Below are 55,653 nucleotides of genomic sequence, written 5' to 3' on the forward strand. Positions count from 1 at the left end.
GCGCGCGAGTCAGGCGCGAGAACAGGCGCCGGATACGCCCGGGGCCGTACCCGTGGACGCGCTTGAAGGCCTTGCGAAAGGCCGGCTCCGAGCCATAGCCGACCTGTTCCATCACGCTGGCCACCGATGCCCTCGGATCGCGCAGCAGCCGTTCGGCCAGGACCATGCGCCACTGGGTCAGGTAGTCGATGGGGGCCTGCCCGACCAGCTCGCTGAAACGCGCGGCGAAACTCGTTCGCGACATCGCGGCCTCCTGCGCCAAGCCCTCGACCGTCCAGTTCTCCTCGGGCCGTGCGTGCAGCGCATCGAGGGCACGGCGGATACGGTCGTCCGCGAGGGCCGCGATCAGACACTGTTCTGGATGCTCCTGGTAATGGCAGACGTAGTGGCGCACCGTCATTACGAACAGGGTATCCGCCAGACGATCGAGTACCGGCCGATAGCCGGCGGACTGCTCTGACAGTTCCAGGCGCATCAGATCGGCCAGCCGCGCCAGCCGCTCGCCGCTCTCGGCGTGGCGCACGATCACGCGGTCGGGCAGGGCCGCCAGGATCGGATTCCGGCGCCCGGAATCGAATTCGAAGTGACCGCATAACAGCTGTGTCGAGCCGGGTTCGGGGTCGGACGGGTCCAGCAGATTCAGGTGATTGTCCCGGTCCTCGAATGAAGGCTCGCTCGCCAGCAGGTGCCAGTCGTCGTGGGGCAGGAGCAGCATGTCGCCCGCATCCAGCCACAGTGGCTCGCAGTCCTCCATGTGCAGGTAACAGCCCCCTTCGCTGATCAGGTGAAAGCTCGCATGCCCGGAACCGGTGGTGCTGAGCTGCCACTGGCCGCACAGACGGGGGTTGGTGTCGATCCGTGCGCGCAGGTTGTAGGCCGAGAGGACGGACGACAGCGTGTCCTCGCGCGGCATGATCCGGCTCATGTCCATGAGGGGTTCGCTCCTGTCGAGGAAACGCTGATCAATGTACGGCATCGCAGGCGTCTTGGCTCCGCCCCGGACGATCGGACATAAATGCCGGCGCGACGGTTCTCACGATTGTCCGAAGGGCTGGCTAGGCTTTAAGTCAGTTCAACGGAAGAATCGAGGACGAGGCGATGAACGCTATGGCGTTGCGGGCGGGCATCCGATTCCAGCGGTGGCTGGACATGACGCGCGGAGCGGATTTTCTGGCGCCGCTGCTGATTCGCCTGTATCTCGCGCCGGTGTTCTGGATGGCCGGCACCAACAAGCTCGACGGCTTCCTGCCGAAAGAAAGCGTGGTGATGTGGTTTGGCAACCCGGACTGGGGGCTGGGGATGCCGTTTCCGTACCTGATGGTGCTGCTGGCCGCCTATGCCGAGGTCCTGGGTGCGATCGCCCTGCTGCTGGGTATTGCCGCGCGCTGGTTCTCCATTCCCCTGATGGTCACGATGATCGTCGCGGCGGTCACGGCCCATCTGGAGAACGGATGGCAGCGCATCTCCGACCCGATGATGTGCCTGTTCAACTGCTCGGGAGTGGAAGCGGCCCAGGAACGGCTGAGCCGCGCGCGTTCCATCCTGCGGGAGCACGGCAACTGGGACTGGCTGACCGAGTACGGGAGCTTCGCGATCGTGAACAGCGGAATCGAGATGGCCGCGACGTACTTCATCATGCTGCTGATGATCTTCTTCTGGGGCGCCGGCCGCTACCTGAGCATCGATTTCTACATCCGCAGGAGGATGATGGACAGGGGATAGCCAGGAGGATGGAGGACAGGGGATCGCCAATGGAGCTGTGCAAAACAGCAACCATTGGCAAGGCGGGCATTTTGCCCCTAACGTTAAGCGACGAAGGAGTTGCATCATGAAACAAGAACTGTTCTCGAAAAAGACCCTGGCCGGCGTGGTGGGTACCGCCGCGATCGGCCTGGCCATGGGTTCCAGCCCGGCCTTCGCCGCGGTGGATCTGAACCACGGGTATCAGCAGGGATCTTCAGCCCCTCACATGCTGGCCCAGGGTTCCTGTGGTGAAGGCACCTGCGGTGGCGCCGATAGCGAGCCCAAGGACTCCGAAGGTTCCTGTGGCGAGGGTAGCTGTGGCGCCAACGGGGAAGAAAAGGACTCGGAAGGTTCCTGTGGCGAGGGGACCTGTGGCGGCTGAAGCCATCCAGCCCGTACGCCCGGCCCGCGTACGCGGTGCCGGGCTCGGCCTGCGGCGGGCACTACTGGAGCCGCTGGCCGCGGCACCCGAGTCGCTGGAGCGGCTCGGGTTTTTCGAGGCTGCGCCGGAGAACTGGATGCACCTTGGCGGGCGCCTGGGCCGTACTTTCCGCGAATATACCGAGGCCCACCCGTTCGTCTGTCACGGGCTTTCCCTGGACATCGGCGGGCCACGACCCCTGGACATGGACTTTCTGGCCGATCTGCGCCGGTTCCTCGATACGCATGACATCGAGGACTACACCGAACACCTCTCGGCCTGCGGGGACGAAAAGGGTCACCTCTACGACCTGATGCCGATCCCGTTTACCGAAGAAGCCGTGCGGCATGTGGCCCGTCGCGTGCTCCAGGTACAGGAGACGATCGGCCGGCGCATGGCACTGGAGAATGTTTCCTACTACACCCCGGTCGGGGCCCGGATGAGCGAGCTGGAGTTCCTCCGGGCGGTGCTGGACGAAGCCGACTGCGAGCTGTTGCTGGATGTGAACAACATCTACGTGAACAGCATCAACCACGGCTATGACCCGGTCGAGTTCCTCGATGGTCTGCCGCTGGAGCGCGTGCGCTACATCCACATCGCCGGCCACGAGGAAGAAGCGCCGGATCTGCGCGTGGACACACATGGCCAGCCGGTCTGCGGGGACGTATGGGATCTGCTGGAGGCGACCTACGAACGGATCGGCCCGGTGCCGACCTTGCTGGAGCGGGACTTCAACTTCCCGGCGCTGGAGGTCTTGCTGGAGGAAACGGACCGCATCCGCGCACTTCAGGTCACCGCGGCCGGGAAGCGCGCATCCCTGCAGGCCCATGGCTGAACCCGATTTTCAGGAGTTGCAGCAGGTCCTCGCCCGGCACCTGCGCGACCCGGAGCGCCACCCGCCCCCGGAGGGTATCGAGGACCGCCGGCTGGCGATCTACCGGCGCCTGTTTATCAATAACATTCGTAATCTGCTCGGGCGCGGGTTCCCGGTCATCCGGCGGATCTTCGGGGAGGAGGCGTGGGCAGCGCTGGTGCGCGATTTCTATCGCGACCATGGCTGTCATACGCCGTATTTCCCGCGGCTGGCGGAGGAATTCGTCCAGTACCTGGCCGAGGAGCGGAGGCTGCTTCCGGGCGACTGGCCGTTTCTGGCCGAGCTGGCGCACTACGAACGGGTCGAGACGGAGCTCGTCTACAGCGATGCGCAGCCCTCGGGCGACGTGGATCCGCAGGGCGATCTGCTGACGGGGGTCCCGGTGTTTTCGTCCGCCGCGCGACTGCTGGCTTACGAGTTCCCGGTGCATCGGATTGGGCCGGACCACTGCCCCCAGCAGCCGGGTGATGTGCCCACCTACCTGTTGGCCTATCGTGGCGAGGACGAGCGCGTACGCTTTGCCGAGCTGAACCCGCTGGGAGCACGGCTGTTGTGGCGGGTCTGCGAGGAGCCGGCAGCGGGTGACCAGCAGCTTCGCCGGGTAGCGGAGGATTTTGGCCTCGAGCCCGGTCCCGAGTTATTGGAGAGCGGGCGGCAACTGCTGGAACACTATCGGGGCCTGGGGGCGATCGCAGGTGCGCGACCGCTTGATTAGTGTTCGCTGAGAGAAACATTGATTAATGTACACGCTTGCTGCTTCGTCCCTTTTGCGTGCGAACAAGGCGCAGTGACTGCCGTGCAGTCATTCTGCACAAGGGAGCCGCAGCGCCGTGTGCGCGCCCGTTTTGGATAACGGCGGGCGGCCGAGCCCCTGCATTGAATGGCTTGTGGGTTGGCGCCCCAGTTTCCCTGATCCTGCGTTGCACCGCTTGCGGGTAAAACCATTGCCCGTTACACGACGCGCGTTGTCTCGGATAACAGTGGGCACCAACGCGGACGTGCGATCAAATCAGCGTCTCCTTAAAGATCCCAGTAGTCCCTGGCCGCGGCCCCCGGGCTGTCCAGTTCCAGTGCGGGCTCGTCCAGGGCGGCGGCTTGTTCGCGAAGGGTCAGGATGTGTTCCTCCCAGTAGCGCGGGGTGTAGAACACCGGGAATCCGTCGACGAACGCGGGATCATCCGCCCGGCGGGCCAGCCAGGCGGCGTGGCGCATGATGCGCAGCGTGCGGAGGGTGCTGATCAGGCCCAGCTCGCGGCGGTCGAAGCGCATGAACGTCTCGTAACCCTCCAGCAGGTCGCGCAGCTGTGATGCCATCTCCGGTGGCTCCCCGGAGAGGAACATCCAAAGATCCTGCATCGCGGGCCCATTGCAGGCGTCGTCGAGGTCGACGAAGTGGGGACCGTCGTCGGTCCACAGGATGTTGCCCGGGTGGGTGTCGCCATGCAGCCGCAGCTGCGGGACGGGGCCCACCGCCTCGGTGTTTCGCTGCATGCGGCTGATCAGGTCCGCGCTGAGGTCGCGATAGACTGACTGCAACTCGGGGGGCAGGTAGCCGGAGGCGAGCACGTCCTGCCGCGCCTGTTCGCCCAGTGCCACCGGCTCCAGCGTGATGCGTTCGTGGAATGAGGCGCTGAGGCCCACTTCGTGGATTCGCGCAATGAACCGCCCGATGCGCTGCAGCGTGTCCGACTGCTCCAGGTCCGGCGTACGCCCGCCGCAGCGCGGATAAACCGCGAAGCGAAAGCCCTGATGATGGTGCAGGGTTGCCCCGTCGTCTGCGACCAGCGGCGCGACGACGGGGACCTCCCGCGCGGCCAGCTCCTGGCTGAATGCATGCTCCTCGAGGATCGCGCGGTCGGTCCAGCGGCCGGGCCGGTAGAACTTGGCAATGACCGGCGTCGCATCCTCGATGCCGATCTGATACACCCGGTTCTCGTAGCTGTTCAGGGCAAGCAGGCGGCCATCGCAGCGCAGGCCGGTGGTTTCCACCGCGTCCAGAATCACGGTGGGTTTGAGGGCATCGTATGGGTGGGGCTGTGTATTCATGCGGCCAATGTACGCACGCGGGCAGCGTCCGGGTCCAGCGTTTTGACGAATGCGTATCGGGAGAGGGCAGGTGAATCGAGCGTACTGGGTGGTGGCGATCCTTGCGGTGGCCGCATTGATCGCGTTCTTCGCGCTCGACTTTGGCCGTTTCCTGGAGTTCGAGCGCCTGCAGGCAGCCCAGGGGGATCTGGAGGACCAGCGTGCGGCCCGGCCGCTGTTGGCGGCGGTGGTGTTCTTCCTCGTTTATGTGGTGGTCGCGGCGCTGTCGTTGCCCGGTATCGTGATCATGACGCTGGCGGGCGGGGCCATCTTCGGGGTGTTCTGGGGTAGTGTGCTGTCGTCCTTTGCCTCCACACTGGGCGCGACGCTGACGTTTCTGGTGGCGCGCACCATCGCTCGCGAGCCCCTGCAGCGCCGATTCGCAGACCGGCTGGAACCCATCAACCGTGGCTTCGAGCGCGAGGGGGCCTACTACCTGTTCGCGCTGCGCCTGACGCCGGCCTTCCCCTTCTTTGTGATCAATGCAGGCATGGGCCTGATGCGCATCCGGACGTGGACGTACTACTGGGTGTCGCAGCTGGGCATGCTCCCGGCGACGATCGTCTTTGCCAATGCCGGTACGCAGATCAGTCGTCTGGACGGGCCCGAGGGGATCTTTTCGCCCGGTCTGATTGCCTCTCTGGTCGCGGTGGGCCTGTTTCCGCTGGTGGCGCGGTGGGTCGTGCGTGCCCTGCATGGTTCGACAGGGGACTCGCAGCCGCGGCGCTGATGTGAACCCTGTCTAGATATGCGCGAAAGCGGATATAATCGCCGAAAACCAATAACGGTCCGAACGGGCGTTCGAAGGCCGGGGTACACGCGACGCGTTCGCAGGCTCTCCAACCGGGGGGCGAAACCCGCTTATTGAGGATGTTTGGATGGATAGGCAATTGAAAGGGCGCTGGACCGTATGGCCAGTGCTAGCCGTTGTGCTGATGGGCCTGGCCCTGTTGGCCCAGGCCGAGGAAGAGAAAGAAGAGCCGCGCGATCGCCCCATCGAGAAGGTACTGGAGCCGATCCAGCTGACGGATCGCGTCTGGTACTTCTACGGTTCGCTGGAGAACCGCACGCCGGAGAATCTCGGCTTCACCAATAACACGGGCTTCGTCGTCACTGACGACGGCGTCGTGCTGATCGATTCGGGGCCGAGCTACAAGGTCGCCGAACGCATGGCCAGGGCGATCGCCGAGGTCACGGATCAGCCGATCACGCATGTGATCTCGGTGGGTTCGCAGGATCACCGCTGGCTGGGCAACAGCTACTTCCACGAGCAGGGTGCGGAACTGGTCGCCCTGCAGCGCACTGCGTCCACGCAGGCCGAACGCGGCGAGGGGCAGATCGAGTCCCTGGCGAATACCGTGGGAGAAGAGGCCATGGAAGGGACCGAGCCAGTCCCGGCCCCGAATCCGATTGACGCGGACGAACACACCCTGACGGTCGGCGGGGTGGACTTCGAACTGATCTATGCCGGGGACGCCCACTTCCCGGGCGATATCATGGTCCACCTGCCGGGCGAGGATGTCGTGTTCACCGGCGACATCGTCTACACCGAACGCATGTTGGGCATCCATCCCTGGAGTAACCCGGTGGAGAAGCTGGAGGCCTTCCGGCACCTGGAGTCCATCGATCCCGAGATCGTTGTACCGGGTCATGGCCGCGCGACGGACATGGCCGAGGCGCGCCAGGACACGGGTGACTACCTGGAACTGCTGGTGCGCGAGGTCGGAGCAGGTATCGAGGACTGGGAGTCCCTGGACGAGGTGGTGGAACGCCTGTCCGATCTCGAAGAGTTCAAGCACCTGCGCCACTACGACGACTGGCATCGACCCAACGTGAACCGGACCTATCTGTTCATCGAAGAGAACATGTAAGGGGCTATCCGGGAATCCCGGCTGCAGGCCGGGAAACCTGCCGCGGCGCGGGGCGTGTGATACGCTTCGCGCCGTTGTCGTTTCCGGCAAGTCCAATTTTAGACACGCGACGTTCGACCCCGCGTATGGGTCGGCGAAGGAGCCTCGCAATGCCCGCAGTAACCCTCCCCGACGGCAGCCGCCGCGAGTTCGATCATCCAGTCACCGTGCTGGATGTGGCCAAGGACATCGGTCCGGGCCTCGCCAAGGCGACCCTGGCCGGCAAGGTGAACGGCCAGCTGGTCGATGCCCGCCACGAGATCGACGCCGACGCCGAACTCGCGATCGTGACCGACCGCGACCCGGAGGGGGTGGAGATCATCCGGCATTCGACCGCGCACCTGATGGCGCAGGCGGTCAAGCAGCTCTTTCCCGAGGCCCAGGTCACCATCGGCCCGACCATCGAGAACGGCTTCTACTACGACTTCGCCTACGACCGCGGCTTCACGCCGGAGGATCTGGAGAAGATCGAGAAGCGCATGAAGGAACTGGCGAAGCAGGACCTGCCGGTGGAGCGCTCGCTGATGGATCGCGACGAGGCGGTGAAGTACTTCCGCGACATGGGAGAAGAGTACAAGGCCGAAATCATCGCCTCCATCCCGCAGGGCGAGAACATCTCGCTGTACAAGCAGGGCGACTTTGTCGATCTCTGTCGCGGCCCGCATATCCCGTCAACCGGCAAGCTGAAGGCCTTCAAACTGACCAAGGTGGCCGGTGCCTACTGGCGCGGCGACTCCGACAACGAGATGCTGCAGCGTATCTACGGGACCGCCTGGGCGAACAAGGACCAGCTGAAGGAATACCTGGAACGCCTGAAGGAGGCCGAGCGCCGCGATCACCGCAAGATCGGTCAGGAGCTGGACCTGTTCTCGATCCAGGACGAGGCCGGCGGCGGCCTGGTGTTCTGGCACCCGAAGGGCGCGCGCATCCGCCGCGAGATCGAGAAGTACTGGTACGACATGCACGAGAAGGCGGGTTACGACTTCGTCGTGTCGCCGCACATCGCGAACCTGGAGCTGTGGAAGACCTCCGGCCACGCGGACTTCTACGCCGAGTCCATGTACGAGCCGATGGAGGACGAGCACCAGGCCTTCCAGCTCAAGCCGATGAACTGCCCGTTCCACGTGCTGATGTACAAGGACCGGCTGCATTCCTACCGCGATCTGCCGCTGCGCTGGGCGGAGATGGGCACGGTCTACCGTCGCGAGATGTCCGGCGCGCTGCACGGGCTGATGCGTGTGCGCGGCTTCACCCAGGACGACGCCCATATCTTCTGCCGCGAGGACCAGATCGAGGCCGAGGTGATGGCGGTGATCGACCTGACGCTGGAGGTCCTGCAGACCTTCGGGTTCGAGAAGTTCGATGTGAACCTCTCGACCAAACCGGAAGATGCGGTCGGCTCCGACGAGATCTGGGAGCACGCGACCGCGTCGTTGCGCTCGGCGATCGAGAAGAAGGGGCTGGAATACTCGGTGGACGAGGGCGGTGGCGCCTTCTACGGGCCGAAAATCGACATCAAGATCCACGACGCGATCGGCCGCGAATGGCAGTGCTCCACGGTGCAGCTGGACTTCAACCTGCCCGAGCGCTTCGACATGGAATACGTGGCCGAAGACAACGAGCGTCGGCGCCCGATCATGATCCACCGCGCGCTGCTGGGCTCGGTGGAACGCTTCTTCGGCGTGCTGATCGAGCACTACGCCGGGCACTTCCCGACCTGGCTGGCCCCGGTGCAGGCCGAGGTGCTGACCATCACCGAACGCCAGGACGACTATGCCCGCGAGGTCACCAAGACGCTACGGGACAAGGGATTCCGGGTCGAGTCCGACTTGAGAAACGAGAAGATCGGCTTTAAGATTCGCGAGCACACGCTCAAGCGCGTGCCGTACCTGCTGGTCCTTGGAGACAAGGAAATGGAAAACGGGCAGGTCGCGGTGCGTACACGAAGCGGAGAAGACCTGGGCGTAATGAGCGTCGAGGCCTTCGGCGAGCGCCTCCGGGAGGAGGTCGCCAGTCGCCAACACTGAACCTTGAATTGGAGAGAAGGCTATTAGCGCAGCGAAAACGGTCCGCCTGAACGATCAGATCACGTGCCCGCAAATCCGACTGATCGACGCCGAGGGCGAGAATCGCGGCGTCTGCAGTACTGCAGAGGCCCTGGAAATGGCCCAGGAGAGCGGTCTGGACCTGGTCGAGATCTCACCGAATGCAGAACCGCCCGTAGCCCGGATCATGGACTACGGCAAGTTCAAGTTCGAGCAGGCGAAGAAGGCGCAGGAAGCCAAGAAGAAGCAGAAACAGATCCAGATCAAGGAAGTGAAGTTCCGTCCGGGTACGGACGAGGGCGACTACAACGTCAAGATTCGCAACCTGCGCCGCTTCATCGAGGGCGGCGACAAGGGCAAGGTGACCATCCGCTTCCGCGGTCGCGAAATGCGCCACCAGGAGCTGGGTGGCGAGCTGCTGGACAAGATCGAGCAGGACATGTCCGATATCGCGGTCGTCGAGCAGCGGCCGAAGATGGAAGGACGCCAGATGATCATGGTGCTGACCGGCAAGAAGAAGTAGGCCGGTCAGACAACAAGGATCGCGCAGGTCTCCGCATACCTGCCGGTCCTCCCATAAACGGCCGGCCCGAATCGGGTACGGCCCAAAATGCCGGAGAGAGCAATGCCAAAGATCAAGACCAATCGGGGTGCGGCCAAGCGCTTCGCCCGTACCGGGTCTGGGAAGTTCAAGCGGTTCCAGTCGCACCGCAGCCACATCCTGACCAAGAAATCCACCAAGCGTAAGCGTCAACTGCGCAGTCCGGCCATGGTGCACGAGGCGGATGTCGCCGCCGTGCGCAAAATGCTGCCGTACCGTTGATCTGACCGAGGAAGAAAGACATGCCACGAGTCAAGCGCGGTGTAACCGCTCACGCCCGTCACAAGAAGGTCCTCAAACAGGCCAAGGGCTACTACGGCGCCCGGAAGAACGTCTTCCGCGTTGCCAACCAGGCCGTCATCAAGGCCGGCCAGTATGCCTACCGTGACCGTCGCCAGAAAAAGCGCCAGTTCCGGTCGCTGTGGATCGTCCGCATCAATGCGGCGGCCCGTCAGTTCGATCTCTCCTACAGCCGCCTGATGGCGGGTCTGAAGAAGGCCGAGATCGAGATCGACCGCAAGAGCCTGGCCGATCTGGCCGTGCACGACCTGACCGCCTTCGGCAAGATCGCCGAACAGGCCAAGGCTGCACTGCCGGCCTGACGAGGTCCTGCAGGATTACCCGCCGGGCGCTGCCTGGCGGGTCCCGGAAAGGGGAGGGTCGACGCCCTCCCTTTTTTGTTTCGGGAACAGGGAACACCGGGACGGCGGGCAACCGCCGCCCCGTCACTTTCGGGGAATGCACGTGGAGCAACTGCAACAGCTCGTCGCCGAGGCCCGCGACCGCATCGAGGCGGCCACTGACCTGAAGGCGCTGGATGATGTCCGGGTGCAGTACCTGGGCAAGAAGGGCTCGATTACCGCTCAGCTGAAGGAGCTCGGCAAGCTGCCGGCGGAGGAGCGTCCGGCCGCCGGCCAGAAGGTCAACGAGGCCAAGACCGAGGTCGCCGGCCTGATCGAGGCCCGCAAGCAGGCCCTGGCGGACAGCGCCCTGGCCGAGCAGCTGGCCAGCGAGCAGGTGGATGTGACCCTGCCAGGGCGCCGCCTGCCCGAGGGCTCGCTGCACCCGATCACCCACACCCTGGAGCGCATCGAGGCATTCTTCGCCGGGCTGGGGTTCCGCGTGGCCGAAGGGCCCGAGGTCGAGGACGACTTCCACAACTTCGAGGCGCTGAACATCCCCGAACATCACCCCGCGCGGGCGATGCACGACACGTTCTACTTCGACGCCCACCGCGTCCTGCGCACCCATACCTCTCCGGTTCAGATCCGGACCATGGAACAGCAGAAGCCGCCGCTGCGCGTCATTGCGCCGGGGCGGGTCTATCGCTGCGACTCCGATCTGACGCACAGCCCGATGTTTCACCAGGTGGAGGGGCTCTGCGTGGACGAGGACATTACCTTCGCGGATCTGCGTGGGGTCTTGAGCGCGTTCCTGCAGAGCTTCTTCGACCGCGACGACCTGGCCACGCGCTTTCGTCCGTCGTATTTCCCGTTCACCGAGCCCTCGGCCGAGGTCGATATCCAGTGCGTGCACTGCGGTGGCGATGGCTGCCGGGTTTGCAGTCATACCGGCTGGCTGGAGGTGATGGGCTGCGGCATGGTGCATCCGAACGTGCTGGGCCATGTGGGCATCGACCCGGAACAGTACACCGGCTTTGCCTTCGGCCTCGGGGTCGAGCGGATGGCGATGCTGCGCCACGGCGTGAATGACCTGCGCCTGTTCTTCGACAACGACATCCGATTCATTCGCCAATTCGGACGGACCGGCTAATGCGCATCAGTATTCAGTGGCTGCGGGACTGGCTGCAGATCGACGAGACCCCCGAGGAGCTGGGCCACCGCCTGACCATGGCGGGGCTGGAGCTGGACGCGATCGAGGCGGCGGCACCCGCGTTCAGTGGTGTGCGCGTGGGCCGGGTGGCGAAGGTGGAGCCGCATCCGGATGCCGATCGCCTGCGTGTCTGCCAGGTCGATGTTGGGGAGGCCGAACCGCTGACCATCGTCTGCGGCGCGCCCAATGTGCACGAGGGCATGGTGGCGCCGGTCGCCGTGGTTGGCGCGGTGCTGCCCGACAACTTCAAGATCAAGAAGTCCAAGCTGCGAGGCGTCGCCTCCGCGGGCATGCTGTGTTCGGCACGCGAACTGGGCCTTGCGGAGGACGCCGAGGGCCTGCTCGCACTGCCCGCGGACCTCAAGATCGGCGCGGATCTGCGCGCGGCACTGGGCCTGGATGATCACATCCTGGAGGTGGACCTGACCCCGAACCGCGCCGACTGTCTCGGGATGCGGGGGATTGCCCGTGAATGCTCGGCGCTGCTCGATCGGCCGCTGAACGAGAACGTGGCCGAGCCGGCCGGGGCGGAACTGGACGCACGTGTTGCGATCCGGGTCGAGGATACCGAGGCCTGCCCGCTGTACGCGGCGCGCGTGCTCGACGGTCTGGATGCGCGTGCGTCCACGCCTTTGTGGATGACCGAGCGCCTGCGGCGGGCCGGGGTGCGTCCGCTCAGCGCAATCGTGGATGTCACGAACTACGTGATGCTGGAACTCGGGCAGCCCCTGCATGCGTTCGACGCGGGCCGTCTGGGTGACACCATCGAGGTGCGCTGGGCGCGCTCCGGCGAGGCGCTGACCCTGCTGGGCGGGGACCAGAAAGTCGAGCTCGCCGAGCAGGACCTGGTAATCGCCTCCGCCACCACTGCGGTGGCGCTGGCGGGGATCATGGGCGGCGCCGACAGCGCCGTGGATGACGACACGACGCGGGTGGTGCTCGAGTGTGCCCACTTTGCCCCGCTGGCGCTGGCCGGGCGCGCGCGGGCCCATGGCCTGCACACCGATGCCTCGCATCGCTTTGAACGTGGTGTGGATCCGACCCTGGTCGAGCGGGCCATGGAGCGTGCTACGCGTCTGTTGATGGAGATCTGTGGCGGGCAGTGCGGGCCGGTGGAGCGTGTCGGCGAGCTGCCGTCGTCTCATTTCGCCCAAGCGATTCGACTGCGCCGGCCCCGCATCGAACGGCTGCTGGGGACGACGTTCGCGGATGAAGAGGTCGAGCGCATCCTGGGCGCCCTGGGTTGCCAGGTCGCTTCCTCGGATGACGGCTGGCAAGTCCGGGCCCCGCGTGCCCGCTTCGACATGGAACGCGAGGAAGACCTGATCGAGGAACTGGCCCGGGTGCATGGCTACGACCGGCTGCCGCAGCGTCTGCCGTCCCCGGTGGCGCCGGCCGAGAGGCCGCCGGCCTTGCGTGGTCTGCGCGATCAGCTGGCGAGCCAGGGGTTTCACGAGGTCATCAGCTTCAGCTTTATCGATGCCGAGGCCTCGCGGGCCTTCTATCCCACGGTGGAGCCGCTGGCACTGGCCAACCCGATCTCCAGCGACCTGGCGGTGATGCGCCCCGGCCTGTGGCCCGGTCTGGTCGCAACGGCGGCCTATAACCAGGCGCGCCAGCAGCCGGATCTGCGGCTTTTCGAGCATGGCCTGCGTTTTGTGCCGGATGCCTCCGGCCTGCGCCAGGAGCCGCGTCTCGCGGGCCTGCTGGGCGGACGGGCGCAGCCGGAGCACTGGGAGACCGCGTCGCGCCGCATCGATTTCTTTGATGCCAAGGGTGTCGTCGAGGCGCTTTGCGCCTCCGTGGAAGCGCCGCTGGGCTTTCGATCGGAGAAACATCCTGCGCTCCACGACGGGCAGTCCGCGCGGATTCTGGCAGGTGATCGTCCCATCGGCTGGGTCGGTCGCCTGCACCCGGCGCTTTGCAAGCGGTTCGATGTGGAGCCGGTGTATCTGTTCGATCTCGATGCCTGGGTGATCCTGCATGCACCGGTCGCGCAGTTCGCACCGCTGTCGCCATATCCGTCGATCCGGCGTGATCTGGCCCTGGTGGTGCAGGAGACCGTTCCGGCCGGTGATGTGCTGAACGCGATCGAAGAACTGGGGCTGGAGCTGGTGCAGGATGTCCGGCTGTTTGATGTCTACCAGGGCAAGGGCTTGAATCCGGACGAGAAGAGCCTCGCTTTGGGCTTGATTTTGCGGGCTTTTGATCGCACCCTAGGCGAACAGGACGTGGCAAGCGTCACCGACAAGGTCGTCGAGCATCTGCACGCTCGCTTCCAGGCAACCCTGAGGCAGTGATTCCATGGCAGCAGTGACGAAGGCGGATCTTGCCGCCACGCTGAACGAAGAACTGGGCCTGAACAAGCGCGAGGCCAAGGAATTCGTCGAGATGTTCTTCGAGGAGATGCGCCAGTCGCTGGAAGAGGGCGAGGGCGTGAAGCTCTCCGGCTTCGGCAACTTCATCCTTCGCGACAAGAACCAGCGGCCCGGGCGCAATCCGAAGACCGGCGAGGAAATCCCGGTCTCGGCGCGGCGCGTCGTCACCTTCCGCCCGGGGCAGAAGCTGCGCGAGAGGGTCGAAAGCTATGCTGGAAGCGAGTAACCACCAGGAACTGCCCGCGATCCCGGGCAAGCGCTACTTCACCATTGGCGAGGTCGCCGAGCTGTGTCAGGTGAAACCTCACGTGCTGCGCTACTGGGAACAGGAGTTCCCGATGCTCGAGCCGGTCAAGCGGCGGGGCAATCGGCGCTACTACCAGCGCCAGGACGTGATCCTGATCCGCCAGATTCGGGCCCTGCTGTACGAAGAGGGCTATACGATCAATGGCGCGCGACAGAAGCTGTCTGGCGACGAGGCCAAGGGTGATCGCCAGCAGGCACGCCAGATCATCCAGGATACGATCTCGGAGCTGGAATCGGTGTTGCGTGTATTGCGCGCCTGAGAGGTCTTCTGGTCCGGGTCCTTTCGTGGGGGCAGGGAATCGGATATGATTCGCGGCTTCGGGGCGTAGCGCAGTCTGGTAGCGCATCTGCATGGGGTGCAGAGGGTCGCAGGTTCAAATCCTGCCGTCCCGACCAAGTTCAACGACTTGAAGGATATTCTTCAGGTGAAAAAAGAGGCCGCATCGAGCGGCCTTTTTTGTGTCTGGAGTGAGGGAAGAGACTGGCCTCGTCTGTTACTCCATCGAACGCCGGCGCGCCTCGCGCTGATAGTGCAGCAGGGCGATGTTGAACTGCCGCTCCAGCCACTGGTTCATGCCGGTGACCTGGAAGCCGGCATACACGTATCCGTCGCGCGGGCTGCGACGGCGATTGGCCAGACGCAGGTCGCCGCCCAGGCGTTCGCCAACTTCGGGCAGTAGCAGGTTCTCGAAACGCATCGGGGTCCCGATCTCGATTGTTTCGACCCAGTCTTGTGGTACCTCCACGCACATCCCCTGGGCCGAAAGATCGGCCAGGTCCCCGATACCGGGCTCTTCCCATTCGCGGTACTGCAATTCGACGCGCGGGCGCTCGCTGATCGGGATATGGACGCGAAAGGTCTCGCGTCGCTGGAGATATTCCAGGGTCTCGGGATAGGGGCAGACGTAAAGGGCCCCGGCGTCCTCGCGTTCGATGCGCGAGACGGCGGTGGAGAAGCGTACGGCCACCCCGCGCAGGCTGGCGAATACCCGCATGCCAGTGCCTTCCTGGGCGTGGCGATTCGCTTCGATGGGCGTGAGTTCGTCGAGGAAGAGCTCGCGTGCACCGGAATCAAGGCGAACCAGCGCGGAGTTGTACAGCGGGCCATCGTCGTCGAGGCGGACGTTGACGAGGGTGAGCTTGTGATCCAGATCCTTGAGGATGCCGGCAATCCGCTCCGGCTTGTCGACGGTGTAGTCGGTCTCTTCCATGCGTGGCGTTGTTGTAATTATTGGGCCAAGCCGCACGGTACTGCCGAGCGGTCCGGAATGCCAGCCCCGGGTGTGAGGCGGAGAAGGGCGGAGAGGTGTCGCGCAGAGCGCGCGCGGGTCATGCGCGGGTGATGCGCCGACCGGTACGGCTGCCGGACTGGGTGCGGCCGTAGGGGTCGTAGGTGGGAGCCGGGCCGGGTTCCTCGCCGCGCAGGATCTGGATGGACATCTCCACGCGACGACGGTCGCGATCGATCAGTCGGGCATTCCCCTGGTTGAGGGTATTGCAGCGCTCCACCGAGCGGCGTAGCGCCTGCCAGTGGTCGTCCAGCTCGGCGCCTCCCTCGAGCCGACCGAACAGCCGTGCAAGTCCCTCGGGCGTATACGTTTCGCCGGCGGCCTCGATCGTCTCGCGCTGTCGCCGGCTTTCGGTTTCGAGTTCCTGCAGTAGCGTCTGCTTCTGGGCCACGACTTCGCGCAGGGTCTCGGCGGCCCGTGATTCCACCGCCCGGGTCTCCTGCAGCAGGATGTCCTCCATCTGGTGGCTCAGCCGAATCGAGGCCTCCAGCGAGCGGAGGAAGGCGTGGCGTTGTTCGGGCGACATCGTCGGGTCTCTGTTAGCGCAACAGGCTTTCCAGCTCGATCATGCGATCGGCTAGCTGTTCGTTGTCTACCGGGTACTGACCGTTGGAGATGGCCTCGCGCAGCTCGGCGACTCGCGCCTCGTCGAACGGGGCGTTGCTGGCGGCCCCGGAGGCGGCGTTCATTGCCTGCGCCGCGCCGGTCAGGGTGACAGAGTCATCCTGACGTACGGGTGAGGATGCATTGCCCTGGGCGCCTGCGTCGGGGCGAGAGGTCTCATCGCGGCCCTTCACGCTCGAGCTGTTGCCATCCGGGCGCAGGCCGGGGGAGTTCGGGCCTTTGATATCCATTATTCGGTTTCCTGTTTTTGCAATTCTACTGCAGGGGTTAGCGGCAGCACCGGCTGAAACTGTAGCCCCTTGAGCTGTGAATTTTCGATTCGCTTCACAGTTTGTGGATGGTGACGAGACACACCGCCATTCTACAGGGCAACGCGTACATGTCCGGACTCGAGCACCTCGCCTTCCACGACGCGTCCGGACGAGGTGTTCTTCACGCGGATGCGATCGCCCAGGATGCCATTCTCCAGCGCCTCGCCCTGCATGCGGATCACCACCGAGCCGTTCTCGGCCAGGATGGTGACGCGCTGGCCGCGGCTGACCACCTCGCGCTGGGTGACGTGCTGCTGGCCCAGGATCTGACCGGGCCGGATGTTGCGCCGGGTCTGCAGCCCCACCAGTTCGCCCTTGTTCTCGAAATAGCTCCCCGCATGGCGAGAGGTCTGAATTCGCTTGGTGCGCAGATCGCCGGGGAGGATCGTGTGCTGGCGTCGCAGGCTGCGGCTGGCGACCAGCACCTCGGCGTAGCGCTCGACCGTGACTGGCACATAGATCGACCAGCTGACGGGGGTCTCGCACTGAACCTGTACCGCCGTATTGCCATCGCGTCGCCCGCCGGGCGGGAACCGGGTCTCCAGTGCCTCGCTGCATCGGGCCAGGCGCAGGCGGTTGTCCAGCCGGCCGATCTGAATCTCTACCGCTTCGTCGCCTGGTGTGAGGTTCAACTCCTCCTGGATGAAGCGCTCCGCCGCCAGGCGGATGTTTTCCACTGCCTCGATCTCGGCCTGTGCCGCAATGGAGACCAGGGCCAGAACGACGCCCATGGCGGCCGAAAGCCACCAGGAGCGAATGGAAGGTTTGCGTGCTGACTGGTTCATTGGTCTGGATGCGCGTCGGCTTGTCAGGACTCGAGAGGTTTGCAGAGACGTGCAAGCAGAAAACATGCCAGGCAATCAGGAGCGTACCCTCAAGAGTCACAGCGGCCGGCCGTTATCGGGTCTAGAACGCGTGCAATCGGCATGCGACGGCGGGTTGTGGCATGACAGCGTCGGTCTGCGGGGTGCACACTGGGGCCGGCGAGTCGAGGTGGCTGGCCGCTGGGCGAGGGGGAGAGCAGGACAATGAGTCAATTCATTGACGATGTGAATCAGCGCACCCAGCTGGTGGGGCAGAACCGTATGGAGCTGCTCCTGTTTCATTTGGGGAGCTCGCAGACTTTCGGTATCAACGTATTCAAGGTGCGCGAGGTGATCCCGTCGCCGCCGCTGCGGCAGATTCCCGGATCGCTGAGTGTGGTGCGTGGTGTGGCTACCCTGCGCGGCGGAACCGTCCCCATCATCGATCTGGCGCGCGCGATGGGGCTGCGTACCGCCGTGGGCGAAACGGGCGACCACAAGGTGGTGGTGACCGAGTTCAACCGGTCGGTACAGGGGTTCTGGGTGTCCGCGGTCGACCGGATCGTCAACGTTAACTGGGAAGACGTGAAGTCCCCGCCTCGTGGGACCGGGCGCGAGTCGTTTCTGGTGGCGGTCACCGAGATCGACAACAAGCTGGTCGAGATCATTGACGTCGAACGGGTACTGTCGATCGTCAACCCGTTGCCATCCACGGTATCTGACGCGGTGCGCGCGGAGGCCGAGGAAGAACGCGCCAAGCATGGACAGCGCAAGATTGTGATCGTTGATGACTCCGTGGTCGCGCGCAAGCAGATCGAGGGTGCGATCAAGGGCCTGGGCTGGGAGTACGTGGTCTTCAAGGATGGTCGCGAGGCGCTGGATTTCCTGGAGGAGCAGGCCGAGGCCGGCACCGTGGACGAGGTGGTGGAGCTGGTGATTTCGGATATCGAGATGCCGCGCATGGACGGCTATACCCTCACCGCTCGAATTCGTGCGAACGATCGCCTGAAAGGCCTCCGGGTTCTGCTGCACTCGTCACTGAGTGGGGAGTTCAATACGGATATGGTCAAGCGTGCCGGGGCCGACGCCTTCCTGTCCAAGTTCAACCCCGACGAGCTGGCCGAGGCTGTGCTTGACCAGACCCGCAAGGACTGATGCCGGTGCCTGCGCCGTTTGCGTTAGTCGACCGAGTCGACCCTGGCGGCATGGAAGCGGTAACGGATTGCCGGCCGCATGAACATCAGCGGCCATGGCGCGCCGCATCGATCACCCGTTGGGATGCTGTCGGCGTCCGCGCGGTTGCACGTATACTGCATCCGTCCGGCATGGGGGATCGCGTGTTCCCCAGTCGGGTTTTCCGACACGCTGTCAAGGATTCGTCATCAACGTGCCCGTCCGCCCGTACCGTCGACTTTCAAGGATGACTTCGTGATCGACTCGCGTGACTACGAGGAGTTCTCGCGTTTTCTTTCCGAGTGCTGTGGCCTGGTGCTGGGCGACAGTCGTCAGTATCTCGTGTCGAGCCGACTGTCGCGGCTGCTGGACGAGTTCGGCTACAAGAGTGTGCCGGAGCTGCTGCACGCAATGCGCCAGGCGCCCAACCCGCGCCTGCGCACGCGTGTGATCGACGCGATGACCACGAACGAAACCTCCTGGTTTCGCGATGGCTTCCCGTTCGAGATCCTGCGCCATGTACTGCTCCCGGAACGGGCGGAGAAAGGCGCAGGGATCAAGGTCTGGTCGTCCGGCTGCTCCAGCGGACAGGAGGCCTACAGCATCTCGATGGTGGCGTCCGAGTGGGAGGAATCGCGGCCCAAGCGTGTGGTGCCGGTATCGATCCTGGGTACGGATCTCTCGGAGAAGATTCTGGACGATGCCCGGCGCGCGGTGTACGACGGGCTGAGCATCGTCCGTGGCCTGAGCGAGGCGCGGCGCGCCCGCTTCTTCGAGACCGTGGCGGAGGGCCATCGCGTACGCCCGGAGATCCAGCGCCGCTGCCGTTTCCAGAAGCTCAACCTGATCGACAGCTATGCGGCGCTGGGCAAGTTCGACATCGTGTTCTGTCGCAACGTGCTGATCTATTTCTCCGCCGAGACCAAGCGACAGGTTCTTGACGGAATTGCCCGCCAGATGAATCCCGGTGGCTATCTGTTTCTTGGCGCTTCCGAGACAGCGGGTCCTTACACCCAGGCCTTCGAAACCGTTCGCACCGAGTACGGCTCCGTCCTTCGCCTGAAGGGCTGATCGGCCCTTTCCGCCTTTCCATACGGTCGCTCCCGCGATCCGGGCGCCACCCTCGGCGCTGCTCTCCCAACCTCTTTCGGCCCATAGTGGCACACCAATTGCTTTGTCCCTGTCGTACGGGGCGAAGCGGTTTCGTCCCGAGGAACCTGAAGTTCGCCAGTGGCGGACGGGGTACGACGGATGAGTCTCTCTCTCGACAAGGCGATGGGCATTCTCCCGGAGGCGGTGAACGTCCGTGCGAAGCGGATGGAGCTGCTGGCCTCGAATATCGCGAATGCCGATACGCCGAATTACAAAGCGCGCGATATCGACTTTCGCTCGGTGCTGCAGGCGGCGGCCGGCGAGGGCGGCAACATGCCGATGGCGAGCACACATCAGGGCCATATCGGCGCCGGCGGGGCGGGTGGTGCCAACGGGTCGATGGAGACGCTTTATCGCGTGCCGTCGCAGCCGTCTCTGGATGGCAACACGGTGGACCCGCAGCTGGAGCGGGCGGCCTTTGCCGAGAATTCCCTGCAGTACCAGAGCAGCCTCGAGTTCCTGAACCGCCGGGTTTCCGGCATCCGTGATGCTCTGCGGGGCGAGCGCTAATGCGCGCGCCAACGCTGGGAACAGGAGAGTGATGTCGTGAGTGATCTGTTTAATCTGTTCAACACCTCGGCCTCCGCGCTGACCGCGCAGTCGGTGCGGCTGAATACGGTCGCGTCGAATCTGGCCAACGCCAACACCGTGGCGACCAACCCCGACGAGGCCTACCGGGCGAAGCAGGTGCTGTTTCAGACCGTGATGAACCAGGCCGATCCGAACGGCGCCTCCAATGGCGTGCGGGTGGCGGGAATTGATGAGTCGCGCGCGCCGCCACAGGCGCACTACGAACCAAACCATCCGCAGGCCAACGAAGACGGCTACATCTTCCGTCCCGCGATCAGCGTGGTGGAGGAGATGGCCAACATGATGTCGGCCTCGCGCAACTACGAAGCGAACGTCGAGGTGATGGAGACCTCGCGCCAGCTGTTGCAGCGAACGCTGCAGATCGGCCAGGGCTAAACCGGAGCCTCCCATGACTCAGATATCACCCGAAATGCTGGACCGCTTGGGCCTGTCACGTCCCAAGCAGGACGACAAGGAGACGGATCGCCTGGGTCAGGACGATTTCCTGAAGCTGATGACTACCCAGCTGCAGAATCAGGACCCGTTTGAACCGATGGAAAACGGGGAGTTTATCGGTCAGATGGCTCAGTTCTCGACCGTCACGGGGATCGAAGAGCTTTCGAAGTCCTTCGAGAAACTCGCTCAGTCCATGGGCCAGAGCCAGACCCTGCAAGCGGCCTCCCTGGTGGGTAAGGACGTCCTTGTCCCAACCGACTTCAGCGAGTTGGGTGCGGATGGCACGGTGCGCGGCGCCGTGGATCTGGATCAGTCGACCGGGCAGTTGCAGGTCGAGGTGTACAGCCCCACGGGTGAACGCATCCGAAGCATGAATCTGGGTTCGGCCAGTGAGGGGCTGCAGGAATTCACCTGGGACGGTCTGCGCGATGACGGGACGCCTGCGGCCCCGGGCGTATATGAATTCCGCGCGTCGGCCCAGAGCGGTTCCGACAATGAAGCAGTAGATGTGTTCCTCGATGCCCGCGTCGAGAGTGTTTCGGTAGGTGACGATTCCAGTCTGGGCCTGATGGTCCGTGGCCTGGGCGAGATCAATTTCTCGGATGTCCGGCGCATCAGCAGCTGACGGACTCTAACGGAGGTAGACCAGTATGCCCTTCAATATCGGATTGAGCGGACTGAACTCGGCGCAGGCCGATCTGCAGACCACCGGCAACAACGTCTCGAATGCCGGCACGACCGGTTTCAAGCGCTCGCGCGCCGAGTTCGGTGATGTCTTTGCGCAGAGTTTTGGTGGCGTCAGCCAGACCGCGACTGGGGGTGGTTCGCGTCTCATGGCGGTGACACAGCAGTTCTCGCAGGGACGCACGGAGTTCACCGAGAACGGTCTCGACCTCGCGATTGATGGCGAGGGCTTTTTCGTGATGAACGATGGTGGCAATCGTGTCTATACGCGCGCTGGCGAGTTTCAGGTAAACCGCGACGGCAACCTGGTGAACAACCAGGGTCAGCAGCTGCAGGGCTATCCGCCAATCAACCCGGGCAGCACGGATACTGATTTCAATACCGGACAGCTTGGGGATTTGCGTCTGCAGACAGGGGCCTCCGCGCCGCAGGCTACCAGTGACATTGAGGCTCTGGTCAATCTCCAGTCGGATGCTCCAATCCTGGATCCGGGCGAGTTCGAGTTCGATGATCCGGACAGCTATAACTACTCGACGTCCCTGACGGTGTATGACTCGCTGGGGACGTCCCGCGATGCGCGCATCTACTTCGTGAAGAGCGACGAACGAGAGTGGACGGCCTTCATGAGCGTTGACGGCGAGCCGATCAACGAGGAAGAAGGCTTCGAACTCTCTTTTGACGCCAGTGGCCAGCTGGATGGCAACACGGAATTCCCGTTCTCCACGGAAGATTTTACCAACGGGGCTGAAGGTCTGGACGGGACGATCGACTTTGCCGGGACCACTCAGTTTGGTGGCGACTTTGCGGTGAACGATCTTGGCCAGGACGGGTTCGCTTCGGGCCGGCTGACGGGGGTCGACATCGATTCCAGCGGGGTGGTGTTCGCGCGCTTCACCAACGGCCAATCTTCCGTTCTGGGGCAGGTCGCTCTGGCCAACTTCACCAACCCACAGGGCCTGGAGCAGCTGGGCAACAACAACTGGGCCGAGACCTTTGCGGCCGGTGATCCAGTGTTTGCCTCTCCGGGCACCGGCAACCTGGGCGAGATCCAGGCCGGTGCCCTGGAGGCCTCGAACGTCGATATCGCCCAGGAGCTGGTGAATCTGATCACCGCGCAGCGCAACTTCCAGGCGAACGCGCAGACGATCTCCACGGCCGACCAGGTCACCCAGACCATCATCAACATCCGCTAGGTCAGGGACAGGGACACGAGGGCACAGGCATGGATCGATTCCTCTACATCGCGATGTCCGGCGCGAAGGAGACCATGCACGCGCAGTCGGTCAACAACCACAACCTGGCGAATGCCAATACCGACGGCTTTCGCCAGGCACTGGCCAACGCGAACACCGTCCCCGTGCGGGGTCCGGTATTCGATTCGCGCGACTACGCACAGCTGGGCACCGACGGCACGGACTTCTCCAAGGGCCAGATGCAAAGCACCGGTCGCGATCTGGACATCGCGATCGAGGACCAGGGTTTTATCGCGGTGCAGGGCCCGGACGGCGAGGAAGGCTACACCCGGGCGGGTTCCCTGCATGTGGATGCGTTCGGGCTCTTGCGCACCGCACAGGGGCACCAGGTCCTGGGGGATGGCGGCCCGATCGCGATCCCGCCGTCGGAGAAGATCGAGATCGGCACGGACGGCACGATCAGCGTGCGCCCTCAGGGAGTGGGGCCGGAGGCCCTGGCCGCGATCGAGCGTATCCGCCTGGTGAACCCGGACGTGAATGAACTGGAGCGCGGCGATGACGGCCTGTTCCGCATGGCCGACGGCGGCGAGGCGCCGCCGGATGCCGAGGTGCGGGTGGTCTCGGGCATGCTCGAGGGCAGCAACGTGAATACCGTCGAGGCGCTGACCCGGATGATCGAGCTGTCTCGCCACTTCGAGATGCAGGTAAAGATGATGGACAGCGCCAACACGCTGGAACAAAGCAGCAACCGGCTGCTGGGCCTCGGCTGACGCGGCCCCCATTGCAGGACTGACAGGAGAGCACCATGAACCAGGCACTGTGGATTGCCAAGACCGGCCTCGACGCGCAGCACACGCGCATGTCGACGGTCTCGAACAACCTGGCCAACGTGAATACCACCGGCTTCAAGAAGGACCGTGCGGTGTTCGAGGATCTGATCTACCAGACCGTACGCCAGCCGGGCGCCCAGGCCACCCAGGATCAGCAACTGCCCTCGGGGCTGCAGATCGGTACCGGTGTGCGCGCCGTGTCCACCGAGAAGATGTTTACCCAGGGTAACCTGCAGCAGACCGACAACTCGCTGGATGTCGCGATCGAAGGGCGGGGTTTCTTCCAGGTCCTGATGCCCAATGGGGACATTGGTTACACACGGGACGGCAGCTTCCAGCTCAATGCCGATGGCGAGGTGGTGATGTCGAACGGCTATCCGCTGCAGCCGGGCCTGTTCGTGCCGCCGGATACCCAGTCGCTGGCGATCGGCAAGGATGGGACCGTGACCGCGCAGATCCCGGGGCAGGCCGAACCGGTGGAGCTGGGGAACATCCAGCTGGCGGACTTCGTGAATCCGGCGGGTCTGCAGGCGATGGGCGAGAACCTGTTCCAGGAGACTGCGGCCTCCGGCGTCGCCCAGCAGGCCCAGCCCGGGCTGAACGGTACCGGCACCCTGGTACAGGGCTCGCTGGAGACCTCGAACGTGAACATCGCCGAGGAGCTGGTGAACATGATCGAGACCCAGCGCGCCTACGAGGTCAACTCCAAGGCGATCTCCGCGGCCGACCAGTCGCTGCAGTTCGTCAACCAGACGATCGGGTAGCGCGATGAACCGGCTTGAGACACTGATGCGACCGATCCTGGGCCTGGCGGCTGTGGTGGTGCTGTCCGCCTGCGCCGCGACCCAGCCGACGATGCCCGGGGACAACCCGGACTACAACCCCGTGATGCCGCCGCAACCGGTGCCGCAGGCCCAGAACAATGGCGGCATCTACCAGGTCGCGCAGTCTCAGGGCCTGTTCGAGGACTACAAGGCACGCCAGGTGGGCGACATCCTGACCGTGATCCTGGCCGAGAGCACCCAGGCGCAGAAGTCCGCCTCGACCTCTACGCAAAAGGATTCGAACCTGGATCTCGGCAATCTGCAGGCGTTCGGCGGCGAGGCGACCCACCGTGGCCGTCCGTTGTTCGGTGCCAGCAATACCAGCAGCCGTGACTTCGATGGCTCCGGCGACTCGTCGCAGAGTAACCAGCTGGATGGCGAGATCACCGTGACCGTCGCCGAGGTACTGCCGAACGGCAATCTCGTGGTGCAGGGCGAGAAGTGGCTGGGCATCAACCAGGGCGAGGAATACGTGCGCTTTCGCGGCATCGTGCGCCCGGTGGACGTGACGACCAACAACACCGTCCTGTCGACGCAGGTGGCCAATGCGCGGGTCTACTACGGCGGCACGGGTGTGCTGGCCGACAGCAACACGCCCGGGTGGATCACCCGCTTCTTCAATAGCCCCTGGTGGCCGTTCTGAGCGGGAGATCCGAGATGCAACGAACAGGGTACAAGTCGCATCGGCGCAGCATGCGCCGCATCGCAGGGCGCGTGCTGCCCGGTCTGATGGTCGCCATGGGGCTACTGCTGGGCGGAATCGCCGGCGCGCAGGCCCAGACAGCGATCCAGCAGCAGGCGGCGATGCAGGAGCGCACCTACACCGAACGGGTCAAGGACGTGGCCAGTGTCTTCGGCGTGCGCGAGAACCAGCTGGTGGGCTATGGCCTGGTCGTGGGGCTGGACGGTACGGGCGACCAGACCACGCAGACCCCGTTCACCATCCAGAGCCTGAACAACATGCTCGGCCAGCTGGGGCTGACCCCCGAGGCCGGCAACCCACAGTTGCGCAATGTCGCGGCCGTCATGGTTACAGCCGACCTGCCCCCGTTCGCCAAGCCCGGTCAGCGCATCGACGTGACCGTCTCCTCGATGGGGAACGCGACCAGCCTGAGGGGCGGGACCCTGCTGATGACGCCGCTGAAGGGCGCGGACGGGCAGACCTATAGCATCGCCCAGGGCAACCTGGTTGTGGGCGGTTTCGGTGCCGAGGGGCAGGACGGGTCACGGATCACCGTGAACGTCCCAAGTGTCGGGCGTATCCCGAATGGCGCGACGGTCGAGCGCGAGGTGCCGACCGCTTTTGCCCAGGGCGACCACGTGACCCTGAACCTGAACCGTCCGGACTTCACAACGGCCAACCGGCTGGTGGAGACCGTCAACGACACGTTTGGGCCTGGCGTGGCACATGCACTGGACGGATCCTCGGTGCGTGTGCGCGCGCCCCAGAACCCGGACCAGCGCGTGGGTTTTGTCGCCGAGCTGGAGAACCTGCCCATCGAGCGAGGTGCGCCCCCGGCACGGGTGATTGTGAACTCGCGCACCGGGACCGTGGTGATCGGCTCCAGCGTGCAGGTGACCCCGGCGGCGGTCTCTCATGGCAGCCTGACCGTCACCATCAGCGAGGCCCCGCAGGTGGTGCAGCCGCAGCCCTTTGCCGAGGGCGAAACCGCGGTGCAGCCGCAGACCGACATTGCCATCCAGCAGGACGACAGCACCATGTTCCTGTTTGACCCCGGCACCTCGCTGGACGAGATCGTGCGCGCGGTGAACAACGTGGGCGCGGCTCCGGGTGATCTGGTGGCCATCCTCGAGGCCCTGCGCGAGGCGGGCGCCCTGCGCGCGGAGCTGGTGGTCATCTGATGATCTCCTCCGGCCACGATCTCTCCATGCAGGCACGCTCGGCGCTGGCCAGCGACCCGAGCGGCCTGCGTGACCTCGGGCGCGCCGCCCAGGGAGGCGGGGACGAGGCGCTGGAGGCGGTCGCACGCGAGTTCGAGGCGATGCTGATCGGCCAGATGCTCAAGCAGATGCGCGAGGCCTCGCTGGGCGACGGACTGTTCGACAACGAGCAGAGCAAGATGTACCTCGAGATGCAGGACCAGGAATTCGCCAAGGCCATGAGTCAGGGCGACGGGATTGGACTGCGCGAGGTACTGATGCAGCAGCTGTCGCAGCAGAGCCAGCCGCAGGACGGGCAGGGTCTCCGGGATCCCGAGCGGCTGGCGTCCCTGGATCTCCCGCAACGCCGGGGTGACCTGAATTTCCGGCGCCTGTCCGACGAACAACGCGAACTCGAGCCCGTCGCGCCCGTGCGTCCTGCACAAAGCGACACGGGGGCTGGAGCCGGTGAGCTCCAACGGCTGGGCGGTGCGCCGAGCCCGCTGGCGATCGACTGGCCGCCACGCGACCCGTCCGAGTTTGTTGCGACACTGGAACCCCTGGCACGGGAAGCGGCTGCCGACCTGGGCGTGGAGCCCGGCATCCTGCTGGCGCAAAGCGCCCTGGAGACCGGCTGGGGACGGCACGTGCCCTCGCGCGAGAACGGCCAGCCAAGCTTCAACCTGTTCGGCATCAAGGCCGACTCCCGCTGGGAGGGGGATCAGGTCGCCGTGGGTACTCTGGAGTACCGTGATGGCGTGGCCCAGCGCGAGCAGGCACGTTTCCGCGCGTACGCCGATCCGGCGGATTCCTTCGCCGACTACGTCGACTTTATCCGCAACAATCCGCGCTATCACCGCGCCCTTCAGGCTGGCGACGATGTCCAGTACATCCGTGAGCTGCAGGCCGCCGGCTACGCGACCGACCCCGCCTATGCGGACAAGGTGCTGCGGGTACGCGATCAGCTGTCGGGCTACGTGAATCCGGAGCCGACTCAAGCATTGGCCGAGCCGGCCGTTACCCGAAACGAGGGGTAGACCATGTCGCAGACACGTAAATCCAGCTGGGCGAGCCTGACCGGGAGGGGCGGGGTATGAGTGTCTCCGGTATTGGGACCTCCGCGCTGCTGGCGTTTCAGCGCGCGATCGGCACGACCAGCAACAATATCGCCAACTCCGCGACCGAGGGCTACAGCCGTCAGCGCACGGAGCTGGGCAACCTGAACCCGCAGTTCCTGGGTGGCTCGTATCAGGGGCAGGGGGTCGGCGTGGATGCCATCCGGCGCATCTCGGATGACTTCGTCAACACCCAGCTGCGCACCAGCATCTCCGAGCAGTCCAACGCCCAGGCGAAGGCGGATCTCGCCGGACGGATCGACAACCTGCTGGCGGACGAGGCCAGTGGCCTGGCGCCGGTCTTGCAGGGGTTCTTTGATGCCGCCTCCGACGTGGCCAATGATCCGACCTCCAATGCTGCACGCACGGTGTTCCTGACCGAGGCCGAGTCGCTGGCCGAGCGCTTCAAGGCCATCGACGGGCGCCTGGAGGAGCAGCGGCGCATCCTGAATGGGCAGATCGAGACCAACGTCAAGGAGATCAACCAGCTCGCCGAATCGCTGGCGGGCCTCAACCGCGAGATCGTTGCCAAGAGCACCCAGGGCACACCGAACGACCTGCTGGACCAGCGCGACCGTGTGCTGAACCAGCTGGCGGAGAAGATCGACGTCACCACGGTCGAGCAGGACGACGGCGCGCTGAATGTGTTCATCGGCAATGGTCAGGCGCTGGTGCTGGGCGGAACCAACCAGTCGCTGGTGGCCGAATCCTTCTCCGGGGACCCGGGCAAGTTAGAGGTCGGTATTCAGTCGGGCAGTGGGGTAGCGAATGTGACTCGCTTCCTGCAGGGCGGTGAGCTCGGGGGGCTGCTGGAGATTCGCGACTCGGTCATCGACCCCGCGCAGAACACCCTGGGTCAGATCGCCACTCAGTTGGGACAGGCCTTCAACGAGCAGAACGCCCAGGGTCTCGATGCCGATGGCCAGATCGGGGGCGACATCTTCGGGATCGGCGAACCCGCAGTATGGGGACGTTCCAGTAACGCCGAGAGTGGTGTCCCGGGCGTTGAGATCGCTGACGCCGACCGGCTGACCACATCCGACTACCGTCTGCGCGTAAACAGCGACGAGGAGTTCGAACTACTGCGGCTGCCGGGCAATCAGGTGGTGGAGATGGAAGACCTCGGCGACGGTCGCTTCCGAGCCGACGGCATGATCATCGACGTAAACGAGCTCGATAATCCCGATGACCCCACGGAGGGCGACAACTGGCTGATCCAGCCGACCCGCAATGGCGCGCGCGACCTCGAAGTCGTCTTGGATGACCCGGCCGGGATCGCCGCAGCTGCAGCTCTCCCAGAGGCGACTGTTGCCGACGGGGATGACTGGAGCGGTACGGTAGATGCCCTCGAAGTTGCCGACGGGTTTGATCCATCCTTGCTGGACAGCGCGGCCACTATCGTTATCGATAGCGATACTGACGAATACGTGGTCGAGGACGCCGATGGCAACGAGATTGGCCGGGGGGCAGTGAATGGTGGGGATGCGGTCACAATTGAGACTGAGCATGGCTGGTCGATCACGCTCAGCGGTGAGCCCGGTCCGGATGACCAATTGACCATCGGGCTCGACCGCGACCGGCCGGGGGATAACCGCAACATGCTCGAGATGGCTGATCTGTCCGAGGCTCGCACAGTTCAGACAGAAGACGGCGAACGTCGTGTACCCGGCTTTGGTGATTCCTACAACAGCCTGATCGCGAATGTCGGCACGCGCACGCGACAGGCCAATGTGGCGCTGGACTCCGCGAATGCCCAGCTGGAGCAGGCCAAGGCCCAGCGCGAGTCGATCTCGGGCGTGAATCTGGATGAAGAGGCCGCCGACCTGATCCGCTACCAGCAGGCCTATCAGGCCGCCGCCCAGGTGATCCAGGTCAGCAATTCGCTGTTCGACAGCCTGCTGGGCGCGTTCCGCCGTTGAACAGCTGGCAATTCGAGGGAAACCCGATGCGTATCTCCACAACCCAGATCTTCCAGAGCGGGATCAACCAGATCCAGGCGGGCCAGGGCGAACTCAACCGCACCTCGCTGCAGCTGGGCTCCGGCAAGCGCATCCTGTCGCCATCGGACGACCCGAGCGGCGCGACCCAGATCAACCAGTTCGAGCGCATCATCAAGGCGACCAAGCAGTTCCAGCGCAACATGGAGAACACCCAGCCGCGCATGCAGCAACAGGAATCACTGCTGCAGCAGGGCACCGATGCCCTGCAACGTGCGCGCGAGCTGGTCGTCACCGGCAACAACGACAGCCAGACGCGTGAGACCCGCGGGTACCTGGCCGACGAGCTGCGCCAGATCCGCGACGGCCTGCTGGATGTTGCCAACACCAAGGATCCCAATGGCGAATACATTTTCGCTGGCACCAAGTCCCAGAATCAGCCCTTCCGGCAGGATGGCGATGGCGAGATCCGTTACGAAGGGGCTGCGGGTGCGGGGAGTGTGCGCGAGGTGGCCGTTTCGGCCGATCGCAAGATCGCGGTGGGCCATGATGGCGCGGCCGTGTTCATGGATATCCCGGAGAACGATGGCCGTGTCGGTGCCGAGGTCGTCGAGAACAATGGGTCGCTGGTGCTGGAGAAAACTGGCGTCACGAGTGTTTCCGACCTGGATGATCGCGAATACAGCATCTCCTTCGACGAGAACGGCGATGGGGGGCTTGTCTACAGCATTACCTATGTCGACGAGGACGGCGGTACTGTTTCGCTGGAAGAGGATGTCCCCTATGTATCGGGCGAGTCCATCGAATTCGCCGGCCGCAGCGTGACCATCAGCGGTACGCCCGAGCCGGGTGACGAGGTGCTATCGCGTCCGGCCGAGAATTTCAGCGTGTTCCAGACGCTGGATCGCATTATCGATGCCCTGGAGCGCAGTGGCGACTCCGCCAGTGCGCGGGCGGATCTGGCCAGCGCCAGCAACACCGCACTGGCGGATCTGGATGCCGTGCTTGGTAACTTCAGTGACAAGCGTGCCGAGCTGGGGAGCAAGCTGAAGGCCTTTGACCAGCAAAAGGACCTCAACGAGGACCGGCTGCTGGATCTGGAAAGCGCGGTGTCGCAGATCCGCGATCTGGACTATGCCGAGGCGATCAGCCGCTTCAACCAGCAGCAGGTGGCGCTTCAGGCGGCCCAGCAGACCTATACCCAGGTCAACCGGCTCTCCCTGTTCGACTTCATCTAGGCAGAAGCGCCTGCGCACACGCGTGGGTGTCTGTGCGACCATATTGCGATCCCCATGAAGCGTCCCCCAGGGACGGAACCGCGCAATGGCCAAATACAACGAACCCTCCGCACCGATCCAGTACCGCTCCACCGGGCGGCCCCCGCGCTATCTGATCGTCCTGCTGGTGCTCGCGGTCATCTGGGCGGCGTTCTGGGGCGTGGTGATGCTGCAGTCCGGCGAGCCGAAGCCCGTGACCCTGAGCGAGCAGGAGCAGGTGGAGCTCGAGGCCAAGCTGCAGGCGATCTCTGCACCCGATGCACCGCGCCCCGATCAGGCCCCCAGTGAGCCGATCATCGACCTCGAGGCGGAAGCGGAGCCGCTGATCCCCGAACTCTACGAAGAGACCGACGAGGCGCGGATCGTCCAGTTCAGCGAACGCGAGCTGAATGCCCTGATCGCGCGCGATCCGGACCTGGCCGGCCGGGTGGCGGTCCGCCTGACGCCGGGGCAGGTGAGCACGCGCGTGCGCATCGACGTGCCGGCGGATGTGCCGCTGATGGGCGGGCGTGTGCTGAACGTGCGCTCCGGTGTGCGCTTCGAGACCGAAGGCGAGGAACTGCGAGCTCGGCTCGTCGGTGTGTCCGTCGCCGGCATCCCCCTGCCGGATGCGTGGCTGGGCGGCCTGAAAGACGAGGACCTGCTGGCGCTGGAGCCCTTCCAGCACCTGCGCGCGGGGATCGAGAGCATCGATGTGCGCGAAGGGGAGCTGGCCCTGCATCTCGCACGCTAGCCAGCTCCTGTAGATTGACTACGGGTCGACGCGCAGCGTCTCGCCCCCCAGCGCTTCGACTTTGGCGCGCACGGTGACGGAAACCGTGGAGGTCCCGGCCTCCAGTGCAGGCTGGCTGGCGGCTTCGTCCATCGCGCGCATCGCCATCATCGGCTGCGGGCGGTCATAGCCGCTGTCGACGAGCTCGACTTCCACGGGGCGCAGATGGGTAGCCCCCAGGGAACGTGCCATCGCGCGGGCCTGTTCCTTCCAGTCGTGCATGGCGGCCTCCAGCAAGGCCTTGCGGTGCTCCTGCTGTGTCTCGCGGCTGAGCGAGAAGCGGATCTGGCCCACGGTGAGTTCGTCTCCCTGGAGGGCCCCGACCAGCTCGGTCAGGGTCTCGAAGTCGCTACTGACGAGTTCCAGGGTCTGCTGGACCTGCCAGGCTGTGATCTGGCCAGGTTTGTCGCGGTCGTGGATGGCCTGTGTCGTGTAGCTGCGGGTCGACGCCTCGACCGCGTCGTAGTCTTCCGCGCGAGCCAGGGCCTGTTCCATGCGGCGGTTGACCGTGTCTGCGGCGTCCCGTGCGTCCGGGGCACGGGCCTGGGCCTGCATCTGGACCGTCATGCGGTCATTCTCCACCTGCTGCTCGGCATGGCCGGAGAGCATCAGTGTGGTGTTTCCATCGGCGCTGGCCAGGGCCGGGATCAACAGCAGGGCGCTTAGCCAGAGGCATGCAACAAGGGGACGCAGGGATAGGGTGCGGCTCATGGGATGTTATCCGGTGGGGTCAGGGTTCCATCGTACGTGCGAGGCGCACGCCGGCAAAGACATGGCGTTTCTCCGGGGTGAAGAAATTGCGCATGCTCGGTCGTTTCAGCAGCGGATCGCTCCAGTCGCTGCCGCCGCGCAGGACGTAATGCTGGCCGTCAAACCACGGGGCCGAGTATTCGTTGTAGGGGAACGGGCGGAATCCGGGATACGGTGCGAACGGATTTCCGCACCACTCCCATACTCGGCCGGTGCCTCGCAGCGATCCCTCGCGCTGAGCATGTTCCCATTCGTGTTCGTGGGGCAGCCGGGCGCCGGCCCAGCGGGCGAAGGCCTCGGACTCGAAGCGGGATACGCCCACCACCGGGGCATCGGCGTTGCGCTGTACCGTTCCCTCCGGCAGAACCTGCAGGCCAATGTCGGTCCCGGACCCGCGCCACCCGAGTGGGGCCCGGATGTCGTGGGCGTTGCGCCAGTCCCATCCCTCGCGGCTCCATAGTTCGGGGCGGTGATAGCCGGCCTCCTGCATGAAGGCCTGCCACTCCCCGTTGGTGACAGGGTCGCGCCGGATGGCAAAGGGCGCGAGTTCCTTCCCGTGAACGCCCTTTTCATTGTCGAAGACCAGTACGTCGTCGCTGCCTACGGTGGTGTGCACGGCATCCCATTCGCGCCAGGATTGCGAGGTGATCTCGGGCGCCTGCAGGCGGGGTTCCGAGTAGCCGGGCTCAGGCCCCTGAAGGCGGGCAAACCAGCGCACCTGAGCCAGGGTCTCCAGGTGCATCGCGTGGTGCTGGGCAAGGAACCCCGTCAGGTACTCGTCAGCCATCAGCGGGTGGTCGAGGATCTCGGCGTTACGCGCAAGCCAATCGCGATGCCGGAACTGGAGCTCGCGTCCCCATCGAGTGAGTCGATCGAGCGCGGGGAGGCGTCCACCCCGGCGCCATTTGGGGCTGAGTTCCGGGAAATAGAGGTCATGCCAGTCCCGCGTGCGGGGTGGTGGGTGCCCGAGAATACGTTCGCGCAGCCAGACGGCCTCGATGAAGTGGCAGTGGGCGTAGTGCCAGCCGATCGGGCTAAGGTCCGGGTGATACTGGTTACGCCAGATTTCGGCGGGTGTGCTTTCCAGTGCAGTGTTCAAGCGCTCGTGCTGACGGGCCAGGTCGTCCAGCAAGGACGAAGAAGAGACGAGGCTTGCTGGAGGGTCGAATGCTGGGGTGCTCATATCCGAGTGGAAAGGCTAGAGCGCAAGGAGTTCCGGTGGCTCGTCAGGATCCAGGATCAGGATGTGCCCTGAAGGGACGGGGCGCCAGCGCTCGCGGTCCGTCAGCGGCTCGGAGGCGACGATCACCGAGTCCTCGGGGAAGTCGTCATCGTCGGACGTGTAGTACAGGCTGGGGCAGGGGCTGTTGATCGCATGGCGGCTGGCGACCAGACGGCGCCCGTCGGACAGGAGGACGTTGAGCAGGGCCATTTCGTCGCCGAGCCAGGTTTCCAGTGTTGAAAAGGCCTCGCCCAGGGCGCCTTCCAGTGTGGCGTTCTCGTCATCCGCCAGGAACTGGCGGACCAGGGCAAACAGGTATTCAGAATCCGTGGTGCCCTGGATGCCCGCCTCGATCTCGGGCGTCAGCAGGTTCTCGATCTGGCGGCGGATCTGCGGCCGGAAGCCGCCAATGAGCCCATTGTGGCTGTAGAGCAGCCCGTCGATGGCGAACGGCTGGGCATTGACGGTGTCGCCCCCGAACCCGGGGGTCGCGCTGCGGATGGCGGAGATCCACAGCGGTTCTTCCAGTGTTTCGGCGAGTGCTTGCAGGTTCGGGTCCTGCCACAGGGGGTCGGCACGCCGATAGCAGCGTGCGGTGCCGTCCTCGCTGAACCAGCCAAAGCCGAACCCATCCGCATTGACGCGGGCGTAAACCAGCTCCTGCGGGGCAATTGCCTGCTCGATCAGATTGTGCGGCGGGTCCAGCAGTATCCGCCTGAGTGCCAGTGGCGGGCCGAGATAGGCTAGATGGCGACACATTGGCGCGGGCTCGCGGTTGGGAGGTCGGGAGTTTCATGGTAGCGTGCCGGGAACCCCGAAGCACGGATGTGCCCATGAATCCCGAGAGTCCTGCCATGTCGCTCCCGGAGCGCTATACCCGTCATGTGGTGCAGGTGCGCGATCCCCATGCGGAGTTGGTAGCGGACTTTTGCAAGGGCATGCTGGAGGCGCCGCGCTGGCTGCCGCCAAAATACTTCTACGATGCCCGTGGCTCGCAGCTTTTCGATGCCATTTGCGACACGCCCGAGTATTACCCCACTCGACTTGAATCGGCCCTGCTGGAGTCCCGAGCGACCGAGATCGTCGAGACCTCGGGTGCCCATACGTTGATCGAGCTCGGCAGTGGGACCTCGCGCAAGACCGAGTACCTGATCGCTGCGTTGAACGAGCGCGTCGACGATCCGTATTACGTCGCCAATGATGTCTGTGGAGAGATCCTCGACGAGGCGGCCGAGCGACTGCTGGGACGATTCCCGACGCTCGTGATCGAGGCCCTGTGCGGTGACTATCTCGCCGCGCTTTCGGCTCTGCCGACGCTGACACCTGTCCCAATAGCCCCGCGCCTGTTCACCTTTCTCGGCGGCAGCCTGGGTAATTTCGAGGACGCGGAGGCGATCGCACTGCTGTCGCAGATTCGCGCGGCCATGGGCGCGGAGGATCGGCTCCTGCTCGGGCTGGATCGGGTCAAGGCTATTCCCGTGCTGGAGGCGGCCTACAACGACGCGGCCGGTGTGACGGCGGCGTTCAATCTGAACCTGCTGTCCGTCCTCAATCGCGAGTTGGGAGCCGATTTTGATCCCGATGGTTTCCGCCATCGCGCCCCGTTCGTCGAGGCGCATTCACGTATCGAGATGCACCTGGTCGCCCAGGGTGATCAGACCGTCCAGGTCTCCGAACCCGCGACCACCCTGCAGTTCGCCGATGGCGAGGCCATTCGCACCGAGATCTCGCGCAAGTTTACGCGCCCGATGGTGCAGCAACTGCTGTCCGGCGCCGGACTGGCACAGGTGGCGGAGTGGTCGGCGCCGGATGAGGCCTACAGCCTGTTCCTGCTGGCCCCGGGGGGCGCACAGGCATGAGCCGGAGCCCGCGTCTCGTGCTGGTCCGCCACGCCCAGGCGGGCAACGCAGGGGAGTGGGAAGGTGCCGATCGGGATCGGCCGTTGAGCGAGGCCGGCCAGGTGAGCGCTCGGCGCATGGCCGCCTCGCTGACCGGTTTGCTTTCCGGGCATGTGGAACTGCTAACCAGCCCTTACCTGCGTGCGCGTCAAACGGCGTCACCCATCGCCGAAGGACTGGGCGTCCCGGTGCGCCAGAAGAAATGGCTGGCACCCGGACAGGTGGCCGGCGTGGAACTGGAGGCCCTAGCGGCGCGCCTGCCGGCCGACGGCAGTCTGGTGGTGGTCGGCCATGAGCCGGACCTCTCTTCGCTGGCCGGGCGCCTGATGGGCTGCCCGTCGGGGGCTTCCGGGGTGCATATGGGCAAGGGTTCGGTCTGCGCCCTGGGAGGCGGCCTGCCCGGTCCCATGCAATTGCTCTGGCTGTTGCCCCGACGGGTGCTGGAGGGTCTCTCGGGAGAATACGGGTAGATGGCGATGGACGGACAGGGCGAGACTGTCGCGGCGGTCGATCTGGGTTCCAACAGCTTTCACATGATCGTGGCCCGGCGTCATGACGGTGAGGTCCTGAAGATGGACCGGCTGAAGGAAACGGTGCGACTGGCCAGTGGTCTGGATGCCCGCGGTCGCTTGGATGCAACCGTCGAACGCCGCGCACTGGACTGCCTCGAGCGATTCGGCCAGCGCCTGCGCCAGCTACGCCAGGGCAGTGTGCGCGTCGTGGGCACCAATACCCTGCGCCAGATGGCCGACAGTCACCGTTTTCTGGCCGCTGCGGAGCGGGCCCTCGGGCATCCAGTGGAGATTATTGCCGGGCGCGAGGAGGCCCGGCTGATCTATCTGGGCGTGGCCCACACGCTCGCGGATGACGAGGGGCGGCGGCTGGTGATGGACATCGGCGGTGGCAGCACCGAATTCATCATTGGCGAGCGCTTCCGGCCCATCCTCGCCGAGAGCCTGGAGATGGGCTGTGTGACCTTCACCCAGAGGCACTTCTCCGATGGCCGCCTGACACCCCGGGCGTTTGCCGCCGCAGAGCTGCATGCCGGCCAGGAGCTGCAGCCGATCGCCTCCATCTATCGCGAGGCCGGGTGGGACCAGGCGCTGGGGGCCTCCGGCACGATCCTGGCACTGGACCGTATTGTGCGCGAGACCGGCATCGACGAGGCACCGGGCATGACACTTGACGCGTTGCGCACCCTGCGCCAACGCATGATCGAGGTTGGGCGTCTGGACAAGCTGGAGCTGCCAGGGCTGGCCGAGGACCGGGTGCCGGTGATTGCGGGCGGGCTGGCGGTGCTGATCGGGGCGTTCGAGGCGCTGGGGATCGAGCGGCTGCATCCTTCCGATGGCGCGTTGCGCGAGGGAGTGATCCACGATCTGCTGGGACGCTTTCGGCACGAGGATGTCCGTGGCCTGACGATTGAAAACCTGCGCCGCCGTTTTGCCGTCGACGAGGCCCAGGCCGCGCGGGTACAGGCCATGGCCGCGCGCCTGCTGGGGGCGGTTCGGGCCCGCTGGGGGCTGGACGAGAACGACGGCGAGCGCCTGGACTGGGCGGCTGAGCTGCACGAGGTGGGACTGGCGCTCGCGCACAGCAAGTACCACAAGCACGGCGAATATATCCTCAACTGGGCCGATCTGCCGGGCTTCTCGCAGCCCGAGCAGCACGAGCTGGCGCTGCTGGTGCGCATGCACCGCCGCGCGTTCAAGCCGAAGCTGCTTAATGACGTCCGTCAGGCGCGGGTCGAACCGTTACTGCGTCTGGCCAGTCTGCTGCGACTGGCGGTGCTGCTGCATCGCTCGCGTGCGCCGGAGCCCCCTCCGCTGGAGCGGATCGAGGCGCGCGAGCGCGGGCTGGTGCTGGGTTTTGCCGCTGGCTGGCTGGATGCGCATCCGCTGACGCGGGCGGATCTGGAGGAGGAGGCCGGGCAGTGGGCGCGCCACGACCTGGAGCTGGTCTTCAGCTAGCGAGCGTCGTGAGCAACTGTTGCTGTGCCGAATGGGGCGGCTCGTTGGCAACCGGTTGGACCCGCTGATAACTCCCGTCGACCTGCAGGGCCCATGCGCTGGCGGTATCCCGCAGGTAGTTGAACAGACACTCTTCCGCGACACGGTCGCGCATGGCGGTATCGCGGATCGGAAAGGCGACCTCCACCCGTCGGAAGAAATTGCGGGGCATCCAGTCGGCGCTGGACAGATACAGCTCGGGCTCGCCCCCGTTCTCGAAATAGAACACCCGAGAGTGCTCGAGAAACCGGCCGAGCACCGAGCGCACTTCGATGTTCTCGGAGATGCCCGGCACGCCCGGGCGCAGGCTGCAGATGCCGCGCACGATCAGCTGAATCTTCACGCCCGCCTGCGATGCGCGATAAAGCGCCTGGATGATGCCGGTCTCGTTCAGCGAGTTCATGCGTGCGACGATCCGCGCAGGCCGGCCTTCGCGGGCGTTCTCGGCCTCGCGTTCGATCTTCTCGCACATCGCATCGTGCAGACGGAAAGGCGCCTGGATCAGCTCGCGCAGGCGTTCCACCTTGCCAAGGCCCGTGAGCTGCTGAAACACGCGATGGACGTCCTCGGTGAGTACTGGATCGGCCGTCAGCAGGCCGTAATCGGTATAGGCCTTGGCGGTGCCCGAGTGGTAGTTGCCCGTGCCCAGGTGGGCGTAGCGCACGAGCTTGTCGCCGTTACGGCGCACCACCAGGGCGAGCTTTGCGTGGGTCTTGTAGCCGACCACGCCATAGGTCACATGCACGCCCGCATCCTGCATGCGGTTGGCCAGCTCGATGTTGTCGGCCTCGTCGAAGCGGGCGCGCAGCTCGATGACCACGGTCACTTCCTTGCCCGATTGCGCGGCCTCGATCAGCGTTTCCACCAGTGGCGACTGGGTGCCCGTGCGATAAAGCGTCTGCTTGATCGCCAGGACGCGCGGGTCGCTGGCGGCCTGGCGCAGGAAATCCACCACCGGCATGAACGACTGGTAGGGGTGGTGCAGCAGCAGGTCCTGCTGGCGGATGGCCGCGAAGATGCTTTCACCGCTGGCATCCGTGCGCGGCAGGGCGGGGATGAACGGGGGAAACTTGAGGTCGGGTCGGTCGACCAGGTCGTACACGGCCATCATCCGGTTCAGGTTGACCAGACCGGTGACCTGGTAGAGGTCGTCTGCCTCCAGATGAAATTCCTGCAGCAGGAACTGCGCGACTTCTTCCGGGCAGTTGTCCGCGACCTCCAGGCGAACGCCCGCGCCGTAGTTGCGCTGGGGTAGTTCGCCTTCCAGCGCGTTCAGCAGGTCGTCGATCTCCTCTTCCTGAACGAACAGATCAGAGTTGCGGGTCAGCCGGAACTGGTAGCAGCCGGTGACCTTCATGCCCTTGAACAGCTCGCCGACATGGGCGTGCAGGATGGACGACAGCAGCACGAAATCGGAATCGCCGCTGGCCACCTCGCGCGGGAGTTTCACCAGACGCGGGAGGGAGCGTGGTGCCTGGACCACCGCGCGCCCGGATTCCCGCCCGAATGCGTCCTTGCCCTTGAGCGTGACGATGAAGTTCAGGCTTTTGTTCAGGATGCGCGGAAACGGGTGCGCGGGGTCGAGCCCGATCGGGCTGAGGACGGGCTGCAGCTGCTCGTGAAAAAACTGGCGTACCCAGGCCTTCTGCTGCTCGCTCCAGTGCGAGCGCCGCACGAAATGGATGCCTTCCTCGGCCAGCGCCGGGATCAGTTCGTCGTTGAGCGCGCGATACTGATCGTCCACTAGGGCGTGCGCCCGGGGCGCGATCAGGCGCAGCTGTTCCGCCGCGGACAGGCCGTCCGGCCCCGGCGCCTGGACGTTCAGGTCGAGCTGCTGGCGCAGCGAGCCCACGCGGACCTCGAAGAACTCGTCGAGGTTGGTGGACGAGATGCTCAGGTAGCGCAACCGCTCCAGCAGGGGAAAGCCCGGGTCGCGTGCCAGTTCCAGCACGCGCCGGTTGAATTCCAGCAGTGACAGCTCGCGGTTGAGGAAGAGCTCGGTATCGGTCACGTCGGCATCCGGCATGCACGACTCGGGGCAAGGGTGGGGCCCCGAGTGTAGGTGTGCATTATGTCAGTTTCGTGACAGGTCCTGTTCTGGATCAGCTGCCGCGGGTCAGCAGGAACTCCATCAGGGCCTTCTGCGCGTGCAGCCGGTTTTCCGCCTCGTCCCAGACCACGCTTTGTGGGCCTTCGAGGACCTCGGTGGAGACCTCTTCCTCGCGGTGCGCGGGCAGGCAGTGCATGAACAGGGCGTCGTCGTTGGCCAGACGCATCAGGTCGGCGTCCACGAAGAACCCGGCAAAGGCCCGGCGGCGGGCGCTCTTTTCCTGCTCCTGCCCCATGCTGGCCCAGACGTCGGTGACGACGAGGTCGGCACCCTCGGCCGCCGCGCGCGCATCGCGGGTCAGTTCGAAATGGTCGCGTGTGGCATCCACGACGTCCTCTTCCGGGTCGTAGCCCTCGGGGCAGGCCGCCACCAGCTGGAAGTCCAGCAGGTGCGCGGCATACATGTAGCTGTGGCACATGTTGTTGCCATCGCCAATCCAGGCCACGCGCTTGCCCCGGATGTCGCCCCGGTGTTCGAGATAGGTCTGCAGGTCAGCCAGCAGCTGCGCGGGGTGCTCCCGGTCGGTCAGGCCATTGATCACGGGGACCGAGGAGTGCTGGGCGAACAGTTCGATCTTCTCGTGTTCGTAGGTGCGGATCATCACGCAGTCCACCATGCGCGAGAGCACACGGGCCGTGTCCTCGATCGGCTCGCCGCGGCCCAGCTGGGTGTCGCGCGGGGACAGGAACAGGGCGTTGCCGCCCAGTTGCTGCATGCCGACCTCGAACGAGACACGCGTGCGGGTCGAGGACTTCTCGAAGATCATCCCCAGCGTCTTGCCGCGCAGGATGTCGTCGTGGTGCTCGCCCGCGTGAGTCTGGCGCTTCAGTTCGACGGCACGTTCGAGCAGGGCGCGTGTCTCGTCTGCGGACAGGTCGTGGAACGACAGGTAATGGCGGGGCTTCATGCCTGGGCCTCCCGGGAATCTTCGGATACGAGCAGGGTGTCGACCAGATCGGCCACGGTGCTGGCGATCTGGTCGACCTGGGCGTCGTCCACGATCAGTGGTGGCAGTAGCCGGATCACCCGCTGCGCGGTCACGTTGAGGATCAGCCCTGCGTCGAGGGCGGCCTGAACCAGTGTTCCGGCCGGGCGATCCAGCTCGATGCCGATCATCAGCCCGCGTCCGCGCACGGCGACCACCCCCGGTTTGTCCTCGAGCCGGTCAGCCAGGCGGCGGCGGAGGATCTCGCCCTGTCGGCCCGCTTCCTCGCACAGGCCCTCGTCCTGCATCACGTCCAGCACGGCCAGGGCCGCCCGGCAGACCAGGGGATTGCCACCGAAGGTGGTGCCGTGGGTGCCGGGGGTGAACAGGCCGGATGCGCGTCCGGCTACCAGGTTTGCCCCGATCGGGATGCCGTTGCCCAGGCCTTTTGCGAGTGATATCACATCGGGCGTGATGCCTTCATGCTGGAAGGCGAACCAGTGTCCGGTGCGGCCGATCCCGGCCTGGATCTCGTCCAGCATCAGCAGCCAGTCGTGCTGGTCAGCCAGTTCGCGCAGGCGCCGCAGGTATCCGGGCGGGGGTACGTGGATGCCGCCTTCACCGGTGATGGGTTCGACCAGGATGGCGACCACGTCCGGATCGTTGCTCAGGGCCGCGACGGCCTCGGCATCGCCATGGGGGACGTGCACGAAGCCCTCGACAAGGGGTTCGAATCCGGCATGGATCTTTTCGTTGCCGGTGGCCGACAGCGTCGCGAGCGTGCGCCCGTGGAAGCTGCCGTGCATCACGATGACCTTCGGCTTCGCGATGCCGCGGCGGCGGGCATGCAGCCGGGCCAGCTTGATGGCCGCTTCGTTGGCCTCGGCGCCAGAGTTGCAGAAAAAGGCCTGCTCCATCTGTGCCAGCGCGCACAGGCGTCGCGCGAGCTGTTCCTGCAAGGGGATGCGGAACAGGTTCGATGTATGTACCAGCGTCTGAGCCTGATCGCAGATCGCATGCGCCACTTTCGGGTGGGCGTGTCCAAGGCCGCAGACCGCGATGCCGGACAGGGCATCGAGGTAGCGTTTGCCCTCGGTATCCCAGAGCCAGGCGCCTTCCCCCCGTTCGAAGGCAACCGGCAGCCGGCTGTAGGTATTCTGCAGGACATCACTCATTAGCAAAGCTCTCCCAAATGAAGAAGCCGGCGAGCGAGCCGCCGGCTTCTGCCCAGGGTGCCGCACTGGGGCGGCCCCCAATCGCGTTATCGCGACTTATTTCATCTGCTGGGCGACAAAATCCCAGTTCACCACGCTCCAGAAGTTCTCCAGATACTTCGGGCGCGCGTTGCGGTAGTCGATGTAGTAGGCATGTTCCCAGACATCGCAGGTCAGCAGCGGGGTCTTGCCATCACGCATCGGATTGGCCGCGTTGGAGGTGTTGACGATCTCCACTGAGCCGTCGCTATTCTGCACCAGCCAGGTCCAGCCGGAGCCGAAATTGCCGACCGCGGCCTCGTTGAACTTCTCCTTGAAGCCATCAAACGAGCCAAAGGCGCTGTTGATCGCGTCGGCCACCTTGCCGGACGGCTCGCCGCCGGCGTCCGGGCCCATGCAGTTGAAGTAGAAGGTGTGGTTCCAGACCTGGGCGCCGTTGTTGAAGATGCCGCCGGCCGGGGCCTTCTTGATGATGTCCTCCAGCGAGGCATTCTCGAACTCGGAGCCGGGCAGCAGGCCGTTCAGCTTGGTCACGTAAGTCGCGTGGTGCTTGTCGTGATGGTATTCCAGCGTCTCGGCGGAGATGTGCGGCTCCAGCGCGTTCTTGGCATAGGGCAGATCGGGCAGTTCGTAGGCCATGAAAGACTCCTTGTAAGAAAACATGCGAGACTGCGGCTGGCCGACCATTGGTGGCCGCGCCAGTAAACCCGTCAACGATAGTCACGTTGCTCGGGTGATGCAATTTCCGATGATGCGGCTTGGTTATCGTTCAGCCAACGTTTGCGGAAGTGTGAAGGAGCCACGGCATGTCCGCGCACGATGCCGATCGACAATCGGACGGCGCCCCCTCGTCGGTGGGTGCGAACCCCTCGCGCAGTGCCTACGCCTGGCGCGGGCGCATTGGGCTTTTCCTGGGCCCGCTCCTGATGCTTGCGTTCCTGGTTTTTCCAGCGCCAGAAGGTGTTGCACGCGAGGCATGGTGGGTGCTCGGGTTGACCCTTTTTATGGCGACCTGGTGGATTACCGAGGCCTTGCCACTACCCGTAACGGCGTTGCTGCCGATTGCCCTTTTGCCGCTGCTCGGCGTGATGCCGATGGACGCGGCCACCGCGCCCTACGCCAATCCCATCATCTTTCTGTTCATGGGCGGTTTTGCGATCGCGCTGGCGGTACAGCGCTGGGGACTCCACCAGCGGATTGCGCTCGCGATCGTCAGCCGGGCGGGGGATCGCCTGCATCGCCTGGTCGGGGCCTTCATGCTGGCCACGGCGGGGCTGTCGATGTGGGTCAGCAACACAGCCACTGCTGCGCTGATGTTGCCGATCGCCCTGTCCGTTCTGGCGCTGATGGATCGTGATACGCACATCGCGGGTAACGGCCTCGGCGCCGATTCGCGCCGCCCCGCACTGGCGCTCCTGCTGGGGATCGCCTTTGCCGCCAATATCGGGGGCATGGCGACGATCATCGGCTCTCCGCCGAACGCGCTGACCGCCGCCTATCTGGGCGACCGGCATGGCATCGAGATCGGTTTTGTGCAGTGGATGATGCTGGGCCTGCCCCTGGCCACCGCGTTGCTGCTGCTGGCCTGGTGGTTGCTGACGCGCTGGGTCTTCCCGGTTCATCGAGTACGCCTGCAGGGGTTGCAGGCGATGATGGACCAGCAGCGCGCCGAGGTCGGGGTCTGGTCTCGGGCCGAATACCGGGTCGCCGGCGTCTTCCTGCTGGTAGCGCTGGCGTGGCTGTCGCGCCCCTTTCTGGAAGGTCTCCTGCCGATTCATCTGACGGATGCCGGGATTGCCGTCCTGGGGGCCGGGCTGCTGTTCCTGCTGCCCTCGGGCGCAGCAGACCAGCGCCGGCTGCTGGCCTGGGACAATACGCGCGAGCTCCCCTGGGGGGTGCTGCTGCTGGTCGGCGGTGGTCTCAGCCTGGGTTCGGCCATCGAGGCGAGCGGCCTGGCGGAGCTGGCCGCCGAGGGCCTGGGCGCCGCCCAGGCATGGCCGCTGCTGCTGATCATTGCCGGGGCCGTGGTGGTGACCATGTTGCTATCGCATGTGACCAGCAACACAGCCACCGCTGCCACGCTGCTGCCGCTGGTGGCTGCGCTGGCGATGCGCATGGATATTCCCGTCGTGCTCCTCGCGATCCCCGTGGCCTTTGCCGCCTCCGTGGCCTTCATGTTGCCGGTCGCGACCCCGCCCAACGCGATCGTGTTCGCCAGCAACCGGCTGCGGGTGATCGACATGATCCGTGGCGGGGCGCTGCTCTCCCTGGTGGCAATTGCCATGATTACGCTTGCGGTCTACGCCCTGGCGGAGGCCATCCTGATGCAGGGCTAGGCCTGTCTCCCAGCCTTTCCGGCTTCCTGTGATCTCCCTCAAGTTTTATGCTTCGCCGCCGCTATCGACGGTGAACTGCCGCAGCAAGGACGCCGCTGGCCCGCAAAGCCTTATTGGGGAGAGTCTTCAACATGTTCGATAACATCCGAATCGGGGTCCGGCTGATGGTCGGGATTATCACGGTGGTGCTGCTGGCCGTGATCCTGACCCTTGTAGTCGTGATGAACAGCCTGGGCACCATGGCCGATCGTGCCGAACAGCGCGAGTTGACCGATCTGGCCGCGCAGCTTGTCGGTCGTCTGGACCAGGAAGCCGCGCGCGCGACCGCGATGGCAGAGACCGTGGCGAAGATCCCCGACGTGCAGGAGGCGATGGCGACGGGCGATCGCGAGCGTCTGGCCGAGATGACCGTTCCCAGCTTTGAATCGCTGAACGAGCACTACGGGGTGGACCAGTATCAGTTCCATACCCCCCCGGCCACTTCGTTCCTGCGCGTCCACTCCCCCGACAACCACGGCGATGACCTGTCCGACTTCCGGCAGACCGTGGTCGACACGAACGACAAGCGCAACGCGATCTCGGGGCTGGAAGAAGGCGTGGCGGGTCTCGGGATCCGCGGGGTGGTACCCATCGAGCACAACGGCGACCACGTCGGCTCCGTGGAATTCGGCCTGTCGTTTGGTGACAGCTTCTTTGAAGAGTTCACCCAAGAAACGGATTCGCCGGTTGCCCTCTACCTGCGTGATGGTCGGTCGTTCAACCGCTTTGGCGGTACGATCAGTGGCGAGTCCACCTTCAGCGATGCCGAGATGCGCGAGGTCATGGAGGGCGAGGAGCTGGTGCGAAACGTGACCTATGAAGGCACCCCGATGGCCGTGGTCGCGCGTCCCGTTACGGATTTCTCCGGTGACGTGGTCGGCGTGCTGGAGGTCATGGTGGACCGCAGCGCGTATGTCGCGATGGCGCGCAACGCGACCGGCACGGTGGTGGCGGTTGGCGTGGTTGCCGTGGCGCTTGGTGCCCTCCTGGCCTGGCTCCTGACCCGAAGCATCGTTCGTCCCCTGAATCGCACGGTGGCCCGGCTGAACGATATCGCGGGAGGCGAGGGCGATCTGACCCGTTCGCTGGAGGTCTCTGGCAAGAACGAACTCGGAGAGCTGGCGGAGGCGTTCAACAACTTCGTCAAGAAGATCCGTGGCCTCGTATCCACGGTCGCGGCCGGTGGCGATCAGGTTGCCGCAGCGGCGAACGAGCTGTCTGCGACCAGCGAGGAGACCAACGAGCAGGTGCGGCGACAGAAGTCGGAGATCGATCAGGTCGCCACGGCCATGAACGAGATGACGGCAACGGTGCAGGAGGTGGCCCGCAATGCAGCGGATGCCGCCGCCGCGGCACAGAACACCGACCAGGACGCCAACGAGGGTCAGCAGGTGGTGCAGCGTACCGTGGCTGCGATCAACGCGTTGTCGCAGCAGGTGGATGGCGCCGCCGAGGTGGTCAGCCGCTTGTCGCAGGATGCCGAGGAGATCAACAAGGTCCTGGAAGTCATCGGCGATATCGCCGATCAGACCAACCTGCTGGCGCTGAATGCGGCGATCGAGGCGGCGCGTGCGGGCGAACAGGGCCGCGGTTTCGCGGTGGTTGCCGACGAGGTGCGTACCCTGGCCAGCCGCACGCAGGACTCGACCCACGAGATCCAGCAGATGATCGAGCGGGTGCAAAGCGGTACCCGCGAGGCGGTGCAGGCGATGGAAGATGGCCGTTCCAAGGCGCACCAGAGCGTGGAGCAGGTCAATCTCGCGGGCGAATCGCTGACCGCGATCACGCAGTCGGTCACGCGCATCAGCGACATGAACACGCAGATCGCCAGTGCCGCCGAGGAGCAGTCGACGGTGGCCGAGGAGATCAACCGCAACGTGGCCAATGTCACCGAGGTGCTGGATCAGACCGCGGCCGGATCGGAACAGATCCGCAATGCCTCCGAGGAGCTGTCCAAGCTGGCCTCCGAGCAGCAGCAGCGGGTGGGTCAGTTCAAGGTATAAGCCCCGAGCCAGCTGACGCCAAGCCCGGGACCGGAGACGGTCCCGGGCTTTTTTGTGGCCGGGTTACTGGCTCTCGGCGGGCGGAAACAGGCGCTCGCCGTTCTCCAGGGCAATCATGCGCTGGACGTTGGCTGGCAGCTGTTCGAGCCAGGCCCGGGTGCTGTCCTTCAACGCGGTAAAGTGCTCCCAGCGGGCCAGGCTGAAGGTGTCATTGCCGATCAGGAAGCGATCCGGATAGTCGAGGAACAGCTCGAACCAGTCGGCGTCGATGATGCCGCCGGGATTGATGCGCGGGTTGCGCATGGAGACATCCATGACCATGTTCGGATGCCGCTCCAGGTAGTCACGAACCAGTGGCGGGTAGGCATAGGAACCGGCGTGCGCCCAGAGGATGCGTACCTCGGGCTGGACGGCGTAGGCATGGTCGATCACGGCAGGGTCGCCATGGATCACGATCCACAGATCCCGCTCGACTGCCAGTGCCAGCAGGTCCTCGAAGCCGCGGGCAAATCGGTCATCGGCCTGTATGTGCAGCTCCCCGATCCCGCGCCACTGGACCTGGCTTCGGTCGAGTATGGTCTCGACCTGTTCCCGCAGGCCGTCCTCGTGCATCCAGTCCATCTTGCGCCCCAGGCGCTGGGAGATCTCGAGAAACGGGACGATGCGCGCATCCACCTCCGGTTCCAGCGCTTCGATCAGTTTCGAGCGCGGGGACATGATGATCGCGGACTGGATTGAATTTTCTTGCAGCGTGCGCGCGACGGCCTCCGGCGGGAAGTGTTCCATCTGCCGGTCGCGGTAGTGCAGGTGGGCATCGAACAGGGGTTCAAGTGCCTGGGCAGAGGCTCCGCCAAGCAGTGAGCCGAGCAGCAGGGTCGCAGCCGGAAGAATGAACAGACGGGGCAGTCTTCGAGGGCGGTTCAGGGCAGCCATCCAGCGGGTTCCTCGGGTACGGGAACCCCAATCTTATACCGTGCTGTGCCGACAGTCCCCGAGTCGGTGGCCTGTCGCGGTCAGGCGCGGGAGTCCCCGGACACCGCGGCATCTCCGGAGCTACCGTCCGGGCGGTTCGGGTCAAAGCGCTCGCGCAGGTATTCGCCGATCGCATCCGACTCGTACAGCCAGCGTACCTGGCCGTCCGGTTCCTCGATGCGCAGGCAGGGCACCTGCAGCTTGCCGCCCTCGGTCTGCAGCTCCTCGCGGTGAGGGCCGGCCGCCTGGGCATTGCGCAACTCGATGTCGAGCGACAGCCGCTGCATGGTACGGCGGGCCCGGATGCAGAACGGGCAGGCCGGGAAATGGTAAAGCGCGAGGTGGCGCGTCTGTTCGTCAACGCGGGCCTGGTCGGCGGGGTCGCGTTCGATGCCGCGCGGGCGCGACAGGCGCTCGCCAATCAGCATAAACGGCGTGAGGATCAGGCGTACGCCGCGGAAAAACCATCGGATCAGAAATCGCATGCGCGAAAGGATGCCACAAGCCCCCTGGCGGGTGACAGAGCCCGCATCGGGCGTGGCACGTCACGGCTGGCCGAAGTCGAACTCCCAGGGGTCTTCCGCCGGGGCGTCCAGCAGGGACGGACGCAGGCGGATCACGGTGTAGCCTGCGGCCTCCAGGTCATCCAGCCGGTCCGGTGCGGCCGTGGCCACCTCGACATGCTCGGGGAAGGCATCGGGCTCGAGATCGCGCCAGCCGGCAAAGGTCCCGCAGACCACGACGTTGACGCCGTCATCCATCACCAAAGACTCGATCTCGGCGTGGAGCGAGCCATGCGCCACGGCCTCGGCGCGGGTGAGAGTGAACTGCTCCGCCCCGTGGGTGACGACCGCGATCGGCAGGTCCGGGGCGCGCTGGCGCAGCACTCGGATATTCGCTTGGATCTCGGGCAGCAGCGCGCTCAGGGCCGCGCGGTCATTCTCGACAATCTCGAATGCGACGCCATCGGGGAGTTCGTCCTTCTCGAGCAGTGCCTCCACCTCGAAAGAGGGTGCGGCCTCTTCGACGTCATCCGCCGCCCACACGCCTCCAACCGCCGCGAACAGGGTCAGGCCGGTCAGGGCCAACAACGTCGGGATGAAACGCGGCATCGGGTACCAGGGGTCAGGGCATGGGTGTGCTGAACCCTATTTTGGGCCTGATTGCCGGGTCGGTGTCTACTCGGCCCGGGTTTGTCGCTTTCCTAGTGGCGATCCCCCGTGGCCTCGGCTGCCATCTGGTCGTAACTGGTGTGGCGGACGTTCTTGCCCTTTACGAAATACACCACGTACTCGCAGATATTGCGCGCGCGGTCACCGATACGCTCCAGCGAGCGGGTCGCCCAGACGATATCCATCAGGCGTGGCACCGCATCGGGGGAGGCGGTCATCTGTTTCATCAGCTTGTGCGTGATGGCCTCGTAGAGGCTGTCGATCTGGATGTCCTGCTGTGCGACTCGCACCGCCTGCTCGGTGTCCATGCGCGCGAACGCATCGAGCACGCCGCGCGTCATCTCGCGCACGAGCTGGCCCATCTTCGCGATCTCGTCCATCGGTGCCTCGCGGCGGTCGGAGTCCAGCAGTTGCAAGCCCATGCGGCCCACACGCTCGGCCTCGTCGCCCATGCGTTCCAGGTCGGTGATGGTCTTGATCACCGCGATCACCAGACGCAGGTCGGAGGCCGTGGGCTGGCGACGGGCGAGGATGTGGGTGCATTCCTCGTCGATCTCGACCTCGAGCGCGTTGACCTTGTAGTCGGAGGTCATCACGGTCTCCGCCAGCGCGGTGTCGCCCTCGACCATCGCGGTCACCGCATCGCCGAGCTGCTGCTCGACCAGGCCGCCCATGGTCATCACCTTCTTGATGATGTCCTCCAGCTCGGCATTGAACTGCTGGGAGATGTGCTGCTTGAAAAAGCTCTTGTCCATGATCCGGACTCCTGATCCGAAATGGCCTAACCGAAGCGGCCGGTGATGTAGTCCTCGGTCTGCTTCTTGGCAGGCGAGGTGAACAGGGTGTCGGTGTCGGCGTATTCGATCAGCTCGCCCATGTACATGAAGGCGGTGTAGTCGGACACGCGTGCGGCCTGCTGCATGTTGTGGGTGACGATGACCAGCGTGTAATCCTTCTTCAGCTCGATCATCAACTCCTCGATCTTCAGCGTGGCCAGCGGGTCCAGCGCGGAGCAGGGCTCGTCCAGCAGCAGGACCTCGGGGTCGATCGCGATCGCGCGGGCGATCACCAGACGCTGCTGCTGACCGCCGGACAGGCCAAAGGCGTTCTCGTGCAGGCGATCCTTGACCTCGTCCCACAGCGCGGCACGCTTGAGCGACTTTTCCACCACCTCGTCCAGGCGTCGGCGATTCTTCACGCCCTGCAGCCGCAGGCCGTAGGCCACGTTCTCGTAGATGGACTTCGGGAACGGGTTGGGCTTCTGGAACACCATGCCGACGCGGCGGCGCAGCTCCGGCACGTCCACGGCCTTTTCGTAGATGTCGTCGCCGTCGAGCCGGATCGTGCCTTCGATGCGGGCGGCATCGATCAGGTCGTTCATGCGGTTGAAACAGCGCAGGAACGTGGACTTGCCGCAGCCGGACGGGCCGATGAATGCCGTGATCCGGTTCTTCGGGATCTGGATGTCGATGCCCTTCAGGGCCTGATCCTCACCATAGAACAGCTTCAGGTCCTCGGCGGTCAGGCAGATCTCCTCACTGGAGAGCCGCAGGCCGCGGTCGGGTCGGTCGCCTTGCGTCACGTTGACGGCGTGGGTAGCGGTGTCACTCATCTCGGGTACTCCATGGGAAACAGGGTTCGACGCATCCCGTCCTCGCGACGGTTCGGAAAAGCACCGTCATCGCGAGCGCCGCAGGCGCGTGGCGATCTCCGTGGGTCGGCCCCGACGCGACCCCGGGCAGGCGTCGGGGTGGCGGCGGGAGGTTGCCGCGGCCCCTTCGGGGCCTCGCAATGACGGTGTTTGCGGGAGGCGTTGTGCATCGGGCAACTCAATCGCTGTCGGCGCGGTATTTCTCGCGCAGGTAGTTGCGGATCGAGATCGCGGTCAGGTTGAGCACGATGATCAGCATTACCAGCACCAGGGCGGTGGCGTAGACCAGCGGGCGGCCGGCCTCGACGTTCGGGCTCTGGAAGCCGACGTCGAAGATATGGAAGCCCAGGTGCATGAACGCGCGGTCCAGGTGCAGATAGGGGAAGTTGCCATCCAGCGGCAGGGTCGGCGCCAGCTTGACCACGCCGACCAGCATCAGCGGCGCCACCTCGCCCGCGGCACGCGCCACGGCCAGGATCAGCCCGGTCATCATCGCCGGGGCCGACAGCGGCACGATCAGGCGCCACAGGGTCTCGGCCTTGGTCGCGCCCAGTGCCAGCGAGCCGTGGCGGATGCTGGCGCCGATCCGGGTCAGGCCTTCCTCGGTGGAGACGATCACCACCGGCAGCGTCAGTAGCGCGAGTGTGAGCGAGGCCCAGATGATCGCGGGCGAGCCGAAGGTCGGCGAGGGCAGGGCATCGCGGAAGAAGATCTGGTCGATGTTGCCGCCAATCAGGTACACGAAGAAGCCGAGCCCGAACACCCCGAACACGATCGACGGGACCCCGGCGAGGTTGTTCACCGAGATACGGATGGTGCGCACCAGTGGGCCCTGCTTCGCGTACTCGCGCAGGTAGATCGCAGCGAGCACGCCGAACGGGGTCACCACGATGGACATCAGGATGACCATCAGCACGGTGCCGAAGATCGCCGGCAGGATGCCGCCCTCGGTGTTCGCCTCGCGCGGGTAGCCGGTCATGAAGTCCCAGAAGGCGACGACATAGTGGCGTAGCTTGGCCGGCACGCTCATGTCGTTCGGCCACCAGGCGTTCACGATGCGCGAAAGCGGGATCGTCGCGTGCTGCCCGTCGGCGGTCTCCAGCACGATCGCAAAGCGGCCCAGTTCGTCACGCAGGGCGTTGCGCTCGGCCTCCAGTTCGGCGTAGCGGGCGTCCAGCTCCGCGCGCTCGGCGTCCAGCTCCTCCTGGCGCTGGCCGCGCTCCTCCAGCGACAGCTCTTCGGCACGCTCGACGCCGCGCTGGGCGATGCGCAGGCGCTCGAGCTCGAAGTTCACCCGGCCGATCTCGATACGCTCGATGCGCTCGATCTGTTGAACCAGCTCGCGGGTCTGCGGCATGCGCTCCTCGAACGCGGTTCGCGCCTCGCCACCCTCGGCGACCGTTTCGCCGTCTTCCTGGTATTCGCGGATGTAGCCGTAGAAATCGCCCCACTGCAGACGCTCCAGCACCACCACGTCGCGCGGGCGTTCCCATTCGGACATGAAGTCGTCCAGGTACCACTGGAAGTCGCGGCTGTCGAGGTCACGGTTGCCACGCTTGATCAGGTGGCGGACCACGATGTCCTGGCCTTCCGGCACGGTGAATCCAGCGTCGCGCATGGCCTGGGCGGTCATGGTCTCCGAGCGTTGCAGCTCACCCATGACGCGCCGGGGTTCGGAGTCCTGCTCTGTCTGGTATTCGAACTCGATGACCTCCGAGGGCCAGAAGAAGGACAGGCCGTTCACGGCGATCATCAGGATCAGGCCGAAGACCATCACCAGCGAGGCAGCGACCGCTCCGGCATTCAGCCAGATCCACGGGGTGCCGGATTTGAACCAACGATTCATCGGGTATGCCTCAAAGGGAGCTGTATTTCTGGCGCAGGCGCTGGCGCACGATCTCGGCGACCGTGTTTACCGCAAAGGTCAGCGCGAACAGGACCAGGGCGGCCAGGAACAGGATGCGGAAGTGGGTACTGCCGACGGCGGCCTCCGGCATCTCCACCGCGATGTTCGCGGAGAGCGTGCGCATGCCCTCGAAGATGTTGAAGTTGACCACCGGGGAGTTGCCGGTCGCCATCAGCACGATCATGGTCTCGCCCACCGCGCGGCCGAAGCCGATCATCACCGCGGAGAAGATCCCGGGGCTGGCGGTCAGCAGCACCACGCGCACCACGGTCTGCCACGGGGTCGCGCCCAGGGCCAGCGAGCCCTGGGTCAGGTGCCTGGGCACGTTGAACACCGCATCCTCGGAGATCGAGTAGATGGTCGGGATGACCGCGAAGCCCATCGCGATGCCGATCACGAGCGCATTGCGCTGGTCGTAGGTGATGCCCTGATCGGTCAGCCACTGGCGGGCATCGCCACCGAACATCCAGACCTCGATCAGCGGGCTCATGGAGACCGAGAACCAGCCGATGACCAGGATCACCGGGATCAGGATCGCGGCCTCCCAGCCGGCGGGCACGAGATTGCGCAGATTCTCCGGCAGCACACGGGTCCACAGGAACGCGGCGACCAGCATGCCCAGCGGTATCAGGATCAGGATGCTGACGACAGCCGGCAGATTGGCCTCGATGAACGGGGCCAGCCACAGCCCGGCGAGGAAGCCGAGGATGACCGTCGGCAGCGCCTCCATCAGCTCGATCGAGGGTTTGGTGATGCTGCGCATGCGCCGCGACATGAAGTAGGCGCTATAGATCGCCCCCATGATCGCCAGCGGGGTGGCGAACAGCATCGCGTAGAACGCGGCCTTGATGGTACCGATGGTCAGGGGCACCAGCGAGAATTTCGGCTCGAACTCGTCGGTTGCCGAGGACGACTGCCAGACGTAGTCACCCCCGGAGCGGCCCTCGTACCAAACCTTTTGCCACAGTACGTGGAAAGAGACCTCCGGGTGCGGGTTGGACAGGTCCTGCAGGTGCCAGGTCTCGTCGTCGTCGATGCCGATCAGCAGGCGGTTGCGCGGGTCGACATACACCCGGTGCAGCGGCTGGTCGGTGATCTGGCGTTCGATCAGGGTCCGTTGAGAGGTGGAGTAGTGGATCTTGACCTCGCCCTGATCGTCGGCGGTCAGGAAGCCCTTGCGGATGTACTCCGGCTGGGTGTTGCGAATCAGGCCGGCATGCGACGGGAAATCGCGTACGCGGGTGATGCGATTCACGTTGTCGTCGTCGCGCACCAGCATGTACTGGGCGACCGTGCCGTCGGAGCCCCCGACGATGATGGAGACCGTGCCGAGCAGATACTCCAGCGAGGTCACCTCGGCATCATCGCCGCGGATCACGCGCTTGCTGTCGACCAGGCTGGCGCGCGAGGGGTTGTTGATGTCGAAGAAGTGCAGCTGCCCCTGATCGTCGCCGACCAGCATGTGGCGGCCGGTGATATCCAGCAGGATGCGGGTCGGTGTGGCGCCATCCGGGAGCGAGGGCAGGTCGTAGGCGGAGCGTCGGACCTCGGTCTCGCCGGTCATCATCGAGGTGCGTTTCTCGAAGCGCACCAGCTTGAGATCGCCATTCTCCGTCGCAGCGGCGACGCGGATGCCGCTGGAGCCGCGCTGTATGCCGACCACCGAGATCGCGCGGCCGTCGTCGTCCACGTCCAGCAGTGCGGAGTCTTCGTCCCCCAGGGGGTACACCAGGCTCGGGTCGTACAGACGGCCTTCGGGACTGAAACGCTCGTTGTATTCGTACTCGATGGCCAGTACCTGCCCGTTGTCCAGGCCCGCGGCCACCAGGCGCGTGCGCGGCTCGGCGGCGCTGAAGCTGGTGACCTGCACATCCTCCGGGATCGGTAGCGACTCTTCTTTCACGATGTCGCCGCTGTAGGGGCGGAAGAAGAGGGCGCGTCGGTCTTCGGTCAGGCGAACCGCCATCTCGCGATGGCGGTTCACCGCCAGGTGGATGGTCTGCGTGTCGGCGCCGCCTGGAGCCGCGTATTCCGTGCGCGGCTCCAGGGTCGCGCCCTGGAACATGGGCAGTGTCTCGCTGGCGAGATACACGAACATCAGGGTCAGTGCACCAACCACGGCCACACCGAAAAAGCCGATGGTGTAACGGGCGGTGCGGTCCTTGGTGCGGCGCCAGCGCTGGAAGCGGCCGAGCGTCGAGGTGGCGGAGAGGCTGGACATTCAGGGTCCCCTGATGCGGCGGGTGTAGGGTGCAACTGGCCGGCATGCTACGGCCGCTTCATGACAGAAACGTGACAGCCATGTGACGGACCGTTGAACGCTGTATTGCGGGTCGAGCGGGCGGGCAGCAAGAGGCGGGCACAAAAAAACCGGGCCCCGCGAGGGACCCGGTTCGGGCCATCCGGAGATGGCCGGCGCGAGGCCTGGGTTATTCCAGACCGAGGTTCTTGCGCTCGCGTTCGGCCACGGCGGCCGGCAGCGGGATGAACCCGTCACGCACCACGACTTCCTGGCCTTCCTTCGACAGCACCATCTTCAGGAACTCGGCCGCGCGCGGGGTCAGGCCGTCTTCCGGGTGCTTGTTGACCATCACGTAGAGGAAGCGGGCCAGCGGGTAGTCTCCGGTCGAGGCGTTTTCGGCGTTCGGCTCGTAGTACTCGCCCTCGTTCTCGCCCAGCGGGACGGCGCGAACACCGGAGGTCATGTAGCCGATGCCGGAGTAGCCAATGCCGTTCAGCGACTCGGAGACACCCTGGACCACCGAGGCGGAACCGGGCTGTTCATTGACCGAATCCTTGAAGTCACCGTCGCACAGGGCGTGCTGGCGGAAGAAGCCATAGGTGCCGGAGACCGCGTTACGGCTGTAGAGCGTAATGTCGCGGTTTTCCCAGGAACCGTCGAGGCCGACCTGGCCCCAGCGCGTAATATCCTCGGCCCCACCGCAGCGGCGGGTGGAGGAGAAGATCGCATCGGTCTGTTCGAGGGTCAGGCCCTCGATCGGGTTGTCGCGGTTCACGTACACGGCGATGGTGTCGATCGCGACCGGGACGGCGGTCATTTCGTAGCCGTGGCGCTCTTCGAACTCGGCATGCTCGCTGTCACGCGGCATGCGCGACATCGGGCCGAAGTCGGCGGTGCCCTCGGTCAGGGCCGGCGGCGCGGTGGAGGTGCCGGCACCCTGGATCTGGACGTTGACGTTCGGGTAGAAGTTCTGGAACTCCTCGGCCCACAGCGTCATCAGGTTGTTCAGGGTGTCGGAGCCGATGCTCGACAGGTTGCCGGAAATCCCGGAGACCGCCTCGTAGGCCGGGATGTCGGCATCGACTTCGGCGGAGGCGGTAAACGGCGTAACGGCCATTGCGGTGGCGGTGGCCAGGGCCAGAATGCTGCGCTTCAACAACATGGGAATCTCCCCTTGAATGGAATTCTTGCAAGGTCACTTCAAGCGACCTTGGAGGGGGATTATGCGGAGCCGCGTTGACGCTCCTGTGACGGGGACATGACAGCCGTGTGACATCGCAGGGCGTCAGTTTTTGGCGGGCTCGGTGGGCTTGGTGCGGGTGATCGAGAGGGGGAACAGGCAGGTGAAGCGCGTGCCGCGACCGAGCTGGCTGTCGATCTCCAGGTGGCCGCCGTGTCGCGCGAGCACATGCTTGACGATGGCCAGTCCGAGCCCGGTTCCGCCGCGGCGCTGGTCGCGGCCGGCGTCCACCCGGTAGAAGCGTTCGGTCAGGCGGTGAAGGTGGTGGCGGGCGATCCCCGGTCCCTCGTCGATTACGCTGAGGCGCGCGCCGTCCGGGTCGGATTTCCAGCGGACCTCGATGCGGGTCCCGGCCGGGGTGTACTTGATCGCATTGAAGATGAGATTGGCGAAGGCCGAGCGCAATTCGTTCTCGGCCCCCTGTAACTGGAGCCCGTGCTGTGCGTGGATCTCGATGCGGTGGCGCTGGTCGCCGGAGAGCAGTTCCGCCTCGCCTTTCAGCGTGTCCAGCATGGCCCCGACGTCGACCCATTGTGGCGGGCCCTGCGGGCTGCCGGTCTCCAGGCGGGAGAGGGTCAGCAGGTCGTCGACCAGCAGCTTCATGCGTTCGGACTGCTCGCGCAGCAGCTGGACCGAGCGCGCCTTGTCCGGCTGGTCCGCCAGTTCGTCTTCCAGCGTTTCCACAACTCCGTACAGTACGGTCAACGGCGTGCGCAGCTCGTGCGAGACATTCGCAATGAAGTCGCGCCGCATCACTTCCAACCGGTGCAGGTGCGTGGTGTCCCGCGCCAGCAGCAGGAATTGCGCATCGCCATAGGGCACCAGGCGGAATTCCAGCTGCTGGTCGTCGTAGATCGGGGAGGGTGTGGTCACGCTG

Annotated in this window: 55 protein-coding genes and 1 tRNA gene (2 of these 56 cut by a window edge); 34 read left to right on the forward strand and 22 right to left on the reverse strand. The window is 65.1% G+C overall.

Going from position 1 to position 55,653, the window contains the following annotated elements:
* Nucleotides 1-931: the 5' portion of an AraC family transcriptional regulator gene (locus F467_RS0106970; RefSeq protein WP_018139166.1), read on the reverse strand. Its footprint begins 5 nt before the window's first position; 931 of the gene's 936 nt are visible here — the first part of the coding sequence; its start codon is at nt 929-931; its stop codon lies beyond the left edge, outside the window.
* Between the two features lie 176 nt (nt 932-1,107).
* Between F467_RS0106970 and F467_RS0106975 the strand changes: the two genes are divergently transcribed.
* From F467_RS0106975 to F467_RS0106990, 4 genes are all read left to right on the forward strand, one after another.
* Entirely contained in the window at nt 1,108-1,722 is a 615-nt protein-coding gene (locus F467_RS0106975) for a DoxX family protein (protein ID WP_018139165.1), read from the forward strand.
* A gap of 106 nt (nt 1,723-1,828) precedes the next feature.
* Nucleotides 1,829-2,125 (forward strand): hypothetical protein, encoded by a 297-nt coding sequence (locus tag F467_RS0106980; protein ID WP_018139164.1) that lies wholly within the window; start codon nt 1,829-1,831, stop codon nt 2,123-2,125.
* Nucleotides 2,115-2,999, forward strand: coding sequence for a DUF692 domain-containing protein (locus F467_RS0106985; RefSeq protein WP_018139163.1), 885 nt, complete (start codon nt 2,115-2,117; stop codon nt 2,997-2,999). Before F467_RS0106980 ends, F467_RS0106985 begins: the two co-directional genes overlap by 11 nt.
* Nucleotides 2,992-3,753 (forward strand): DUF2063 domain-containing protein, encoded by a 762-nt coding sequence (locus F467_RS0106990; protein WP_018139162.1) that lies wholly within the window; start codon nt 2,992-2,994, stop codon nt 3,751-3,753. Before F467_RS0106985 ends, F467_RS0106990 begins: the two co-directional genes overlap by 8 nt.
* 305 nt (nt 3,754-4,058) lie before the next feature.
* On the opposite strand, the gene F467_RS0106995 is transcribed toward F467_RS0106990, so the two are convergent.
* Nucleotides 4,059-5,084 (reverse strand): serine/threonine protein kinase, encoded by a 1,026-nt coding sequence (locus F467_RS0106995; RefSeq protein WP_018139161.1) that lies wholly within the window; start codon nt 5,082-5,084, stop codon nt 4,059-4,061.
* A gap of 88 nt (nt 5,085-5,172) precedes the next feature.
* On the opposite strand from F467_RS0106995, the gene F467_RS0107000 reads away from it, so the two are divergent.
* The 11 genes from F467_RS0107000 (at nt 5,173) to F467_RS0107050 (ending at nt 14,592) form a co-directional block, all read left to right on the forward strand.
* Entirely contained in the window at nt 5,173-5,853 is a 681-nt protein-coding gene (locus F467_RS0107000) for a TVP38/TMEM64 family protein (protein WP_018139160.1), read from the forward strand.
* A gap of 148 nt (nt 5,854-6,001) precedes the next feature.
* Nucleotides 6,002-6,994, forward strand: coding sequence for an MBL fold metallo-hydrolase (locus F467_RS0107005; RefSeq protein ID WP_038049707.1), 993 nt, complete (start codon nt 6,002-6,004; stop codon nt 6,992-6,994).
* A 149-nt stretch (nt 6,995-7,143) separates the two neighbouring features.
* Nucleotides 7,144-9,060, forward strand: a complete 1,917-nt coding sequence (thrS, locus tag F467_RS0107010) for a threonine--tRNA ligase (RefSeq protein WP_018139158.1) — start codon at nt 7,144-7,146, stop codon at nt 9,058-9,060.
* 7 nt (nt 9,061-9,067) lie between these two features.
* A complete protein-coding gene (infC, locus tag F467_RS0107015) occupies nt 9,068-9,601 on the forward strand; it encodes a translation initiation factor IF-3 (RefSeq protein ID WP_081601214.1) in 534 nt (177 codons plus the stop codon).
* Between the two features lie 102 nt (nt 9,602-9,703).
* Nucleotides 9,704-9,901 (forward strand): 50S ribosomal protein L35, encoded by a 198-nt coding sequence (gene rpmI, locus F467_RS0107020; RefSeq protein ID WP_018139157.1) that lies wholly within the window; start codon nt 9,704-9,706, stop codon nt 9,899-9,901.
* 20 nt (nt 9,902-9,921) lie between these two features.
* Nucleotides 9,922-10,281, forward strand: coding sequence for a 50S ribosomal protein L20 (rplT, locus tag F467_RS0107025; RefSeq protein WP_018139156.1), 360 nt, complete (start codon nt 9,922-9,924; stop codon nt 10,279-10,281).
* A 142-nt stretch (nt 10,282-10,423) separates the two neighbouring features.
* Complete coding sequence (gene pheS / locus F467_RS0107030; RefSeq protein ID WP_038038722.1) at nt 10,424-11,452, forward strand: phenylalanine--tRNA ligase subunit alpha; 1,029 nt, start codon at nt 10,424-10,426, stop codon at nt 11,450-11,452.
* Nucleotides 11,452-13,812: a phenylalanine--tRNA ligase subunit beta gene (gene pheT, locus F467_RS0107035; protein ID WP_018139154.1), complete on the forward strand. Its 2,361-nt coding sequence runs from the start codon at nt 11,452-11,454 to the stop codon at nt 13,810-13,812. Before pheS ends, pheT begins: the two co-directional genes overlap by 1 nt.
* 4 nt (nt 13,813-13,816) lie before the next feature.
* The gene (locus F467_RS0107040) at nt 13,817-14,116 is read left to right on the forward strand and encodes an integration host factor subunit alpha (RefSeq protein ID WP_018139153.1); all 300 of its coding nucleotides are present in this window, start codon (nt 13,817-13,819) and stop codon (nt 14,114-14,116) included.
* Entirely contained in the window at nt 14,100-14,456 is a 357-nt protein-coding gene (locus F467_RS0107045) for a MerR family transcriptional regulator (protein ID WP_012982329.1), read from the forward strand. Before F467_RS0107040 ends, F467_RS0107045 begins: the two co-directional genes overlap by 17 nt.
* 59 nt (nt 14,457-14,515) lie before the next feature.
* Nucleotides 14,516-14,592 (forward strand) — tRNA-Pro (locus F467_RS0107050).
* A 98-nt stretch (nt 14,593-14,690) separates the two neighbouring features.
* On the opposite strand, the gene F467_RS0107055 is transcribed toward F467_RS0107050, so the two are convergent.
* From F467_RS0107055 to flgA, 4 genes are all read right to left on the reverse strand, one after another.
* Complete coding sequence (locus F467_RS0107055) at nt 14,691-15,407, reverse strand: flagellar brake protein (RefSeq protein ID WP_018139152.1); 717 nt, start codon at nt 15,405-15,407, stop codon at nt 14,691-14,693.
* Nucleotides 15,408-15,525: 118 nt separating this feature from the next.
* A complete protein-coding gene (locus F467_RS0107060) occupies nt 15,526-16,011 on the reverse strand; it encodes a flagella synthesis protein FlgN (RefSeq protein ID WP_018139151.1) in 486 nt (161 codons plus the stop codon).
* 13 nt (nt 16,012-16,024) lie between these two features.
* The gene (flgM, locus tag F467_RS0107065) at nt 16,025-16,339 is read right to left on the reverse strand and encodes a flagellar biosynthesis anti-sigma factor FlgM (protein WP_018139150.1); all 315 of its coding nucleotides are present in this window, start codon (nt 16,337-16,339) and stop codon (nt 16,025-16,027) included.
* Between the two features lie 131 nt (nt 16,340-16,470).
* Entirely contained in the window at nt 16,471-17,205 is a 735-nt protein-coding gene (gene flgA, locus F467_RS0107070) for a flagellar basal body P-ring formation chaperone FlgA (RefSeq protein ID WP_018139149.1), read from the reverse strand.
* Between the two features lie 243 nt (nt 17,206-17,448).
* On the opposite strand from flgA, the gene F467_RS0107075 reads away from it, so the two are divergent.
* From F467_RS0107075 to F467_RS0107140, 14 genes are all read left to right on the forward strand, one after another.
* Nucleotides 17,449-18,378: a chemotaxis protein gene (locus F467_RS0107075; protein ID WP_018139148.1), complete on the forward strand. Its 930-nt coding sequence runs from the start codon at nt 17,449-17,451 to the stop codon at nt 18,376-18,378.
* Between the two features lie 273 nt (nt 18,379-18,651).
* On the forward strand, nt 18,652-19,467 hold the full coding sequence (locus tag F467_RS0107080; RefSeq protein WP_018139147.1) for a protein-glutamate O-methyltransferase CheR: 816 nt from the start codon (nt 18,652-18,654) through the stop codon (nt 19,465-19,467).
* A gap of 180 nt (nt 19,468-19,647) precedes the next feature.
* Nucleotides 19,648-20,058: a flagellar basal body rod protein FlgB gene (gene flgB / locus F467_RS0107085; protein WP_012982336.1), complete on the forward strand. Its 411-nt coding sequence runs from the start codon at nt 19,648-19,650 to the stop codon at nt 20,056-20,058.
* A 36-nt stretch (nt 20,059-20,094) separates the two neighbouring features.
* The gene (gene flgC / locus F467_RS0107090; RefSeq protein WP_018139146.1) at nt 20,095-20,514 is read left to right on the forward strand and encodes a flagellar basal body rod protein FlgC; all 420 of its coding nucleotides are present in this window, start codon (nt 20,095-20,097) and stop codon (nt 20,512-20,514) included.
* Nucleotides 20,515-20,527: 13 nt separating this feature from the next.
* On the forward strand, nt 20,528-21,199 hold the full coding sequence (locus tag F467_RS0107095) for a flagellar hook assembly protein FlgD (protein WP_026182219.1): 672 nt from the start codon (nt 20,528-20,530) through the stop codon (nt 21,197-21,199).
* A 25-nt stretch (nt 21,200-21,224) separates the two neighbouring features.
* A complete protein-coding gene (gene flgE / locus F467_RS0107100) occupies nt 21,225-22,451 on the forward strand; it encodes a flagellar hook protein FlgE (RefSeq protein ID WP_018139144.1) in 1,227 nt (408 codons plus the stop codon).
* A gap of 29 nt (nt 22,452-22,480) precedes the next feature.
* Nucleotides 22,481-23,221 carry a flagellar basal-body rod protein FlgF gene (gene flgF, locus F467_RS0107105; protein WP_018139143.1) on the forward strand — a complete coding sequence of 247 codons (741 nt, stop codon included), beginning with the start codon at nt 22,481-22,483 and terminating at the stop codon, nt 23,219-23,221.
* A 35-nt stretch (nt 23,222-23,256) separates the two neighbouring features.
* Nucleotides 23,257-24,045: a flagellar basal-body rod protein FlgG gene (gene flgG, locus F467_RS0107110; RefSeq protein ID WP_018139142.1), complete on the forward strand. Its 789-nt coding sequence runs from the start codon at nt 23,257-23,259 to the stop codon at nt 24,043-24,045.
* Between the two features lie 4 nt (nt 24,046-24,049).
* Nucleotides 24,050-24,748, forward strand: a complete 699-nt coding sequence (flgH, locus tag F467_RS0107115; protein ID WP_018139141.1) for a flagellar basal body L-ring protein FlgH — start codon at nt 24,050-24,052, stop codon at nt 24,746-24,748.
* A gap of 86 nt (nt 24,749-24,834) precedes the next feature.
* Complete coding sequence (locus F467_RS0107120; protein WP_369771744.1) at nt 24,835-25,968, forward strand: flagellar basal body P-ring protein FlgI; 1,134 nt, start codon at nt 24,835-24,837, stop codon at nt 25,966-25,968.
* Entirely contained in the window at nt 25,968-27,023 is a 1,056-nt protein-coding gene (gene flgJ, locus F467_RS0107125; RefSeq protein ID WP_018139139.1) for a flagellar assembly peptidoglycan hydrolase FlgJ, read from the forward strand. The genes F467_RS0107120 and flgJ overlap by 1 nt, the downstream gene beginning before the upstream one ends.
* Before the next feature lie 56 nt (nt 27,024-27,079).
* Entirely contained in the window at nt 27,080-29,020 is a 1,941-nt protein-coding gene (gene flgK / locus F467_RS0107130) for a flagellar hook-associated protein FlgK (RefSeq protein ID WP_018139138.1), read from the forward strand.
* A gap of 26 nt (nt 29,021-29,046) precedes the next feature.
* On the forward strand, nt 29,047-30,276 hold the full coding sequence (flgL, locus tag F467_RS0107135) for a flagellar hook-associated protein FlgL (protein ID WP_018139137.1): 1,230 nt from the start codon (nt 29,047-29,049) through the stop codon (nt 30,274-30,276).
* A gap of 85 nt (nt 30,277-30,361) precedes the next feature.
* Nucleotides 30,362-31,048, forward strand: coding sequence for a hypothetical protein (locus F467_RS0107140; RefSeq protein ID WP_018139136.1), 687 nt, complete (start codon nt 30,362-30,364; stop codon nt 31,046-31,048).
* Nucleotides 31,049-31,066: 18 nt separating this feature from the next.
* Here F467_RS0107140 and F467_RS0107145 read toward each other — a convergent pair whose 3' ends face one another.
* From F467_RS0107145 to egtC, 3 genes are all read right to left on the reverse strand, one after another.
* Entirely contained in the window at nt 31,067-31,798 is a 732-nt protein-coding gene (locus F467_RS0107145) for an SIMPL domain-containing protein (protein ID WP_018139135.1), read from the reverse strand.
* Between the two features lie 19 nt (nt 31,799-31,817).
* Complete coding sequence (locus F467_RS0107150; protein WP_018139134.1) at nt 31,818-32,969, reverse strand: SUMF1/EgtB/PvdO family nonheme iron enzyme; 1,152 nt, start codon at nt 32,967-32,969, stop codon at nt 31,818-31,820.
* 66 nt (nt 32,970-33,035) lie between these two features.
* Nucleotides 33,036-33,818, reverse strand: a complete 783-nt coding sequence (gene egtC, locus F467_RS0107155) for an ergothioneine biosynthesis protein EgtC (RefSeq protein WP_018139133.1) — start codon at nt 33,816-33,818, stop codon at nt 33,036-33,038.
* A 74-nt stretch (nt 33,819-33,892) separates the two neighbouring features.
* On the opposite strand from egtC, the gene egtD reads away from it, so the two are divergent.
* The 3 genes from egtD to F467_RS0107170 are packed head-to-tail and all read left to right on the forward strand — an operon-like array spanning nt 33,893 to nt 36,927.
* Nucleotides 33,893-34,918, forward strand: a complete 1,026-nt coding sequence (gene egtD, locus F467_RS0107160; protein ID WP_026182218.1) for an L-histidine N(alpha)-methyltransferase — start codon at nt 33,893-33,895, stop codon at nt 34,916-34,918.
* Nucleotides 34,919-34,935: 17 nt separating this feature from the next.
* Complete coding sequence (locus F467_RS0107165; protein WP_018139131.1) at nt 34,936-35,427, forward strand: histidine phosphatase family protein; 492 nt, start codon at nt 34,936-34,938, stop codon at nt 35,425-35,427.
* On the forward strand, nt 35,428-36,927 hold the full coding sequence (locus F467_RS0107170) for an exopolyphosphatase (protein ID WP_018139130.1): 1,500 nt from the start codon (nt 35,428-35,430) through the stop codon (nt 36,925-36,927).
* Here F467_RS0107170 and ppk1 read toward each other — a convergent pair.
* The 4 genes from ppk1 to F467_RS0107190 form a co-directional block, all read right to left on the reverse strand.
* Nucleotides 36,920-38,992 carry a polyphosphate kinase 1 gene (gene ppk1, locus F467_RS0107175; protein ID WP_018139129.1) on the reverse strand — a complete coding sequence of 691 codons (2,073 nt, stop codon included), beginning with the start codon at nt 38,990-38,992 and terminating at the stop codon, nt 36,920-36,922. The two genes, F467_RS0107170 and ppk1, sit on opposite strands and share 8 nt — an antisense overlap.
* Nucleotides 38,993-39,068: 76 nt before the next feature.
* The gene (gene argF, locus F467_RS0107180; protein WP_018139128.1) at nt 39,069-39,983 is read right to left on the reverse strand and encodes an ornithine carbamoyltransferase; all 915 of its coding nucleotides are present in this window, start codon (nt 39,981-39,983) and stop codon (nt 39,069-39,071) included.
* Nucleotides 39,980-41,176, reverse strand: a complete 1,197-nt coding sequence (locus F467_RS0107185; protein WP_018139127.1) for an acetylornithine transaminase — start codon at nt 41,174-41,176, stop codon at nt 39,980-39,982. The genes argF and F467_RS0107185 overlap by 4 nt, the downstream gene beginning before the upstream one ends.
* A 96-nt stretch (nt 41,177-41,272) precedes the next feature.
* A complete protein-coding gene (locus F467_RS0107190) occupies nt 41,273-41,854 on the reverse strand; it encodes a superoxide dismutase (protein WP_018139126.1) in 582 nt (193 codons plus the stop codon).
* Between the two features lie 167 nt (nt 41,855-42,021).
* Here F467_RS0107190 and F467_RS0107195 point away from each other — a divergent pair, with 167 nt between their 5' ends.
* Together F467_RS0107195 and F467_RS0107200 are read left to right on the forward strand one after the other, a co-directional pair.
* Nucleotides 42,022-43,551, forward strand: coding sequence for a DASS family sodium-coupled anion symporter (locus F467_RS0107195; protein ID WP_018139125.1), 1,530 nt, complete (start codon nt 42,022-42,024; stop codon nt 43,549-43,551).
* Between the two features lie 131 nt (nt 43,552-43,682).
* Nucleotides 43,683-45,593, forward strand: a complete 1,911-nt coding sequence (locus tag F467_RS0107200) for a methyl-accepting chemotaxis protein (RefSeq protein WP_018139124.1) — start codon at nt 43,683-43,685, stop codon at nt 45,591-45,593.
* Nucleotides 45,594-45,656: 63 nt separating this feature from the next.
* Here F467_RS0107200 and F467_RS0107205 read toward each other — a convergent pair whose 3' ends face one another.
* The 9 genes from F467_RS0107205 to phoR form a co-directional block, all read right to left on the reverse strand.
* Nucleotides 45,657-46,526, reverse strand: coding sequence for an amidohydrolase family protein (locus tag F467_RS0107205; protein ID WP_018139123.1), 870 nt, complete (start codon nt 46,524-46,526; stop codon nt 45,657-45,659).
* An 80-nt stretch (nt 46,527-46,606) separates the two neighbouring features.
* On the reverse strand, nt 46,607-47,050 hold the full coding sequence (locus F467_RS0107210; RefSeq protein WP_018139122.1) for a glutathione S-transferase N-terminal domain-containing protein: 444 nt from the start codon (nt 47,048-47,050) through the stop codon (nt 46,607-46,609).
* A gap of 60 nt (nt 47,051-47,110) precedes the next feature.
* Nucleotides 47,111-47,677 (reverse strand): DsrE family protein, encoded by a 567-nt coding sequence (locus F467_RS0107215; protein WP_018139121.1) that lies wholly within the window; start codon nt 47,675-47,677, stop codon nt 47,111-47,113.
* Between the two features lie 92 nt (nt 47,678-47,769).
* Nucleotides 47,770-48,492: a phosphate signaling complex protein PhoU gene (gene phoU / locus F467_RS0107220; RefSeq protein WP_012982363.1), complete on the reverse strand. Its 723-nt coding sequence runs from the start codon at nt 48,490-48,492 to the stop codon at nt 47,770-47,772.
* Between the two features lie 26 nt (nt 48,493-48,518).
* Nucleotides 48,519-49,349, reverse strand: coding sequence for a phosphate ABC transporter ATP-binding protein PstB (gene pstB / locus F467_RS0107225; RefSeq protein ID WP_018139120.1), 831 nt, complete (start codon nt 49,347-49,349; stop codon nt 48,519-48,521).
* Nucleotides 49,350-49,566: 217 nt separating this feature from the next.
* Nucleotides 49,567-51,234: a phosphate ABC transporter permease PstA gene (pstA, locus tag F467_RS0107230; RefSeq protein WP_018139119.1), complete on the reverse strand. Its 1,668-nt coding sequence runs from the start codon at nt 51,232-51,234 to the stop codon at nt 49,567-49,569.
* A 10-nt stretch (nt 51,235-51,244) separates the two neighbouring features.
* Nucleotides 51,245-53,515, reverse strand: coding sequence for an ABC transporter permease subunit (locus F467_RS0107235; RefSeq protein ID WP_018139118.1), 2,271 nt, complete (start codon nt 53,513-53,515; stop codon nt 51,245-51,247).
* 208 nt (nt 53,516-53,723) lie between these two features.
* Nucleotides 53,724-54,698 (reverse strand): PstS family phosphate ABC transporter substrate-binding protein, encoded by a 975-nt coding sequence (locus F467_RS0107240; RefSeq protein WP_018139117.1) that lies wholly within the window; start codon nt 54,696-54,698, stop codon nt 53,724-53,726.
* A 123-nt stretch (nt 54,699-54,821) separates the two neighbouring features.
* Nucleotides 54,822-55,653 carry the 3' portion of a phosphate regulon sensor histidine kinase PhoR gene (gene phoR, locus F467_RS0107245; RefSeq protein WP_018139116.1) on the reverse strand. It continues 491 nt past the right edge of the window, so only the last 832 of its 1,323 coding nucleotides appear in the window; the start codon falls outside the window, past its right edge — the gene reads right to left on this strand; it ends in the stop codon at nt 54,822-54,824.

The organism is Thioalkalivibrio sp. ALJ12, from assembly GCF_000378305.1.
In the GTDB taxonomy this organism is placed as follows: Bacteria; Pseudomonadota; Gammaproteobacteria; order Ectothiorhodospirales; family Ectothiorhodospiraceae; genus Thioalkalivibrio.

What these genes read in the sequence shown, in the direction of transcription:
- F467_RS0106975 (WP_018139165.1), top strand. Translation starts at nt 1,108, where the DNA reads ATGGCGTTGCGGGCGGGCATCCGATTCCAGCGGTGGCTGGACATGACG.
- F467_RS0106980 (WP_018139164.1), top strand. Translation starts at nt 1,829, where the DNA reads ATGAAACAAGAACTGTTCTCGAAAAAGACCCTGGCCGGCGTGGTGGGT.
- F467_RS0106990 (WP_018139162.1), top strand. Translation starts at nt 2,992, where the DNA reads ATGGCTGAACCCGATTTTCAGGAGTTGCAGCAGGTCCTCGCCCGGCAC.
- F467_RS0106995 (WP_018139161.1), bottom strand. Translation starts at nt 5,084, where the DNA reads ATGAATACACAGCCCCACCCATACGATGCCCTCAAACCCACCGTGATT.
- F467_RS0107005 (WP_038049707.1), top strand. Translation starts at nt 6,002, where the DNA reads ATGGATAGGCAATTGAAAGGGCGCTGGACCGTATGGCCAGTGCTAGCC.
- thrS (WP_018139158.1), top strand. Translation starts at nt 7,144, where the DNA reads ATGCCCGCAGTAACCCTCCCCGACGGCAGCCGCCGCGAGTTCGATCAT.
- rpmI (WP_018139157.1), top strand. Translation starts at nt 9,704, where the DNA reads ATGCCAAAGATCAAGACCAATCGGGGTGCGGCCAAGCGCTTCGCCCGT.
- rplT (WP_018139156.1), top strand. Translation starts at nt 9,922, where the DNA reads ATGCCACGAGTCAAGCGCGGTGTAACCGCTCACGCCCGTCACAAGAAG.
- pheT (WP_018139154.1), top strand. Translation starts at nt 11,452, where the DNA reads ATGCGCATCAGTATTCAGTGGCTGCGGGACTGGCTGCAGATCGACGAG.
- F467_RS0107040 (WP_018139153.1), top strand. Translation starts at nt 13,817, where the DNA reads ATGGCAGCAGTGACGAAGGCGGATCTTGCCGCCACGCTGAACGAAGAA.
- F467_RS0107045 (WP_012982329.1), top strand. Translation starts at nt 14,100, where the DNA reads ATGCTGGAAGCGAGTAACCACCAGGAACTGCCCGCGATCCCGGGCAAG.
- F467_RS0107055 (WP_018139152.1), bottom strand. Translation starts at nt 15,407, where the DNA reads ATGGAAGAGACCGACTACACCGTCGACAAGCCGGAGCGGATTGCCGGC.
- F467_RS0107060 (WP_018139151.1), bottom strand. Translation starts at nt 16,011, where the DNA reads ATGTCGCCCGAACAACGCCACGCCTTCCTCCGCTCGCTGGAGGCCTCG.
- flgM (WP_018139150.1), bottom strand. Translation starts at nt 16,339, where the DNA reads ATGGATATCAAAGGCCCGAACTCCCCCGGCCTGCGCCCGGATGGCAAC.
- flgA (WP_018139149.1), bottom strand. Translation starts at nt 17,205, where the DNA reads ATGAACCAGTCAGCACGCAAACCTTCCATTCGCTCCTGGTGGCTTTCG.
- F467_RS0107075 (WP_018139148.1), top strand. Translation starts at nt 17,449, where the DNA reads ATGAGTCAATTCATTGACGATGTGAATCAGCGCACCCAGCTGGTGGGG.
- flgB (WP_012982336.1), top strand. Translation starts at nt 19,648, where the DNA reads ATGAGTCTCTCTCTCGACAAGGCGATGGGCATTCTCCCGGAGGCGGTG.
- F467_RS0107095 (WP_026182219.1), top strand. Translation starts at nt 20,528, where the DNA reads ATGACTCAGATATCACCCGAAATGCTGGACCGCTTGGGCCTGTCACGT.
- flgE (WP_018139144.1), top strand. Translation starts at nt 21,225, where the DNA reads ATGCCCTTCAATATCGGATTGAGCGGACTGAACTCGGCGCAGGCCGAT.
- flgF (WP_018139143.1), top strand. Translation starts at nt 22,481, where the DNA reads ATGGATCGATTCCTCTACATCGCGATGTCCGGCGCGAAGGAGACCATG.
- flgG (WP_018139142.1), top strand. Translation starts at nt 23,257, where the DNA reads ATGAACCAGGCACTGTGGATTGCCAAGACCGGCCTCGACGCGCAGCAC.
- flgH (WP_018139141.1), top strand. Translation starts at nt 24,050, where the DNA reads ATGAACCGGCTTGAGACACTGATGCGACCGATCCTGGGCCTGGCGGCT.
- F467_RS0107120 (WP_369771744.1), top strand. Translation starts at nt 24,835, where the DNA reads ATGGTCGCCATGGGGCTACTGCTGGGCGGAATCGCCGGCGCGCAGGCC.
- flgJ (WP_018139139.1), top strand. Translation starts at nt 25,968, where the DNA reads ATGATCTCCTCCGGCCACGATCTCTCCATGCAGGCACGCTCGGCGCTG.
- flgK (WP_018139138.1), top strand. Translation starts at nt 27,080, where the DNA reads ATGAGTGTCTCCGGTATTGGGACCTCCGCGCTGCTGGCGTTTCAGCGC.
- flgL (WP_018139137.1), top strand. Translation starts at nt 29,047, where the DNA reads ATGCGTATCTCCACAACCCAGATCTTCCAGAGCGGGATCAACCAGATC.
- F467_RS0107140 (WP_018139136.1), top strand. Translation starts at nt 30,362, where the DNA reads ATGGCCAAATACAACGAACCCTCCGCACCGATCCAGTACCGCTCCACC.
- F467_RS0107145 (WP_018139135.1), bottom strand. Translation starts at nt 31,798, where the DNA reads ATGAGCCGCACCCTATCCCTGCGTCCCCTTGTTGCATGCCTCTGGCTA.
- egtC (WP_018139133.1), bottom strand. Translation starts at nt 33,818, where the DNA reads ATGTGTCGCCATCTAGCCTATCTCGGCCCGCCACTGGCACTCAGGCGG.
- egtD (WP_026182218.1), top strand. Translation starts at nt 33,893, where the DNA reads ATGAATCCCGAGAGTCCTGCCATGTCGCTCCCGGAGCGCTATACCCGT.
- F467_RS0107170 (WP_018139130.1), top strand. Translation starts at nt 35,428, where the DNA reads ATGGCGATGGACGGACAGGGCGAGACTGTCGCGGCGGTCGATCTGGGT.
- ppk1 (WP_018139129.1), bottom strand. Translation starts at nt 38,992, where the DNA reads ATGCCGGATGCCGACGTGACCGATACCGAGCTCTTCCTCAACCGCGAG.
- argF (WP_018139128.1), bottom strand. Translation starts at nt 39,983, where the DNA reads ATGAAGCCCCGCCATTACCTGTCGTTCCACGACCTGTCCGCAGACGAG.
- F467_RS0107185 (WP_018139127.1), bottom strand. Translation starts at nt 41,176, where the DNA reads ATGAGTGATGTCCTGCAGAATACCTACAGCCGGCTGCCGGTTGCCTTC.
- F467_RS0107190 (WP_018139126.1), bottom strand. Translation starts at nt 41,854, where the DNA reads ATGGCCTACGAACTGCCCGATCTGCCCTATGCCAAGAACGCGCTGGAG.
- F467_RS0107195 (WP_018139125.1), top strand. Translation starts at nt 42,022, where the DNA reads ATGTCCGCGCACGATGCCGATCGACAATCGGACGGCGCCCCCTCGTCG.
- F467_RS0107200 (WP_018139124.1), top strand. Translation starts at nt 43,683, where the DNA reads ATGTTCGATAACATCCGAATCGGGGTCCGGCTGATGGTCGGGATTATC.
- F467_RS0107205 (WP_018139123.1), bottom strand. Translation starts at nt 46,526, where the DNA reads ATGGCTGCCCTGAACCGCCCTCGAAGACTGCCCCGTCTGTTCATTCTT.
- F467_RS0107210 (WP_018139122.1), bottom strand. Translation starts at nt 47,050, where the DNA reads ATGCGATTTCTGATCCGATGGTTTTTCCGCGGCGTACGCCTGATCCTC.
- F467_RS0107215 (WP_018139121.1), bottom strand. Translation starts at nt 47,677, where the DNA reads ATGCCGCGTTTCATCCCGACGTTGTTGGCCCTGACCGGCCTGACCCTG.
- phoU (WP_012982363.1), bottom strand. Translation starts at nt 48,492, where the DNA reads ATGGACAAGAGCTTTTTCAAGCAGCACATCTCCCAGCAGTTCAATGCC.
- pstB (WP_018139120.1), bottom strand. Translation starts at nt 49,349, where the DNA reads ATGAGTGACACCGCTACCCACGCCGTCAACGTGACGCAAGGCGACCGA.
- pstA (WP_018139119.1), bottom strand. Translation starts at nt 51,234, where the DNA reads ATGAATCGTTGGTTCAAATCCGGCACCCCGTGGATCTGGCTGAATGCC.
- F467_RS0107235 (WP_018139118.1), bottom strand. Translation starts at nt 53,515, where the DNA reads ATGTCCAGCCTCTCCGCCACCTCGACGCTCGGCCGCTTCCAGCGCTGG.
- F467_RS0107240 (WP_018139117.1), bottom strand. Translation starts at nt 54,698, where the DNA reads ATGTTGTTGAAGCGCAGCATTCTGGCCCTGGCCACCGCCACCGCAATG.